This window comes from Dryocola boscaweniae (genome assembly GCF_025215095.1).
Taxonomy (GTDB): Bacteria; Pseudomonadota; Gammaproteobacteria; order Enterobacterales; family Enterobacteriaceae; genus Dryocola; species Dryocola boscaweniae.
Genome location: NZ_JALHAP010000074.1, coordinates 115,344 through 173,014 on the forward strand (window position 1 = coordinate 115,344; position 57,671 = coordinate 173,014).

Annotated in this window: 49 protein-coding genes and 2 pseudogenes (2 of these 51 cut by a window edge); 12 read left to right on the forward strand and 39 right to left on the reverse strand. The window is 53.3% G+C overall.

Features of this window, described 5'->3' with window-relative positions:
- The 4 genes from MUA00_RS21230 to MUA00_RS06580 form a co-directional block, all read right to left on the reverse strand.
- Positions 1 to 162: the 5' end (the start) of a lysozyme family protein gene (locus MUA00_RS21230; protein ID WP_333780869.1), read on the reverse strand. 387 nt of this gene lie to the left of the window's left edge; 162 of the gene's 549 nt are visible here — the first part of the coding sequence; its start codon is at positions 160 to 162; its stop codon lies off the left edge, out of view.
- Positions 163 to 264: 102 nt separating this feature from the next.
- Entirely contained in the window at positions 265 to 528 is a 264-nt protein-coding gene (locus MUA00_RS21235) for a peptidoglycan-binding domain-containing protein (RefSeq protein WP_333780868.1), read from the reverse strand.
- Positions 529 to 915: 387 nt separating this feature from the next.
- Positions 916 to 1,380, reverse strand: coding sequence for a DUF943 family protein (locus MUA00_RS06575; RefSeq protein WP_271122285.1), 465 nt, complete (start codon positions 1,378 to 1,380; stop codon positions 916 to 918).
- Positions 1,377 to 2,216 carry a YPO3983 family protein gene (locus MUA00_RS06580; protein WP_271122284.1) on the reverse strand — a complete coding sequence of 280 codons (840 nt, stop codon included), beginning with the start codon at positions 2,214 to 2,216 and terminating at the stop codon, positions 1,377 to 1,379. The genes MUA00_RS06575 and MUA00_RS06580 overlap by 4 nt, the downstream gene beginning before the upstream one ends.
- Before the next feature lie 829 nt (positions 2,217 to 3,045).
- Between MUA00_RS06580 and MUA00_RS06585 the strand changes: the two genes are divergently transcribed.
- Positions 3,046 to 3,234: a YlcI/YnfO family protein gene (locus MUA00_RS06585; RefSeq protein WP_271122283.1), complete on the forward strand. Its 189-nt coding sequence runs from the start codon at positions 3,046 to 3,048 to the stop codon at positions 3,232 to 3,234.
- 234 nt (positions 3,235 to 3,468) lie between these two features.
- On the opposite strand, the pseudogene MUA00_RS06590 reads toward MUA00_RS06585, so the two are convergent.
- The 13 genes and pseudogenes from MUA00_RS06590 to MUA00_RS06650 all read right to left on the reverse strand — a co-directional run bounded on the left by MUA00_RS06590 (position 3,469) and on the right by MUA00_RS06650 (position 22,021).
- Positions 3,469 to 4,230, reverse strand: a pseudogene (locus MUA00_RS06590) (antA/AntB antirepressor family protein).
- A 128-nt stretch (positions 4,231 to 4,358) separates the two neighbouring features.
- Positions 4,359 to 4,574 carry a helix-turn-helix transcriptional regulator gene (locus MUA00_RS06595; protein WP_271122380.1) on the reverse strand — a complete coding sequence of 72 codons (216 nt, stop codon included), beginning with the start codon at positions 4,572 to 4,574 and terminating at the stop codon, positions 4,359 to 4,361.
- A pseudogene (locus MUA00_RS06600) lies at positions 4,569 to 4,984 on the reverse strand (Arm DNA-binding domain-containing protein); the annotation flags it as partial. The pseudogene MUA00_RS06600 and the gene MUA00_RS06595, both read right to left, overlap by 6 nt.
- Positions 4,985 to 5,204: 220 nt before the next feature.
- Positions 5,205 to 6,710 (reverse strand): ribosome biogenesis GTPase Der, encoded by a 1,506-nt coding sequence (gene der, locus MUA00_RS06605; RefSeq protein WP_271122282.1) that lies wholly within the window; start codon positions 6,708 to 6,710, stop codon positions 5,205 to 5,207.
- Positions 6,711 to 6,832: 122 nt separating this feature from the next.
- Complete coding sequence (gene bamB, locus MUA00_RS06610) at positions 6,833 to 8,014, reverse strand: outer membrane protein assembly factor BamB (RefSeq protein WP_271122281.1); 1,182 nt, start codon at positions 8,012 to 8,014, stop codon at positions 6,833 to 6,835.
- A 10-nt stretch (positions 8,015 to 8,024) separates the two neighbouring features.
- Positions 8,025 to 8,645 (reverse strand): YfgM family protein, encoded by a 621-nt coding sequence (locus tag MUA00_RS06615; protein ID WP_271122280.1) that lies wholly within the window; start codon positions 8,643 to 8,645, stop codon positions 8,025 to 8,027.
- Between the two features lie 35 nt (positions 8,646 to 8,680).
- A complete protein-coding gene (gene hisS / locus MUA00_RS06620; RefSeq protein WP_271122279.1) occupies positions 8,681 to 9,955 on the reverse strand; it encodes a histidine--tRNA ligase in 1,275 nt (424 codons plus the stop codon).
- Between the two features lie 117 nt (positions 9,956 to 10,072).
- On the reverse strand, positions 10,073 to 11,194 hold the full coding sequence (gene ispG / locus MUA00_RS06625; RefSeq protein ID WP_271122278.1) for a flavodoxin-dependent (E)-4-hydroxy-3-methylbut-2-enyl-diphosphate synthase: 1,122 nt from the start codon (positions 11,192 to 11,194) through the stop codon (positions 10,073 to 10,075).
- A 37-nt stretch (positions 11,195 to 11,231) separates the two neighbouring features.
- A complete protein-coding gene (gene rodZ / locus MUA00_RS06630) occupies positions 11,232 to 12,230 on the reverse strand; it encodes a cytoskeleton protein RodZ (RefSeq protein ID WP_271122277.1) in 999 nt (332 codons plus the stop codon).
- 433 nt (positions 12,231 to 12,663) lie between these two features.
- Positions 12,664 to 13,830, reverse strand: coding sequence for a bifunctional tRNA (adenosine(37)-C2)-methyltransferase TrmG/ribosomal RNA large subunit methyltransferase RlmN (locus MUA00_RS06635; RefSeq protein ID WP_271122276.1), 1,167 nt, complete (start codon positions 13,828 to 13,830; stop codon positions 12,664 to 12,666).
- 175 nt (positions 13,831 to 14,005) lie between these two features.
- A complete protein-coding gene (gene ndk / locus MUA00_RS06640) occupies positions 14,006 to 14,437 on the reverse strand; it encodes a nucleoside-diphosphate kinase (protein WP_271122275.1) in 432 nt (143 codons plus the stop codon).
- Between the two features lie 285 nt (positions 14,438 to 14,722).
- The gene (pbpC, locus tag MUA00_RS06645; protein WP_271122379.1) at positions 14,723 to 17,032 is read right to left on the reverse strand and encodes a peptidoglycan glycosyltransferase PbpC; all 2,310 of its coding nucleotides are present in this window, start codon (positions 17,030 to 17,032) and stop codon (positions 14,723 to 14,725) included.
- Positions 17,033 to 17,056: 24 nt separating this feature from the next.
- Complete coding sequence (locus MUA00_RS06650) at positions 17,057 to 22,021, reverse strand: alpha-2-macroglobulin family protein (protein WP_271122274.1); 4,965 nt, start codon at positions 22,019 to 22,021, stop codon at positions 17,057 to 17,059.
- A gap of 323 nt (positions 22,022 to 22,344) precedes the next feature.
- On the opposite strand from MUA00_RS06650, the gene MUA00_RS06655 reads away from it, so the two are divergent.
- The 4 genes from MUA00_RS06655 (at position 22,345) to MUA00_RS06670 (ending at position 26,995) form a co-directional block, all read left to right on the forward strand.
- Positions 22,345 to 23,889: a PTS transporter subunit EIIC gene (locus MUA00_RS06655; protein ID WP_271122273.1), complete on the forward strand. Its 1,545-nt coding sequence runs from the start codon at positions 22,345 to 22,347 to the stop codon at positions 23,887 to 23,889.
- A gap of 11 nt (positions 23,890 to 23,900) precedes the next feature.
- Positions 23,901 to 25,265 (forward strand): 6-phospho-alpha-glucosidase, encoded by a 1,365-nt coding sequence (locus tag MUA00_RS06660; protein WP_271122272.1) that lies wholly within the window; start codon positions 23,901 to 23,903, stop codon positions 25,263 to 25,265.
- 108 nt (positions 25,266 to 25,373) lie between these two features.
- A complete protein-coding gene (sseA, locus tag MUA00_RS06665) occupies positions 25,374 to 26,222 on the forward strand; it encodes a 3-mercaptopyruvate sulfurtransferase (protein WP_271122271.1) in 849 nt (282 codons plus the stop codon).
- Positions 26,222 to 26,995, forward strand: coding sequence for a MurR/RpiR family transcriptional regulator (locus tag MUA00_RS06670; protein ID WP_271122270.1), 774 nt, complete (start codon positions 26,222 to 26,224; stop codon positions 26,993 to 26,995). Before sseA ends, MUA00_RS06670 begins: the two co-directional genes overlap by 1 nt.
- A 32-nt stretch (positions 26,996 to 27,027) precedes the next feature.
- Here MUA00_RS06670 and sseB read toward each other — a convergent pair whose 3' ends face one another.
- The 11 genes from sseB to trmJ all read right to left on the reverse strand — a co-directional run bounded on the left by sseB (position 27,028) and on the right by trmJ (position 35,722).
- Positions 27,028 to 27,804, reverse strand: coding sequence for an enhanced serine sensitivity protein SseB (gene sseB / locus MUA00_RS06675; protein ID WP_271122269.1), 777 nt, complete (start codon positions 27,802 to 27,804; stop codon positions 27,028 to 27,030).
- A 114-nt stretch (positions 27,805 to 27,918) separates the two neighbouring features.
- Positions 27,919 to 29,205: an aminopeptidase PepB gene (pepB, locus tag MUA00_RS06680; RefSeq protein WP_271122268.1), complete on the reverse strand. Its 1,287-nt coding sequence runs from the start codon at positions 29,203 to 29,205 to the stop codon at positions 27,919 to 27,921.
- Between the two features lie 73 nt (positions 29,206 to 29,278).
- On the reverse strand, positions 29,279 to 29,479 hold the full coding sequence (iscX, locus tag MUA00_RS06685; protein ID WP_167613385.1) for a Fe-S cluster assembly protein IscX: 201 nt from the start codon (positions 29,477 to 29,479) through the stop codon (positions 29,279 to 29,281).
- 12 nt (positions 29,480 to 29,491) lie between these two features.
- Positions 29,492 to 29,827 carry an ISC system 2Fe-2S type ferredoxin gene (fdx, locus tag MUA00_RS06690; protein ID WP_120065264.1) on the reverse strand — a complete coding sequence of 112 codons (336 nt, stop codon included), beginning with the start codon at positions 29,825 to 29,827 and terminating at the stop codon, positions 29,492 to 29,494.
- Between the two features lies 1 nt (position 29,828).
- A complete protein-coding gene (gene hscA / locus MUA00_RS06695; protein ID WP_271122267.1) occupies positions 29,829 to 31,679 on the reverse strand; it encodes a Fe-S protein assembly chaperone HscA in 1,851 nt (616 codons plus the stop codon).
- A 13-nt stretch (positions 31,680 to 31,692) separates the two neighbouring features.
- Positions 31,693 to 32,208: a co-chaperone HscB gene (gene hscB, locus MUA00_RS06700; RefSeq protein ID WP_271122266.1), complete on the reverse strand. Its 516-nt coding sequence runs from the start codon at positions 32,206 to 32,208 to the stop codon at positions 31,693 to 31,695.
- A gap of 62 nt (positions 32,209 to 32,270) precedes the next feature.
- A complete protein-coding gene (iscA, locus tag MUA00_RS06705) occupies positions 32,271 to 32,594 on the reverse strand; it encodes an iron-sulfur cluster assembly protein IscA (RefSeq protein ID WP_271122265.1) in 324 nt (107 codons plus the stop codon).
- Between the two features lie 22 nt (positions 32,595 to 32,616).
- Positions 32,617 to 33,003, reverse strand: a complete 387-nt coding sequence (gene iscU / locus MUA00_RS06710) for a Fe-S cluster assembly scaffold IscU (protein ID WP_004866383.1) — start codon at positions 33,001 to 33,003, stop codon at positions 32,617 to 32,619.
- 44 nt (positions 33,004 to 33,047) lie between these two features.
- A complete protein-coding gene (gene iscS, locus MUA00_RS06715; RefSeq protein ID WP_271122264.1) occupies positions 33,048 to 34,262 on the reverse strand; it encodes a cysteine desulfurase in 1,215 nt (404 codons plus the stop codon).
- 103 nt (positions 34,263 to 34,365) lie between these two features.
- A complete protein-coding gene (gene iscR, locus MUA00_RS06720) occupies positions 34,366 to 34,854 on the reverse strand; it encodes a Fe-S cluster assembly transcriptional regulator IscR (protein ID WP_121265953.1) in 489 nt (162 codons plus the stop codon).
- A 130-nt stretch (positions 34,855 to 34,984) separates the two neighbouring features.
- The gene (gene trmJ, locus MUA00_RS06725) at positions 34,985 to 35,722 is read right to left on the reverse strand and encodes a tRNA (cytosine(32)/uridine(32)-2'-O)-methyltransferase TrmJ (protein ID WP_271122263.1); all 738 of its coding nucleotides are present in this window, start codon (positions 35,720 to 35,722) and stop codon (positions 34,985 to 34,987) included.
- Between the two features lie 120 nt (positions 35,723 to 35,842).
- On the opposite strand from trmJ, the gene suhB reads away from it, so the two are divergent.
- A complete protein-coding gene (gene suhB / locus MUA00_RS06730; protein ID WP_271122262.1) occupies positions 35,843 to 36,646 on the forward strand; it encodes an inositol-1-monophosphatase in 804 nt (267 codons plus the stop codon).
- 143 nt (positions 36,647 to 36,789) lie between these two features.
- On the opposite strand, the gene MUA00_RS06735 is transcribed toward suhB, so the two are convergent.
- On the reverse strand, positions 36,790 to 37,773 hold the full coding sequence (locus tag MUA00_RS06735; protein WP_271122261.1) for a nickel/cobalt transporter: 984 nt from the start codon (positions 37,771 to 37,773) through the stop codon (positions 36,790 to 36,792).
- Complete coding sequence (locus MUA00_RS06740) at positions 37,764 to 38,411, reverse strand: DUF1007 family protein (protein WP_271122260.1); 648 nt, start codon at positions 38,409 to 38,411, stop codon at positions 37,764 to 37,766. Before MUA00_RS06740 ends, MUA00_RS06735 begins: the two co-directional genes overlap by 10 nt.
- Before the next feature lie 125 nt (positions 38,412 to 38,536).
- On the opposite strand from MUA00_RS06740, the gene csiE reads away from it, so the two are divergent.
- Positions 38,537 to 39,817, forward strand: coding sequence for a stationary phase inducible protein CsiE (gene csiE / locus MUA00_RS06745; protein WP_271122259.1), 1,281 nt, complete (start codon positions 38,537 to 38,539; stop codon positions 39,815 to 39,817).
- 89 nt (positions 39,818 to 39,906) lie between these two features.
- Here the strand turns inward: csiE and MUA00_RS06750 are convergent, their stop codons facing one another.
- Positions 39,907 to 41,040 carry a 3-phenylpropionate MFS transporter gene (locus tag MUA00_RS06750; RefSeq protein ID WP_271122258.1) on the reverse strand — a complete coding sequence of 378 codons (1,134 nt, stop codon included), beginning with the start codon at positions 41,038 to 41,040 and terminating at the stop codon, positions 39,907 to 39,909.
- Positions 41,041 to 41,229: 189 nt separating this feature from the next.
- Here MUA00_RS06750 and MUA00_RS06755 point away from each other — a divergent pair, with 189 nt between their 5' ends.
- Positions 41,230 to 41,652 (forward strand): DoxX family protein, encoded by a 423-nt coding sequence (locus MUA00_RS06755; protein ID WP_271122257.1) that lies wholly within the window; start codon positions 41,230 to 41,232, stop codon positions 41,650 to 41,652.
- A gap of 55 nt (positions 41,653 to 41,707) precedes the next feature.
- On the opposite strand, the gene glyA is transcribed toward MUA00_RS06755, so the two are convergent.
- Entirely contained in the window at positions 41,708 to 42,961 is a 1,254-nt protein-coding gene (gene glyA / locus MUA00_RS06760; RefSeq protein WP_271122256.1) for a serine hydroxymethyltransferase, read from the reverse strand.
- Positions 42,962 to 43,292: 331 nt separating this feature from the next.
- On the opposite strand from glyA, the gene hmpA reads away from it, so the two are divergent.
- Positions 43,293 to 44,483, forward strand: coding sequence for an NO-inducible flavohemoprotein (gene hmpA, locus MUA00_RS06765; RefSeq protein ID WP_271122255.1), 1,191 nt, complete (start codon positions 43,293 to 43,295; stop codon positions 44,481 to 44,483).
- Positions 44,484 to 44,617: 134 nt separating this feature from the next.
- Here hmpA and glnB read toward each other — a convergent pair whose 3' ends face one another.
- From glnB to purL, 5 genes are all read right to left on the reverse strand, one after another.
- Complete coding sequence (gene glnB, locus MUA00_RS06770) at positions 44,618 to 44,956, reverse strand: nitrogen regulatory protein P-II (RefSeq protein ID WP_271122254.1); 339 nt, start codon at positions 44,954 to 44,956, stop codon at positions 44,618 to 44,620.
- Positions 44,957 to 45,029: 73 nt separating this feature from the next.
- Positions 45,030 to 46,367, reverse strand: coding sequence for a two-component system response regulator GlrR (gene glrR / locus MUA00_RS06775; protein ID WP_271122253.1), 1,338 nt, complete (start codon positions 46,365 to 46,367; stop codon positions 45,030 to 45,032).
- On the reverse strand, positions 46,364 to 47,125 hold the full coding sequence (gene qseG, locus MUA00_RS06780; RefSeq protein WP_271122252.1) for a two-component system QseEF-associated lipoprotein QseG: 762 nt from the start codon (positions 47,123 to 47,125) through the stop codon (positions 46,364 to 46,366). The genes glrR and qseG overlap by 4 nt, the downstream gene beginning before the upstream one ends.
- Positions 47,126 to 47,128: 3 nt before the next feature.
- On the reverse strand, positions 47,129 to 48,565 hold the full coding sequence (gene qseE / locus MUA00_RS06785; protein WP_408639688.1) for a two component system sensor histidine kinase QseE/GlrK: 1,437 nt from the start codon (positions 48,563 to 48,565) through the stop codon (positions 47,129 to 47,131).
- A gap of 525 nt (positions 48,566 to 49,090) precedes the next feature.
- Positions 49,091 to 52,978 (reverse strand): phosphoribosylformylglycinamidine synthase, encoded by a 3,888-nt coding sequence (gene purL / locus MUA00_RS06790; protein ID WP_271122251.1) that lies wholly within the window; start codon positions 52,976 to 52,978, stop codon positions 49,091 to 49,093.
- A 267-nt stretch (positions 52,979 to 53,245) separates the two neighbouring features.
- Between purL and mltF the strand changes: the two genes are divergently transcribed.
- Positions 53,246 to 54,796 carry a membrane-bound lytic murein transglycosylase MltF gene (gene mltF, locus MUA00_RS06795; protein ID WP_271122250.1) on the forward strand — a complete coding sequence of 517 codons (1,551 nt, stop codon included), beginning with the start codon at positions 53,246 to 53,248 and terminating at the stop codon, positions 54,794 to 54,796.
- On the opposite strand, the gene tadA is transcribed toward mltF, so the two are convergent.
- Both tadA and yfhb read right to left on the reverse strand, forming a co-directional pair.
- Positions 54,687 to 55,190 carry a tRNA adenosine(34) deaminase TadA gene (gene tadA, locus MUA00_RS06800; protein ID WP_271122249.1) on the reverse strand — a complete coding sequence of 168 codons (504 nt, stop codon included), beginning with the start codon at positions 55,188 to 55,190 and terminating at the stop codon, positions 54,687 to 54,689. The two genes, mltF and tadA, sit on opposite strands and share 110 nt — an antisense overlap.
- Before the next feature lie 63 nt (positions 55,191 to 55,253).
- Positions 55,254 to 55,892 (reverse strand): phosphatidylglycerophosphatase C, encoded by a 639-nt coding sequence (gene yfhb / locus MUA00_RS06805; protein ID WP_271126722.1) that lies wholly within the window; start codon positions 55,890 to 55,892, stop codon positions 55,254 to 55,256.
- A gap of 239 nt (positions 55,893 to 56,131) precedes the next feature.
- Between yfhb and MUA00_RS06810 the strand changes: the two genes are divergently transcribed.
- Both MUA00_RS06810 and MUA00_RS06815 read left to right on the forward strand, forming a co-directional pair.
- Entirely contained in the window at positions 56,132 to 56,980 is an 849-nt protein-coding gene (locus MUA00_RS06810) for a MurR/RpiR family transcriptional regulator (RefSeq protein WP_271122247.1), read from the forward strand.
- A 166-nt stretch (positions 56,981 to 57,146) separates the two neighbouring features.
- Positions 57,147 to 57,671, forward strand: the 5' portion of a protein-coding gene (locus tag MUA00_RS06815; protein ID WP_271122246.1) for a glycosyltransferase family 25 protein. 150 nt of this gene lie beyond the right edge of the window; 525 of the gene's 675 nt are visible here — the first part of the coding sequence; it begins with the start codon at positions 57,147 to 57,149; the stop codon falls past the right edge of the window.

Sequence of the window (57,671 nt, forward strand, 5' to 3'; positions counted from 1 at the left end):
CAGCTCCGCCTGCCGCAGCGTGGCGTAGATTTCTCCGGCAGAGCGGTTCCCCATATCATAACCCCGCCCCAGCGTAACCTCGGACAAACCCACGGGAGGCCAGTGCAGTATCCGTGAAAAACCAAGCGTCCTATACTGCCGGAACGGCTGCACGGCGGTCACATAATCAACGCCTTCCGCATCGAAGGTTATCTGTCCTTCCGTTACCGCCAGCGAACCACGCTGGTGTTTCGGACGCCAGCCCGGCGCTGCGTTTCTCAGGGCTTACATGAAGGCACCGTCGACAGGATGAACCAGACCCGACGGATGCATATGCAGCAAGCGCTGATACCAGCGAATGGCCTCAATGGTCGCCTGTCCGCACCGCCCGTTTATCTCGAGAACCCGGCCGGTCGCCTGCTGATAGCCGGCATTCACCATCATTTTCTGTATGTTTTTTACATCGTCAGCGGCGTTGGTGCCGCAGGTTCCGACCGAGGAAAATAACCGCGAGGGATGAAGCAGCACTGGATCTTGATATCCGGACATGAAAATCTCCCTTTATTCTTGTCTTCGCAGAAGAGTGTAATTGCTGTTCTCTGCTATGTCCTGAAAGGGGTTTAAAACAGAATTTTTGCCCGGGCATAAATCCTAGTATGCAGGCGACAAAGAAAGAGTCTTAATATTTGTTTGCGGAACTTGATCTGTCCAACTTTATGGGGTCAGTCCACGAGGCGGGCTTCCGGATTTTTTAGCAAATAATTTTAAAGAATGATTATTTGCTCTTCTTGATGTGAAAGGAAATTAAAGTAAATAATCGTTGATTTATAACAAATTTAATCACAGGTACATTTTAATGTGTACACCCTTGTGTACATAATAAACGCAAGTGCTACTCATTTTGTAAAAAATCCACTCAGCATACAGTTTTGGAGTTTATTTGTATTTGTTTTTTATTAGTTCGCCATTTTTTTTCATTATGTATATAGCGTCACTTACAGTGAATAAAATATCACTACCCCGACCAGTTTCAACGGAGAATACTCGATTTTTAGCAATGCAATTTGCTTTTGTTTTCATATCAGAAAAGCATCTCCTGTCATATTTCCCCTCTTCCTTATACCCATCTCCAAAATCCCAGAAGACAATAGTAAAGTTTCCGGAGGAGGATAGTTTCGGTATGTTATATTTATCCTTTATCATGTCTTTGTTTTTAAGCCACCAGCTTATTTTTCCCTTATCTGTAACCGGGAAAGCCTTGACTAAAACAGAAGCATGGTTGCCATCCTCATGAACTGCGACGATTTCCACCGTACGCAGCGACAACCAAAGCCAATATCCCAGCAGCATGCATCCAGTCAGGAAGATCAGCACAATGGCCTGCTTCTTTTTCACTCTCATTTGCGGGCTCCTGTGATTTCAATGGTGGTTTCCATATTAGTCATAAATGGCTTAAAACCAAACTGATTGTATCGCTGGAGCACAAACCAGATACGGAAAAATCGGAACTGGCTAAATTTAAATTTTGATATATCGTCACTGTCCAGCCCAAAGTGATCCTGAACTTTGTAATGAACCACAGCCCGGAAACGATCATTATCAATCTGTAGTGATTTTATGGTGATATGCGTCGCCCAGGTATCGTGGACAGTTATTCCCATACCGTTGAAATTATCCTGAACACGGTCAAATTTAGGGAGTTTGCCATCCATGATTGCCCCTCTGAGTTCTTCTTTTTCACTTATGGGGTAACATTTATTTTCCCAATCAATTTTTGTATTAAAGACTTTTTCCAGCAGTAAGCGAGTACTATTCCCCGGTGAATTATCATTCAAAATATGGTCCTTCAATGCCCTGTCAAGCAACATATGTCTGAACTGTGTGCCGCTGGCTTTCTGCATATGAGTAATCATCTGCTTTATTAGCGGCTGGTAAGGGCTGTAAATCGCAAACGTGCGGGATAAGTCCCGGAATTCGTCAAAGAGTATAGCGGCGCATTGCTGCCGGGTAATTTTCTCCCCTTCGCCACGTGAGCCATGAAACATTGATTGTGGCTGGCTGAACGGGGTGATCTTCGTCAGCGTGTATGGGTTCGCCCTGGTGGAAACATCCACCAGATGAAAATGCTCTTTGAGCTGGCTTTCGGACAGGTCGCCGCACAGCATATCGCTGGCGTGGTAGTCGTCCATCCATTTTCGAGTTTTAAATACCGTGCAGGGAAACTGGAGCGCTGGCATAATTTACATTCCTCGTAGTGATAGTCCATGCTGCCTTAGCGCCGCTAATCATAGTCAGAGCCTTGCCATGGTGTAAATATTCCCTGTTTTATACCGTGAGAATTCGGATTTCTGGACGGTAAAAGAGTTCTGTGGGATTTACCGATCCTCAGCAAAAAATCTTAGGAAATCATAGGAGCCCGGTTGACACTTTTTCGCAAAATGCCCTTAGCACCTTAATAAATCTGTATATCGGGTTGAAACTTTTCGCGGCCTGACCTTAACATCCTTACCTGACTCTTTCCCCGAAAACCCAGCAGTGACGCGGCTTTATTCGGATTTACGCTTTTACAGTGGTCGGCCAAAGTGTAAAGCTATCGGTTTCGTTTTCCGGGTAAGGTTGACACTTTTGATGGAAATATGGGGTTTTCTGACTGGCTTCACAAGGAATTGGCGGCAATAAGCCAGTCATGGCGGGGGGGCAGCGGGGTTGACGCTTTTTCGTCGGGGAGGTGAAAAGTGTCAACCTGCGCGTTTCGTATCTCAGAGATGGTTGACACTTTGCCACCGGTCGACGTTGGCACATATCACCTGTGCGCTTTTTCGCGCCAGAGTGAAAGAGCTTTAATCCCCTCCGGACTCCAGTTCGCTATTTTTTAGCCATAGCGTTAGTCTCCTTAACTTTGTGGTCAGAAGCCCAGTATGTGTTCCCGCGCCGCCGGGCTTCGCTGCTTTTGGTGTATGTCACCAACAAAACTAATCCTACTACCAAGGTGAAATACACTTCAAGGCTTTTTTCTGCCTTTCAATTGTGTATGCTGACATACACCAAATCATTAGGAGGCGAGGAATGGTAACTGGTGCAAAGAATACGAAATCGCAAATGACTACAATTCGAATCCCCCATGATGTTATGGAAGGAATAGAGCAGAGTAAGGACGATGGCGAAAGCACAGCGGGTTTTTTAGTTGCCGCAGCAAGGGGCGAGATAAAGCGCCGGCAGCGCCGTAAAGCAAAAGTGGAAACGCCAAAGGAGTGATCCACACTGGCGAGTAACCAAATGGCGTGGCCGCAAGCAGCGCCCTTTTCTTTTTGGCTGGAAATATCGGCTCCACGACCACGCAATAGCAAATGCGTCGCCAGCCTGGTATCATCAAGGCCACCAGCAACGCTGGCACAGTGGCATCCAGACATACGTTCACAGAAGCGCTCCGGGCATGGGGCGCTTTTTCTTTGGGCGCTATTCATGGTTGGCCTCCACACGACGCGACAGCTAACGTTGGGACAGGCGCAACAGCTCTGATTTACGTTACGGGTAATCCTTCCCCAACTCAAGCAAAGTGATATTTGTCTGCTCAAGATAAGAAAGGTGTTCCAACTGCGCCGTATTCATACTGTCGCGTGGTTCGCCTGCGATGCCGTTCATCTTCGCCCACTGTTTGGCAGTCATGCCGCCCAGCACGATACGCGCCAGCATGTTTGATTCGGTGGTGTAATGGTGCTGGAGCGTACGTAGTTTTGCCCCGGTCAGCGCGGTAAGCCTCCAGCGCCGCACACATTGGTTTAAAGTAACTTGCAACGGTAATGCGGGCTTTCAGTTCCCGGCGCAATGCTGCAGCCTGTTCTGGCGCTCTCCTGCGTAATTCTTCCTCACATTTAATGAAATAGTGTCTATGGCCCGTCCTTGTTCTGTGCGTTCCACCATCGACAGCTCTTTACCCATACGCAGGGTAATCAAATATTCATATGTAAGCCGTTGGCGAGTTTTTGAGCTCCCTGGCTTTGGTGAGCTCAAACTTTCCGCAATCTCAAAGTCTGTACCTTCTGTAAAACCATACTCTGCAATTCGGTTTTTTATCCAAGTGGTAAAATCGCGTCTTACCCCTAATGCTGAATGCAATGTTTTAGCGCTCACAATGTCAGTGGGATGGCGACCGATGACACCGGAAATTACCGGGATCATTTCGGCGAAATTCTGCTGTTGCTCGTTTTCAGAGTGAGCGAAGCCCTGACCATTGAGGCCACTATTTTTCATATTCACGTTTTTACTCCGTAATCTTTATCGAGTCCGGGAGAAGTAGAGCACTCGCCCGGCACTGCAACAAATCGATCTCACAAGTATTGTTTGCGAAACCTAAGTTACTGAATGAGGATTCTGCTTATTTAGGCAGACTGGCGGCGCTCTTCCAGCCACTGATTGATCTCCACCGCATCAAAGGCTGTGATTTTCTCACCCAGCTTTTTTGGCTTCGGTAAAGTGCCGTTGCGTACCTTCCGATCAAGAGTAGAAAGGCTCATACCCAGCATTTCAGCCAGGCGATATCGGCGAATGTAGCCAGTTGTGGGAATTGCGGATTGAATGGAAGGTTGGTTTTTCATATACCCCGTTACCTCTTGCTGGTGGTTGGTGATTCGTAACGGGGTAATTGGCGGGTGTAATATGTAATACTCAGCGGCTAGTTGCGAAACGTTAATAGCATTCTTCTTTGCCTCGATTTTTGCAACAGCCTCAGCCTTTCGCTCTTGTTTCTCCCCGGCAACGTCATAGCCCAGCGTAACGCGAGCGGGTAACTCTTTAACAGCCTCTCGCGCCTTACTCAGAGTTATATCAGCATACGAACCAATGACCATGGCTCGTGCCTTGCCAGCAAATTTATAGCGAAACCTCCAGAATGGACACGTGTAGCTTTTGGAAAGCTCAAATAAAGCCCGTTACCATCGGCTCTACCGTCAAACCTCTCCCCGCTTTTAATCCAAGCCCTGATCTGAATATCAGTTAATCCAGACATAGCTATCACTCACATTTTCGGCTCTTTTGTACATAAAATTTCCGCTCCGTGTACACAAAACCGCTTTAACGTGTACACAAAATCACGCCATTGTGGATTAGGCACACCCATATGTACATCCTGATTATGCGTTGTCATGCATCGTAATGATAGCTAATGACAACAAAAAAGCCCGCGAGGCGGGCTTCTGCATTTTTTAGCAAATAATTTTAAAGAATGATTATTTGCTCTTCTTGATGTGCTTGATTAAGCGCTTACGCTTGCGCATCTGGTTCGGCGTCAGGGTGTTACGTTTGTTGGCAAACGGGTTATCCCCTTCTTTAAACTGGATACGGATTGGCGTGCCCATGACGTCCAGCGATTTGCGGAAGTAGTTCATCAGGTAACGCTTGTAGGAATCCGGCAGGTCTTTCACCTGGTTGCCGTGGATAACGACAATCGGCGGGTTATAACCGCCGGCGTGCGCATATTTCAGCTTCACGCGACGACCACGCACCAGCGGTGGCTGATGGTCTTCTGCCGCCATATTCATGATACGGGTCAGCAGCGCTGTGCTTACACGACGGGTAGAGCTATCGTAGGCTTCGCGTACGGATTCAAACAGATTGCCAACGCCGCTGCCGTGTAGCGCAGAAATAAAGTGCACACGGGCAAAGTCGATGAAGCCAAGGCGGTAATCAAGCGTCTCTTTTACCTGCTCTCTGACTTCATTGCTCAGGCCGTCCCACTTGTTGACCACGATCACCAGTGAGCGCCCACTATTGAGGATAAAGCCGAGCAGCGAGAGATCCTGATCGGAGATGCCTTCACGGGCATCAATAACCAACAGCACGACGTTTGCGTCCTCAATCGCCTGCAAGGTTTTGATAACCGAGAATTTTTCGACGGTTTCCGTGATCTTGCCGCGCTTACGCACACCAGCGGTGTCGATAAGCACATACTCGCGTTCATCACGCTCCATTGGAATGTAAATGCTGTCGCGAGTGGTGCCCGGCATGTCGTAAACCACGACGCGGTCTTCACCGAGGATACGGTTGGTGAGCGTTGACTTACCTACGTTCGGACGGCCAACGATCGCAAGCTTAATCGGCAAGTCCTGAGGATTAAAGGCTTCCTCTTCTTCCTCTTCGATTTGTTCTTCATCATCGGAAACGATGCCGTTTTTGGCATTGAATGCCGCCCAGTAGGCTGCATCTTCGTCAATTTCTTCTTCTTCGGCGCACGGATTCACTTCATCAATGAACGGCATCAGTACATGTTCCAGCAGGCTGGTCACGCCGCGGCCATGGGATGCAGCAATCGGATGAATTTCACCTAAACCGAGAGAGTAGAAATCAATAACCGCTTGATCCGGGTCCATGCCGTCAGTTTTGTTCGCCACGAGGAACGTCGGCTTCTGACGCGAGCGCAAATGTTTAGCGATAGCTTCATCAGCAGGCATCAAACCCGCGCGAGCATCCACCATAAACAGCACGACATCGGCTTCTTCAATCGCCAGCAGGGATTGTTCAGCCATACGCGTTTCAACGCCGTCTTCCGTGCCGTCAATACCGCCGGTATCGATAGCAATAAATTCGCGGCCTTCCACTTCAGCACGACCATACTTGCGGTCGCGAGTCAGCCCCGGGAAATCCGCGACTAGCGCATCTCGGGTACGCGTCAAGCGGTTAAACAACGTGGATTTTCCGACATTAGGGCGCCCGACCAGCGCAACCACAGGTACCATTATAAAAGCCTCATTACTCAATAATTCATCATCAAACGACGCTAAAACGCGCCGTTTCTAAAAACAGGAAACGGCTCCCGGACTTCAGGAACCGTTTCATACTCGCTAATTATCTGGCAAGTTTAGCGTTTGATCGAGTACAGCGTACCGTCTTTCGCCTGAATCAGCAGTTTATCGCTGGCGACAACCGGCTCGGTCTGGAAGCCGGAGCTGTCCATCTTCTGCTGAGCAACAAAACGACCGTCGTCGGTGTTAATCCAGTGCATATAACCTTCGCTGTCGCCAACTACCAGGTAGCCGTTATACAGCGCAGGCGTTGTCAGGTTGCGGTGCAGCAGATCGCTTTGCGTCCACAGCGTAACGCCACCTTCAGCGTTCAGCGCAATAACGCGGTCATTCTGATCGACCAGGAAGATACGGTTGGCATCAACGATAAAATCATTCACCGAGCCCAGCTCGCGTTTCCACATTACCTGACCAGAACGCAGATCCAACGCAGTCAGATTGCCGTTATAGGCCAGGGCGTAAACCACGCCGTTTACGATAACCGGGGTGGTATCCACATCGCTCAGACGATCGATTTCTGTCGCGCCCGTCGCCTGGGAAATACGTTGCTGCCAGATCAACTGGCCTTGCTTCATCAGCACTGCGCTGACGCGTCCGTTATCACCGCCTACGATTGCAGCACCAAAAGCAACCGCTGGCGCTGATTCGCCGCGCAGAGAAAGCGCTGGAATATCAAGGTTAACGGTCCATGCAACGGCGCCGTCGTTCTCATTCATTGCCTGCAACTGACCGTTACTGGTATGTATCAGCACTAAACCGTCGCTGACCACCGGGCGAGAAAGCACCTCACCCGCGGCCTTGCTTTGCCATGCAATACTGCCGTCGGAAGTATTGAGCGCGAAAACCTGCGCTTTTTCGCTGCCGACGTAAACATGAGCGCCTTCAACCGTTACGCCGCCAGACAGCAGCGCCGGACGGTTTCTGGAGAAGAAGCCGGTTTTCTCAGAGAGATCGACCGACCAGATTTCTTTACCGTCATCCGCATTGACCGCTTTAACGGTGCCGTGACGGTCAGCCGCATAAACCGCGCTGTCCTGCCAGGCAGGATGAAGGTTGGAATAAAAATCGCCAATGCCGCTGCCGATGGAAGTGCTCCACACTTTTTCCGGCTCGAACTGGTTTTCAACCGTTGGCAGCGGAGACATTTTAACAACGTCTTCTTCACCGCTGAACAATGAGCAGCCGCTGAGCAGCGTCAGAGAAATCAGCCCTGGTACAAGTAATTTACGCAATTGCATCGGGTCCCTCTTAGCTGGACAAGTTATTAATTTTCATCTGCATCATTTCACGCAGCGCAGGAGAAGCATCGGTTTGAGCGCCTTTACTCCAGGCATCACGCGCGCCTTGCTTGTCTCCTTTGCTGAGCAACGCTTCACCGCGCAAATCAGCCACTATCGCCACCCAACCTTCGCCCTTAATGCCATCGAGGGTTTTCAGCGCAGTATCGGCCTGTTTTTGTTGGATCTGGATACGCGCCAGACGCACATTAATCAGCGCCTGAAGGTTTGCGTCGCTGGTATTGCTCAGGCCTTGTTGCAACTGCGCGGCAGCTTTCGCAAGGTCGTTGTTATCAACATATTTTTGAGCCAGTTCCAGCGAAGCCAGCGCACCGTAAGTATTTTTTGTCTCAGCGGCAAATTTCTCCGCAGCGCTAAGCGTTGCCGGTTGGCTTGCATTCACGGCGCTTGTGACGTTTTGATATTCCAGCGATGAAGCCATCGCAGAATCAGCCTGATGGCTGTTCCAGTAACGCCAGCCGACCAGCGCGCCAATCCCTAGCACGACACCAACCACCAGCGCTTTGCCGTTTTCGGCAAAGAAGCGCTTTACCGCTTCCACCTGATCGTTTTCGTTCTCGTAAACTTCCACGCAGCCCTTCTCCTTAACGATTAATCACCGGGAAATTAGCCCAGTAGCGCCTGCAGATGCGAACCCGTATTTTGTTGCTCTACGGTTTGTTGTTCACCTGTGCGCAGATCCTTCACAACAACCTGACCTTTAGCAACTTCGTCTTCGCCGAGGACTAATGCAAAGCTCGCGCCCCATTTATCCGCTCGGGTGAATTGCTTCTTGAAGTTGCCGCCGCCGTAGTTGGTCATAAGCTTCAATGCCGGGACCTGGTCACGCAACTGCTCGGCCAACAGCATAGCCGCCGCCTGAGTTCCCTGACCCGACGATATCAGGTAAATATCGACAACAGATTCTGCTTTAAATTCAGGATTAATTGCCTGAACCAGTAAAACAAGACGTTCAAGCCCCATGGCGAAACCAACCGCAGGAGCCGCACGGCCGCCGAGCTGCTCAACCAGGCCGTCGTAACGGCCACCGGCACACACGGTTCCCTGAGAGCCAAGGCTGCTGGTTACCCACTCGAACACGGTACGGTTGTAATAATCGAGGCCACGGACCAGACGCTGATTCACGGTATAAGCAATGCCGGCAGCGTCCAGATACTGGCACAGGCCAGTAAAGTGTTCACGGGACTCGTCGTCCAGATAGTCGCCCAACGCCGGTGCATTATCCAGCAGCGCCTGCACGTCAGGATTCTTGGAATCCAGCACGCGCAGCGGATTGCTGTACATACGACGCTTGCTGTCTTCATCCAGCTTATCTTTAAATTGTTCCAGGTACGCTACCAGCGCTTCGCGATATTTCGCACGCGCTTCAAGCGAACCAATGGAGTTCAGTTCCAGGCTGACATGTTTGTCGATACCCAGCGCACGCCACCAGCGCGCGGTCAGCATGATTAATTCAGCATCGATATCCGGCCCCTGCAGACCGAAGACTTCAACACCCAACTGATTAAACTGACGATAGCGCCCTTTCTGCGGACGCTCATGACGGAACATCGGCCCGATATACCACAAGCGCTGTTCCTGATTGTACAGAAGACCATGTTCGATACCGGCACGCACGCAGCCCGCGGTGCCTTCAGGACGCAGCGTCAGGCTATCGCCGTTGCGATCCTCAAAGGTATACATCTCTTTTTCAACCACGTCGGTGACTTCACCGATAGCGCGTTTGAATAATGGGGTCTGCTCTACAATCGGCAAACGGATTTCGCTATAACCGTAGCTGCCGAGCACCTGTTTCAGAATGCCTTCAATGCGCTGCCAGATGGCGGTTTCGCCCGGCAGGTAATCGTTCATGCCGCGAATGGCTTGAATGTTTTTTGCCACGTTTGTTCTCTGTCGTTTTATACAAAAAATGAACCCGAAATCGGGATTTTCGCTATTGCAAAAAAACCGGCGGGTTCAATCATACACTTTGAAGCCTTATGCTTCCCATGTTTCGCACTATTTTTCCAACTGCTGGATGCTGATACGCTGCTTCTCATCGAGCATGTTGGCCTTCGCACGAATACGCGCTTCAAGCTGAGCAATCATGTTGTCGTTATCCATGCGCTCTTTCTGGCGTACGCCGTCTTCGTAGAAACCGCTTTTCTTGTTGCCGCCAGTTACGCCAAGCGTTGAAACCAGCGCTTCGCCCGGGCCATTCACCACGCAGCCGATAATGGAAACGTCCATCGGCGTGATGATGTCTTCAAGACGCTGCTCCAGCGCATTGACGGTACCGATAACGTCAAACTCCTGACGTGAGCAGGTTGGGCAGGCGATAAAGTTAATCCCACGAGAACGAATGCGCAGTGATTTCAGGATATCAAAACCAACTTTGATCTCTTCGACAGGATCGGCCGCAAGCGAAACACGTAAGGTATCCCCGATGCCTTCTGAAAGCAGCAAACCAAGGCCGATTGCCGATTTCACGGAGCCGCTGCGGAAACCGCCTGCTTCAGTGATCCCCAAATGCAACGGCTGATCGATTTGTTTTGCCAGCAGGCGATAAGATTCCACCGCAAGAAAAACGTCGGAGGCTTTTACGCTCACCTTAAACCGATCGAAATTAAGACGATCCAGGTGATCCACATGGCGCATAGCCGATTCAAGCAGAGCTTGCGGCGTTGGCTCGCCGTACTTTTCCTGCAGATCTCTTTCCAGAGAACCGGCGTTGACCCCGATACGGATCGGAATGTTTTTATCACGGGCGCAATCGACAACCGTGCGGATACGCTCTTCGCTGCCGATATTGCCCGGGTTGATGCGCAGGCAATCAACGCCATATTCAGCAACTTTCAGCGCGATGCGATAGTCGAAATGGATATCGGCGACCAGCGGGACATTAACCTGCTGTTTGATAAGTTTAAAAGCTTCTGCAGCGTCCATAGTCGGCACCGATACGCGAACGATATCGGCTCCCACTCTTTCTAACGCTTTGATCTGATTGACCGTGGCTTCAACATCCGTGGTTCGGGTGTTGGTCATGGACTGGACGGCGATAGGGGCTCCATCGCCGATAGGCACATTCCCGACATAGATGCGTTTAGATTTTCTACGCTGAATCGGGGTTTCGTTATGCATTACAAGTCTCCACAAGTACACGTCTCGCCGGAAGCGATTATTCCGCACTCACGGTCAGACGGGCAACCTGGTTAGTTCTGATAAAGCGACTCAGATCGACAGGTTTGCCCTGGAACTGAATCTGTACTGCTGCCGGAGCGCCGATTTTAAGCTTATACGGCGCCTGGCCGGCTAAATTCAAATTACCGTCTTTACGCTGCATGCCGCTGAAAAGTTTTTTACCTGTGGCATCAGTGACTTCCAGCCAACAATCAGCATTAAAATTCATCACCAGCGCGTTAGCATCTGCGGCAGGAGGCGTCACGCCAGCCTGATCGGTTGGCAAAGATGCCGCAGCACCTGCGCCTGGAGCTGGCGTAGTGGTGTTCTGTGCGTTATCAATCGGAGCCTGGCTTGGCGAGACTACAGTTGAATTGTCTGCAGGCGCGCTTTGCGGAGCGGTATTTTGTGCCGTGGTGTCTGCCGGTGCGGGTTGAGACTCCTGCACAGGCGCAGGCTGAGTCGTGGCGTCCGGCGCAGATGGGGTATCAGCGCCGGTATTCAATGGCACTGACTGCCCATTGTTATCCGCAGAAAGCTCCGCAGAAGATTGATCTGCCATAGTGGAGATCTCTTCCTGCTGCGCTTTATGGTTTTGCCACCACCATGCACCCGTCAGACCCACCACAACGAACAGAATCAGCCAGGTGAAACTCATCAGCCAGCCGTCACGTTTTTTGCGACGCTTGCCCAATGAAAAACTCTGCATCGGTGCCACTTTCGCCGCCCTGACCGGAGCTTGCTTCTCCATCATAGGCAACAGTTCTTCTTCAGGAATATGCACCAGACGCGCATACGAGCGGATGTAACCACGCAGGAAAGTCGACGCCAGTTCAGCAGGAGCCTTGTCGTCTTCAATATCCCGAACGGTAGAAACCTTCAGACATAACCGTTCCGCCACGGCTTGTTGGCTAAGACCGAGTTGTTCACGCGCGTTGCGCAGACGAACGCCTGTGGTTTGTGCTGCATTTGTTTCTTGAGTGGCTTCAGTATTCATTAGCTACAACTGCTGGTACTGTTCAATTGAGGAATAGGCACGAGCTTTGTATCGCAACATTTCCGCTACGCCACGCTCACCCGTACCGCGAAACTAATCTGACACCTGAAGGCTGACCTTCAGCAAAAACATCCAGCTACATTACGCAAATCACGTAAAGACACCGTGCTACAAGGCAACTATTCAAGCCAGCTAAGATAACCATAGACTGCATTTTTAAATGCTGTCGGTAGACCTTACGCAATGCTTGCCCACATACCTACGGCTAAACTGTTGTTGTGCGGCTACATACTGCCTTAAAGCGCAAAGAAACGCACCGTAATTATTAACCGGCTTAACGTAAAGGTACCAAATTTACAGTTAGTTATGTTTTGGCGCCTTTTTGCGCTCGACCCAGCGGATTCCATTCTGTCGAGCCGCACGGATCTGCTTATCAGACTGCTTTTACAGCAATAGGTTCACCCTGCATACGTTTACGCATCGTACGCTTGGTACGATCGATAACCTCACCGGCTAACTGACCACAAGCAGCATCAATATCATCACCACGGGTTTTACGCACGATGGTGGTGAAGCCGTAACTCATTAAAACTTTAGAGAAACGGTCGATACGGCTATTAGAACTGCGGCCATATGGCGCCCCCGGGAACGGGTTCCATGGAATCAGGTTGATTTTGCATGGCGTATCTTTCAGACACTCGGCCAACTGGTGCGCATGTTCGGTACCGTCGTTGACGTGATCCAGCAAAACGTACTCTACCGTTACGCGGCCCTGGTTAGCGTTGGATTTTTCCAGATAGCGACGCACGGCGGCCAGGAAAGTTTCGATGTTGTACTTTTTATTGATAGGCATTATCTCGTCACGAATATCATCGGTCGGAGCATGCAACGAAATAGCCAGCGCCACGTCGATCATATCGCCCAGCTTATCCAGCGCCGGAACGACACCGGACGTGGACAGCGTCACGCGACGTTTAGACAGCCCGAAACCAAAGTCATCCAGCATGATTTCCATGGCCGGAACCACGTTGTTGAGGTTCAGCAACGGTTCGCCCATTCCCATCATCACCACGTTAGTGATAGGACGTACGCCAGTTTTTTTCTGAGCGCCGATAATTTTCGCGGCGCGCCAGACCTGACCAATGATTTCCGACACGCGCAGGTTGCGGTTAAAGCCCTGTTGCGCCGTTGAGCAGAATTTACACTCCAGCGCACAACCAACCTGGGACGAGACGCACAGCGTGGCGCGATCTTCTTCCGGGATATACACGGTTTCCACAAGCTGATCGGCGATCTTGATTGCCCATTTGATAGTGCCGTCTGCAGAACGTTGTTCTTCTGCAACTTCCGGCGCGCGAATCTCAGCGACTTCTTTAAGCTTGTTGCGCAGAACTTTGTTGATGTCGGTCATCTCATCGAAGTCATCACTGCAATAGTGATACATCCATTTCATGACCTGATCGGCACGGAACGGTTTTTCACCCATAGCGGCGAAGAACTCGCGTAGCTGCTGACGGTTGAGATCTAACAGGTTAATTTTTTCAGATTTACCAGAAACGACAGTTACTGGCGTCTCGGAAGTGACAATTTGCTCAGACATAATTTTTTCCGGCCTCGTTGTTACACGTTACGGCCCCAGGAGGGTTAAAAAGGTGCGCCCCGAAGAGCAAGCTCATCCGGGGCGCAGCATTGTACAAATTCTATGGCAGGTATGCCATGACTGAAAGCGGCCTGACCTAAATAAAATGTAAAGGTCGCTTAACAGTTAACGCTCATTAACGAGTGCGCGGGCAAACTTCGCCTTCAGCGAAGAAATAGGCGATTTCGCGCGCTGCTGATTCTACCGAGTCGGAACCGTGGGTGCCGTTCTCGGTGAAGCTGTCGGCATAATCTGCACGCAGAGTACCGGCCAGCGCGTTATCCGGGTTGGTAGCACCCAGCAGATCGCGATGACGCTGCACTGCGTTTTCGCCTTCCAGCACGCTCACCACGATCGGGCCGGAGGTCATGAATTCAACCAGACCGTCAAAGAAAGGACGGCCTTCATGCTCGGCATAGAATCCCTGCGCCTGCTCTTTAGTCAGATGCAGCATTTTCGCGCCAACGATTTTAAACCCTGCTGATTCAAAGCGAGTATAAATGTTACCAATAACGTTTTTTGCCACCGCGTTTGGTTTGATGATGGAAAAAGTACGTTCAATAGCCATGATTACCTCTGTGATTGTTCTGTTTGCCCGGTCCCCGTTATCCTTCAAATTACAGAGCGTTAACTGCGCTCACTCATCCGGTTACTTGACTTTGGTAAGCTCCTGGAATTCCTGAGCATGTCTCCTGCCTGCAACTCGAAGTATTTAAGGGATACCCGGTTATGAATTGGCGCCGATTATAATGAGCAAGTCTCGCGTTGCCTATGGACGGAGATAACATTTTTTTAAAATAAGAGTAATTCCGGCAACACTTTTAACGCAATGTCATGGAAAATGCGTTTTGCCTTACTGAACAGAGAAGTTCGCAGCGGCAACCTGGCCCGCTTCATCCAATACCAGCACCTGATAGCGTCCGGATTTATCAAGCGTAAGCGCCACGCCCGCTCCGTTTTCACCCACCGCATCGCCATTTAAAAACCACCAGCGCTCACCTTGTCCACCCTGACTCGTCAAACGTAACGGTAACTCGGCCTGCCCGGGCAAGCGTTTTAAAATAGCCCCCTCCCGCACGCCTAACAATAATAAAGGCGTAACGTCATTTTTCTGTCTGGGTGGGCATGCCTGCGATACCGGCGGCAACCGCACTGCCCTTCTTTCTCCGAGCGGCAGCCACGGCTCCAGAGGCAAAGGCCAAAGCTCAATATTCTGCTCTCTGGCATCCGGACAATCTGCCGCCACGCGATTGCCCGTCTTATCGCGCCAGATTAACTGCTTAATTCCCTGGATACTTTCCTGCCCCGGAGCCTGAAGCGTAGGCGGTTCGCTCTTATCCAGCAGCCAGCTTGAAAGTCTGCGTCTGCAATTGCTGTCGCCCGGCGGCAGATGCTGCCCCCCCGGCCAGCAAATATTCCCCCTTGAGACAGAAGGCGGACGTGGATCGGTTGGCAAACGTACTTGCTGAACACCGGAGCTGGCCTGAAGAAGATTATTAACCTGATTAAGCAGCGGCACCGCGCTACCTAAGCCAAATTGCCCGGCAACAGGCGTACTGTCTGGACGTCCAGTCCAGACGCCTATCAAATAACGTGAGTTAATGCCGATAGCCCAGGCATCGCGATAGCCATAGCTGGTACCGGTTTTCCAGGCCAGCGGCACCACGGCTGGTAACGAAGCATCCGGCTGCGGTAAAGCCTCCCCGGCAAGAATACGGCGGATAATCCATGCCGCACCCGGCGAAAGCAGCGGTCTTTCCACAAGCGGTTGGTCGGGCTGGATACGCAACTGCGCCGCTCGTCCATGACGAGCAAATGCGCTATAAGCGGCAACTAACCGATCGAGGCGCGCTCCTCCTCCGCCAAGAATTATTGATAAATTAGGTTCGCTGCCCGACGGGAAGCGCAAATCCAGGCCCACGTTACGTAAACGAGCGGCAAAGCGTTTTGGCCCGTAGGCCTCCAGCACCTGTACCGCCGGCAAATTAAGCGAACGCACCAACGCCTCGCTCATACTTACCGGGCCATGAAAACCCGTATCGAAATTACCCGGACGATAATCGCCAAAACGCCGCGGCACATCCTGTAACAGCGACGAAGGGTGAATCAGGCCGTCATCCAACGCCATGCCATAAATAAATGGCTTCAACACCGAGCCGGGCGAGCGTATTGCCGTAACCATATCAACGTGTCCAAAACGGCTTTCGTCGTTGATATCCGGCGATCCCACCCAGCCGCGAACTTCCATTGTCGTGTGGTCAACGACCAGCAGGGCCAGCGAAGAGCGAGGCGGTAACTGGCCTTTCCAGTTCATCGCTATTTCTTCAAGCTGGCGCTGAAGTGAAGCATCAAGCGTCGTGGGGATCTTGTGCGCCCGTGTACGGCTGGCGAGGTAACGCGAAAATAATGGCGCAAGCTGCGGCATCTGACGCGGGGCTAACCATACAGGTTCTTCCAGCGACTCTTTCACAAGCCGTGGTGGCCAGACCCCCTGTTCAGCCATGCGTTTCAAAACCTTATTGCGCGCGGCTTCCGCCCTTTGCGGCCAGCGGTCCGGGCGCAGACGGCTCGGAGCCTGCGGCAATACCGCCAGAAGCGCCGCATCGGAATAACTAAGTTGCGCGGGGGATTTCCCTAAATAGGCCCAGCTCGCCGCACCCACGCCCTGCAATGTTCCACCAAAAGGGGCTCTGTTAAGGTAGAGCGTGAGGATCTGCTCTTTGGAAAGATGCCATTCAAGCTGCATAGCCCGCCAGACCTGGCGCACTTTACCGCCAAAAGTACGCGGATGGGGATCGAGCAGACGCGCAACCTGCATGGTTAACGTGCTTCCGCCTGAGATCACCTCACCGTTGCGAAGATCCTGCCAGGCGGCACGAAGAACAGAAAAGGGATTGATCCCCGGATGCTTCCAGAAGAAACGATCTTCATAGTTGATCAGCGCTTCGAGATAGCGTGGCGAAACTTCTTCGAGCGTGACCGGATAACGCCAGATGCCATTTCCGTCGGCAAAACGCCACAGCGGCGTGCCGTCAGCGGAGACAACAATTCGCGCAGGATGGGCTTCATTCAGGGGAAGCGGCCAAAGCTTATCGGCCAGCCACAACCCCAAAATGAACAAGACCGGCAACACCCCAAAAAGGTAGCGGTGCCGCCAGCGTATCCGTTTATTCACTTCATCACCGACTTACGGCAAAACCGTAAGAACGCCAGCGCTTGCACCGTTTGCTCTCCACTGCGGCACATACATCGATTCCACCTGTGGCACCGGCACGGTATAAGTTCCCGGCGTCACTGCCCGGGCAAGGTAAACCAACGTTGCATGCTGCCCTTCGCTAAGCGGCAATGCGGCAACGAAGCGATCGTCCCGGAACTCCAGATGTTGAATGTCCGCCTGCTGCATCTGGTTCAGCAACCCCTGAACTTCGTTGCTGCTGTCCGCAAGACTGGCGCTACTGTCGGAAAGATTCTGGTTTTCCAGTTCCAGCCCCGCCGGCAGAAGATCGACCACCAGCGCGTCCGGAACGTTTTTATCCGCCCAAACATCCAGCCAGACCATCACCAGCTCACCGCTTTTCAGCGCAGAGACAGATTTGCTGTTGCCTTTGGCGTCCAGGAAGTGCCGCTCAACATGTAATACGTTGCTGTAAGGAGCCGGGGCCTGTTGTGGATAGCCTGCGCTGTCGAGACGCAGATAAAGGTTTGACGTACCGGTATTTGTTAACTGCAACGCAGACAACTGCTCCCCCGTGAGGTTACGGGTCACGGCCTTGTCGCCGTTTAAGGACCGCGGGCTAAATGAAGCCTGCGCCTGCCAGTCACCTTTCGCCGTTTGCCAGTTACGCCCGGCGAGGAACAAAGCATTGCTTTCCTGGGTTGAAAGCCAGCGCTGGCTGTAAGCCAGGTTAGAAAGCTCAAGCAGCAGTTGGTTTTGCTGCTCCGGCAGGATTTTATTTTCTTCGAGCAAACTTAGCATCATTGCCTTATCGCGCAGATCGCTGCCGTAGTCAGCCATCCAGATACGCCGATCGTCACGCTTCGTTTGCAGGCCCAGATTGAGGGCTTCCTGGCTGCGCGGTGCGTCTCCCATCAGCTTCAACGCCACGCCCAGTTGTACCAGCGGTAAACCAGCTTTAGCCGTCTCATGGCGTTGCCACAGTTCCCGCAGTGCGCCCAAAGGCGCTTTTTGCTGACGAGCCAGCACCAGCCCGGCATAAGCCTGCACGGCAAATTTACTGGCTGCCGTATCGTCAGTGTAGCGCAGAGCAATCAGTCCGGGGTCTTGCAGGTAACGCAACAGGCGCTGGTTGGCATTATTAAGTTTCTCAGGATTAACGCTATAGCCCTGCTCGCTTGCCCGAACCAGGAAGTCAGCGACATAGGCGGTAAGCCAGTACTCCTCCGGCCCTTCTTTGTCCCACAGGCCAAAACCTCCGTTCTCGCGCTGCATATCAAGCAGGCGTGAAATTCCTACGTCGATTGCGGCACGGCGCTGCTCATCGTCGCTCCCTGTAATGCCTAAAGCGGTTAACTGCGCTTTGTTGGTATACAGCGAAGGGAATAAGCCGCTTGTGGTCTGTTCCAGGCAACCGTATGGATAGGCCTTTAACTCACGAATATAACGCGCAAGATTGAGCGGCGGACGCCCGCTAAGCAGCAACTGCCCTTCAAGCGTTTTCGGCGCCAGCCCGGAAATGTGCTCCGCAGGAATTGACCATACTTCGCCAGGCATCAGCACCGCACCGCTGTTTACCGTTTGCCCAGGGAATGCAGGACGCACGCCTAGTTTCCAGTGTTTAGTCTGCGGTGTAACGGTCTCACCTGGCAGATTAAGTCCCGTGATTTCCGCGCTCAACTCACCGTCGCCAAAACCTTCCAGCGCCCGCACCGGAACAAACAGCGTAGAACGCGCGCCCGGCGCAAGTTTCACCGCCAGGGACGATGCATCAGCAAGAGTCATCAGGCCGCTGGTTTTCAGGTTAACGGTCAACTGCTGCGGCAGATCGGTCAGGTTAGTCAAATCCAGAGCAAGACGGCTGTTATCACCGCTGGCCAAAAAGCGCGGCGCGGCCAGTTCAGCGACCAACGGCGCGGCAACGATGACTTTATCTTCGCTGTTACCAAACCGATCGTCTGTCCAGGCCTGTGCCATAACACGCAACTCGCCGTTAAAATCGCCGATTGGTAAGGTGACCGTTCCTTCGCCTTTTTCATTCAACTGCACTGGCTGAGCCTGTTGAGCAATAATGGTGACGTGATTAACCGGCTTTTTACCGCCACGGCTTAACTCATCGCCTTCATCCCCATCGCCACCAAAACGCAGGGCTGCAAGCTTTCCTTCACCTTCGATAACCTGCCCGTAAATATCATAGAGATCGGCGCCGTATCGCTTGCGGCCAAAGAAGGCTTCCCAAGGGTCCGGCGTTTTGTAGTCGGTAATATTCAGCACGCCGCTGTCAACGGCAGAAAGCAGCACGTTGATTTTCCCGGGCAGCTCGCCGCTTTTCGCACTCGCTTTTACTTTGATGGTCAGATTTTGGTTCGGCCGCATCTTCGCCGGGCCATCCAGGGCGATATCGAGACGCCGTCCTTCATCGCCAAGCGGTAAATGAAGAATACCGACCGCACGTTTAGGCGTGGCTGCGCGGTTTTTATCTCCCGGGCGAACCACCAGCGTGCTCAGATAGAGATCGTGACGCTGCCAGCTTTTATCGACAGGAATATTTATGTCCAGGCCTTCGGCGGGTACGTCAATTTCTTTCCACCACAGCGGGCCGTCGCTGGATTCCACCATGGCATAGCCTTTACCCGCCGCAGGTGCGGCAATATGCAGCTTGATGGTGTCGCCCGCCTTATAGCTCGGCTTGTCAATTTTCAGCATGACGCGATCCGGACGAACGGCGCCCGTGCCATCGCTGTTATCCTGCCAGTTGTATCCTGCCCAGAAACGTAAGCTGCTGACGACATTATTATCCGACGAGCGAACTTCAAGTCGATAAGAACCCCACTCAACCGGGAAGGAAATTTTACCTGTCTCTCCGGCCGCCAGGTCCAGCTTCTGCTCTGCTTCAACTAAATCTTTCCGATCGTACTGCGACTGCCAGCCCTGACCGTCTTCCCAGCTCCAGTAGTAGTCACGGCGTTCACGGATAAGACGCACGTCCAGCCCCGATACGGCAAGCTTTTCCCCTTTTGCATTGACATAGACAATGTCAAAACCGGCATTGCTGTCTTCATCCACAATAGGCTGAATACGCGTGGTGTCGGTGCGATAGTCGTACACCTCTTTGCTGGCAAACTGCGGACGAACGCCCGGCAGCGCATCAGAAGGCCAGATGGCCTGCTCCGCCCGGCGAGTGACAGGACGTCCTCCCGATTCCAGCAGGCTTGCCTGTAACACAAGGCGCAGCGGTGAATGGACATCGCTCCACTGGCTATCAGCGCTGACGGTAGTATTGCCCTGTTCATCCAGTTGAAGCTGCACTTCGTCCAGGCTGCGGGAAAGACTCTCTTCGTTGATATCGCCAAACTGGAAGCCTGGCAGCGCCGCAACAGCCTCACGCAGAGGACGCAGGAAAAGTTGCCCTTGCAGATTGTTACCTGCCGCAGGAGCGCCATAGAGATAGCGGCCATTGACCTGGAAGCTAACCGTTTCGTCAGGTCTTAGAGGCTGTTGCCCGGAAGTAATATTGAGCGCCATGCGCTCCGGCATAAAATCTTCAACTTTGAATGACCAGTTACGCGGCTGGTTATCTCCGGTATTGACCCTCACCTGCCAGGTGCCGGTCTGAACATCGCTCCCCAGCGGCCAGGTAAATTGATAAAGACCGTTTTCCGGCTGCCATACCTGCGTTCTTGCTACCTGTCCGTCTGGCTTAACGACCTCAAGCTTCACCGGCTGCGCGGGAAGCGGTTTACCGTCGCTGTCGCGCAGCAAGGCATTCAAAATCACCGTTTCGCCAGGGCGATAAAGATCGCGCGGGCCAAACATAAAGAACTGCTTGCTGTAGCCTTCTTCCCCGGCGATATCGAACTCAGCCAAATCCAGCGCCGGGCGGTTAAGATCCAGCAGCGTGGTTTGCTCACCGCTGCGGGCAAGCAGCAGTACGCCTTTATTGATTTTTTCCAGCAGCGCGTGACCGTCGTCGTCGCTTTTCGCCTGTGCAACGGTCTGGCCTTTTTCATTAAGCAATGTGAATTCAACGCCAGATTGCGCGGCACCGTTTTCAAGGCTTTGTGCGAATACATCCAGGCGGTCATGGTAGCGATGCAGCGAAACGCCAACGTCGCTCAGGGTGAAAAGCGTGGCGGCATTGCTGTAGCTGTAATGCCCTGCTTCGTTCATGATGGCGAGATAAATACCCGGCTGTTGTAAGGGCTTAATCTCGCCCAGCGGCAGCATGACTTTTTCACGAGTGTTGGGTTCAGGATTGAGATCGAATCGCCCGGTATAGACCAGATCGGCAAGTTTCAGCAGATTGTCCGATTCCCAGTTAGATACCGAATTGCGGTACTCCCACTGGCTGACAAACGCGGCAAGCGATTCATTTTTGATACGGTAGAAGTTTACGTCCACTTTATTGACGTTTAGCGCCATCACTGGCAGTCCGGCAATCACTTTCGTCGGCAACAAAGAGCCGCGGCTGGCAAAGCCGACGCTCGGCTGAATATCCCTTGTATCTATTTGTTTTTCAAAATTTATCTCAAAAACAGTTTTATTCAGTGCCGCAAGGCCGCTGTCTATGGTCAGCAGCAGATTGCGCTTCGGTTCGAGGTGGCGCATACGCAGCTCTTTCAGGTCCTGCGAAAGTTCCCAGGCACCATCGACCTTGCCGTTGGTTTTGTCTACCAGATGCACTACGCGTGAAAAATCCTGATCGGGATTGAGCGGTACGGAGAACGACAACACTAGCGCGCTGGCCCCATCCAGTTGCACCTCAGAGGCATCCAGCAGTTTTAGTGGCTTACCTGCTGAGCGCTGAGCCAACTTTTCTAGCTGCCCCGCATCGGGTTTTGCCGCGGGTGCGGAGGATTGCTCCTGTGCTGCTGGCGCAGCGGTAGCTGCCTGTGTCTTATCATTATCATCGCAGCCCGCCAGCGCTAAAGCCGCCAACAGAGTCGCCGTCAGGCTAACTAAACGTACCGATTTCATATTTTTATCCCTGGCCGATAAAGCCCATTAGCCGAAAACGTAGTGGAAGTATTATGCGCAATAGCCAGAAAAGCGAAAGCAGGAAAGCGAGGCATTGCGGGATGTCTCGCAAAGGGAAACGTTGAGTTGCAAAGGTTTCAGCCAATAGCCTTCGGCAAAGTGGAAGCGAGATCACAGCCTGAAAGGTTACATGTAACCTTCTGAGTCATTTGTTTTTAAAACAACCGGATAGATGGATTAGCGGTAAGCATCCTTGCTACCTTTTATTGTGTCCCGCAGCCGTAACGCGGTGTTTAGCCAAAGTGATAATAAGAGACAGCTAAATGAAAAGAGCCGTAAATGCCCTACAAAATTTCGGAAAATCTCTCTATGGCCCGGTGCTGATTTTACCGATCGTCGGTTTGTTTATTGCGTTTGGTAACGTGCTGGGCAATGGCAACCTTGCGGAGTACTTACCTTTCCTCGGCCATTCTTCTATTCAGCATATTGGCGTGCTGATTTCCAAATCTGCCGTTTCTGTACTGGCGAACCTGGCGCTGGTGTTCGGCGTGGGTATTCCTGTTGGCCTGGCGGCAAAAGATAAGGGCTACGCTGCGCTTATCGGCCTCGTCACGTTTATCGTTTTTATTAATGCGATGAATGTGACTTTGCAGCTTCAGGGCGAACTGGCTCCGGCAGATCAGATGCGCGCCGCCGGGCAAAGCATGGTTTTAGGCGTGCAGGTGCTGGAGATGGGCGTATTCGCCGGTATTCTTACGGGAGCGCTTTCGGGGTATCTGTATAACCGCTATTCCGGCGTGCAGTTTTCCGGCGCGATGGCGATTTATTCCGGTCACTGCTTTGTCGCGATAATTATGCTGCCGGTTTCTATGCTGCTTGGTCTGGTAATGAGCGAAATCTGGCCGTTTGCCCAGCAGGGCATCAGCGCAATGGCACTGGCGATTAAAGGAGCCGGCGCCTTTGGCGTAGCGATTTACGGCTTTCTGGAACGCATCCTGGTGCCCACAGGCCTGCACCATCTGGTTTATACCCCGTTCCTGTATACCGAACTGGGCGGCACCGCGGATGTTTGCGGCAGCGTTTATCAGGGCGCGCGTAATATTTACTTTGCGGAAATGGCCTGCCCAAGTGTTCACCAACTCAGCAGCACCGTGGTGTGGGATGCGCGTGGCATCAGCAAAATGTTCGGGCTTCCTGCCGCTGCGCTGGCCATGTACATGACGGCCAAACCGGAACGCAAAGCGGCCGCGAAAGCGATTCTTATCCCGGCGGCGCTGACCTCAATGCTGGTAGGCGTTACCGAACCGCTGGAGTTCTCTTTCCTGTTCGTCGCCCCGCTGCTGTTTGTAGTCCACGCGGTGCTGACGGGCCTTGGCATGATGCTGTTTTATCTGCTGGGTGTTCACGCCATTGGCGCTAACGGCATTATCGATTTTATTCTTTATAACCTGCCGCTCGGCACCGAAAAATCCAACTGGCCCATGTATATCCTGATCGGGCTCATCATGTCTGCCGTCTACTTCGTGGTCTTCCGCCTGCTTATCCGTCGTTTCGATATGCAAACGCCAGGCCGTGAAGAAGAAGACCGGGAAACCAAACTTTATAGCAAGCAAGAATATCAGGCCAAAGGCAGCAACGACGGTCTTGGCGAAGCCATTATCGAAGGGCTCGGTGGCCGGGCCAATATTCAAGTGGTCGACAACTGTTATACCCGCCTGCGAGTTACGGTGCGCGATGTTTCAGCTATCGATGAGCCCCGCCTGAAATCAACCGGCGCGAAAGGGGTGATTAAGCAAGGCAATAACGTTCAGGTGGTCTACGGGCTGCATGTCAAAAAAATGCGTGAAGCGGTAGAGACGTTTCTTTAAAGGAGTCAAAGATGTTTAAACCCCCATTTATTCTGTCCATTGCCGGCGGCGGCAGCACGTATACGCCGGGCATTGTGAAAAGCCTGATGGTTCGCCTGGAAGATTTTCCGCTGGCCGAAATTCGCCTTTACGATATTGACGGCGAGCGCCAGTCGGTGATTGCGCCGGTAGTTGAGAAAGTGATTCGCGACCACAGCCAGAGCATTAAATTTACCGTCACTACCGATCCGGAAGTGGCCTTTAGCGGCGCCCATTTTGTCTTCGCGCAAATGCGCGTCGGGCAGTACAAAATGCGCGAACAGGACGAAAAAATCCCGCTCCGTCACGGCGTTGTCGGCCAGGAAACCTGCGGTCCGGGCGGGCTGGCATACGGCCTGCGAACCATTTTACCGATGGTTGAGCTTTGCGATTTAGTTGAACGCTATGCCCATCAAAAAGCATGGATTGTTAACTATTCCAACCCGGCGGCCATTGTTGCCGAAGGCGTGCGGCGCCTGCGTCCAAACGCTCGCGTCCTCAATATCTGCGATATGCCGGTTGCGGCAATGCGCAACATGGGCGCCATTCTCGGCGTCGACCGCCACAAGCTTGTAGTGGATTACTTCGGCCTGAATCATTTCGGCTGGTTTACCCGCGTACTGGTTGATGGTGAAGATCGTCTCCCGGAGCTGCGTCGTCATATCGCGCAATTCGGCCTGCTGACGGAAGACGCCGCGCAAACCGATCCGCAGCACTCAGATCCCTCCTGGGTGAAAACCTGGCGCCACATTAAACCTATCATGGATCATTTCCCGGAATACCTGCCGAACCCGTATCTGCAGTATTACCTGATGCCAAACGATATTGTGGAACACCAGAATCCGGATTACACCCGCGCTAACGAAGTGATGGACGGCCGCGAGAAGAAGCTGTTTGCCGCCGCCGCTGAGTACAAGAAAACCGGCATTTTGCCGGATGCATTTCACGTCGGCGTGCACGGCGCTTTCATTGTGGACGTCGCCTGTTCGCTGGCCTTTGATTTACGCCAGCGCCATCTGGTGATTGTTGAAAATAAAGGCGCAATCGCCAATCTGCCGTACGACGCCATGGTCGAAGTTCCGGCGTATATCACCTCAGAAGGGCCGGAGCCTGTGCGGATGGGCGCGGTTCCTCTCTTCCATCAGACTTTGCTGATGCAACAGTTGGCATCGGAACAGTTGTTGGTTGAAGCAACCATCGAAGGCAGCTATGAAAAAGCCTTACAGGCGTTCACGCTCAACCGCACCGTGCCGACCATGCAGCATGCAAAAGCGATTCTTGATGACATGATCGAAGCCAATCGCGATTACTGGCCGCAGTTACAACAGGCGTGGAAAGATGGCGAAGCGGTAAAATAAGTTTTTTTTCAATAAATTCGAGTTATCTCGCGCCCAGGGAGATGGTTGCTTGTCGGTTTAGCAAAAAACGTCGACAATCCGATAGTGAATAACGATTCGGAGGCAACCATGTCCACCTCTTTCTTCGTCGCGGGCGACTGGCTCGCAGAGCATATTTTCGACGCGGATATCCAGATTATTGATGCGCGGATGGCGCCTGCAGGTCAGGAACATCTGCGAGATATGCAGGCGGAATACCGTGAAGGCCATCTTCCAGGCGCTGTCTTTTTCGATATTGAAGCCCTGTCCGATCACACAAGTCCCCTGCCTCATATGATGCCGCGCCCGGAGGCGTTCGCCGTCGCTATGCGAGAGTCAGGCATAAGCAGCGATAAGCACCTGATTGTATACGATGAAGGCAATCTGTTCTCCGCCCCGCGCGCCTGGTGGATGCTGCGCAGTTTTGGCGTTGAAAACGTCTCCATTCTCGCCGGTGGGCTGGCGGACTGGCAGCGAGAGGAATTACCGCTGCAACAGGGCGACGTTGAGCTGGAGGAAGCTGATTTTGAAGTCAGCTTCGACCCATCGGTTATCAAACGCCTGACCGACGTTTTGCTTGTCAGCCATGAAGGTACCGCACAGATTGTTGATGCTCGTCCTGCCGCACGTTTTAATGCCGAAGCGGATGAACCCCGGCCTGGGTTAAAACGCGGTCACATTCCCGGCGCGTTAAACGTGCCATGGGGCGATCTGGTGGAAAATGGTCAATTGAAAACGACTGACGAACTAAGCGAAATCTTTACCCGTCAGGGCGTAAGCTTTGATAAACCCGTTATTGCGAGCTGTGGCTCAGGCGTTACCGCCGCCGTAGTGGTGCTGGCTTTAACGACCCTTGGCGTAAACGGCGTTTCACTTTATGACGGCTCCTGGAGTGAATGGGGGGCGCGTGCTGATTTACCCATTGAACCGGCTCAGTAATGGATAACCGGCTGGCAGGGTTGCTGGATCGCGGGGAATCGCTAACCCGGGCCGAGTACCGGGTGCTTTCGCACCTTACCGAACATCCGCTGCTGGTGGGCAATATCACCGTCCGCGAACTGGCGCAGGCGACGTTTGTCTCCAGCGCCACTATTATGCGACTGTGCCAGAAGCTGGGGTTCAGCGGTTACAGCGAGTTTGTCTGGCATTGCAAACAGTTGCTTTCCGGCACGCCACACATTGCCCATCAGCCTGCCCAACCAGGCGCCGCGCTGCCGGTTTTGTTCGATAGCTTTGTTGCCAATTATCAGCAAACTTTCCGCTGGGTTACGCCGACTCTGATGGCGCAGTTCGCCACGTTGCTGCGTGAAAAAGAGAGCTTCTTTCTTTACGGCGCGGGATTCTCTTATTTATTCGCTGAATACCTGACTAAAAAATTGCAGGTACTGGGCAAGACGGCCTTTATCTCAGGCCCTGGAGACAGCCGGGGAATATTCCTGAGTAACGCCTCGAAGTACGAAGTTTTCATTGCCATTTCACGCAGCGGTGAAACCGAGCAGGTGCTGGATAAAGCAAGGATTGCGCAAAAAGTGGGGATGTCGATTGTGGCATTTACCCGCGCATCGCCAAATACCCTGGCTGAGCTGGCGGATGTGCATTTCCCGCTCTACGACGAGGCAATCCACTTTGCGGCAGAAGCCGCCGGGATCACCTCGTTTGAATCAAACCTGGTTATGCTTCTCGATTTGCTGCTGTTGCAGGCAACCGCCTGATCCAGCCCTCTCCCAGAGAAGGAGAAAAGAAATTAGATAATCCGATTGGTTTTAAAATCGCGCAGGAAGCTGCCCCAGCGGCGTTCATAAAACGGCGTGATGTGCGCAATCATAAAGTGGCTGATGCCCTTCTCTCCTTCCGTTACCAGACAAATATCAACTGGCTCATCGCCCGGCAACGTGTCGGTTGCCACACTTCCCGCCTGACGAATAATCGCATCAGCGTCACCGTCGGCTTCAATGCCAATTAGCAGATTAGGCTGTTCGTCGGCCTGTTCTTTGATTGAGCACAAAAACGCGCGTTTAACGGTTTTCAGGCTTTTAAACAGCGTCGTTAGCGATTCCACCATCTGCGCAGGCGGCTCGGCAACTTCAGAAAGCAGCAAAGATGTTCCGCCTTCCAGCACTTCCTGCTGGCTGAGCGGATCGCTTTCAGCGCTGACCATGTGGCTGATTTCACGCGGGGTGAACTCTTTGCCGGTCGGCAGTTTGGCGTTCAGGAATAAGCTCTCACCCAACGTCATTTCAAACAGGGTGCGCGCCGGCATGGCGACAAAAGCCTGCTCGTGGCTGATGGCCTGCTGCAGCGCGCTCACGGAGGTGAAAAATGGAATCACGGAAGTGCCGTCTTCTTTTTCCCAGTGCTGCAGTTCAACCGCGCTGTCCGCATCAATGGCTTCGCCAACTGCGGCTTCTCCCGGTACCCAAATGGTGGATTCCAGCAGTACGCGGAAGAATGCCGGGCGATGCGCAGGTTCGGTCGCCGCCTGCTCCAGCAGGGTTTCTAGTTCGTTTTTTGGTTCTGACATTGTGGTTCCAGGGAAAAACATGATTCGTAGGGTGGATAAACGAAGCGCCATCCACCACAGATTTACTTTAAAAAATGGCGGATGACGCAAGCTTATCCGCCCTACAAAAAAGCGCTACTTGCCAGTCAACAAATTTGCAATGGCACGCACGCCTAATCCTGTCGCACCGGCGGACCACTGCTCCACCGCGCCTTTACGGTAGGTCGCAGAGCAGTCGATGTGCAGCCAGCCCTGGTGATAGTTTTCCACAAAGTGGGACAGGAAGCCTGCCGCCGTGCTCGCACCCGCCGGGAAAGAGGCGTTAGAGGTGTTGTTCAGCTCTGCGAAGTTGGACGGCAACTGGCTGCGGTGAAACTCAGCCAGCGGCAAACGCCAGAACGGTTCGTTCTCTTGCGCGGCACTTTCCAGCAGGCGATTGACCAGCTCATCGTCAAAGCTGAACAGCGCGTGATAGTCGTTGCCCAACGCCGTTTTTGCAGCTCCCGTTAAGGTTGCGCAGTCGATAATCAGCTCTGGTTTTTGCGCGCTGGCGTCAATCAGGCCATCGGCCAGTACCAGACGCCCTTCCGCATCTGTGTTCATCACCTCAACGGTTTTGCCGTTGCGGTATTTGATGATGTCGCCAAGCTTAAAGGCGTTGCCGCTGACCATGTTGTCCGCACAGCACAGATACAGCTTCACGCGTTTGTCCAGGCCACGGGTGATGGCAAACGCCAGCGCGCCGGTAATGGTTGCGGCGCCGCCCATATCGGACTTCATGGAATCCATGAACGCGCTTTGTTTCAGGCTGTAGCCGCCGGTATCAAAGGTAATGCCTTTGCCGACCAGGGCCGCGTATACCGGCGCATCCGGATTACCGGTTGGATTATAATCCAATGCCAGCAGTACCGGCGGGCGTTCAGAACCACGGCCTACGGTATGAATACCCATATAGTTCTGCTCACGCAGATCTTCACCTTTGGTAATGCGATAAGTTACGTGATCGCAGGCGACTTCGCATAACAGGTCAATTGCGCGGGATGCCAGTTGTTCCGGGCCAAGCTCTTCAGCCGGGGTGTTAATGGTATGGCGCACCCAGTCGATGATTTTCAGGCGGTTATCCAGCTCTTTTTGCTGCGCGTCATCAAGCTGTGCCCAGTCGACTTTACGCGTGCCTTTTGGCGCGCGGTACCCCTGCCAGAACGCCCAGCTTTTCTCTAAGTCCCAGCCTTCGCCCGCCAGTTGGACATGCTTCAGGCCCTGGCCGTCGATTTTACGTGCGGCACGCTGGATTAAGCCCAGGTCATCTTTGCCGGTCAGGTGCAGCGTAACGCCTTCATCGTTGATGCTGTAAGCGGCTTTTTCGCCCCAGCGCGCATCGGCAGGCGCGGTGGAAAGCGTAATTTTCATGGCTTCTGACATTTTGTTTTCCTTATATTTTTTCAGCACATGCTAAATATGAAACGGGCCGCCTGAGGCAGCCCGCTTGGTTAAACTATTCTGCTTCATCTAACCAGACTAACAGAATCGCTTCCAGAATTTTTTCATTGGATGCGTTTGGATCGTCGTCAAACTCTTCCAGATCGCAAATCCACTGGTGCAGATCGGTAAAGCGCACCGTTTTCGGATCGAGATCCGGACGGCTGTCGTACAGCGCTTCGCCGATCTCACGACTATCGGTCCATTTCAGTCCCATTGAGCCTCCCTGTTAGTGCTCGCGCGCATGGTTGATGGTGTAGCGCGGCATCTCAACGACCAGGTCTTCGTCGGTGACGCGCGCCTGGCAGCTCAGGCGACTCTCAGGCTCCAGACCCCAGGCTTTATCGAGCATGTCGTCTTCATCTTCCGTGCTTTCAGCAAGGGAGTCGAAACCTTCACGCACGACGCAGTGGCAGGTGGTGCAAGCGCAGGATTTCTCACAGGCATGTTCAATCTCGATTCCGTTGCGCAGAGCAACATCAAGAATAGTTTCACCGACATTCGCTTCCAAAACTGCACCCTCTGGACACAGGTCCTGATGAGGCAGAAAAACAATCTTTGGCATGTTAAACCTCGTCCACGGAGTGGCCTTTCAGCGCCTTACGGATTGATTCATCCATACGACGTGCGGCGAAATCCTGGGTTTGTTTGTCTACGTTTTTAATGGCTTGTTCAATCGCATCGGTATCGTCACCTGCGGCGGCGGCGCTAAGCGCTGCCATCGCGGCGTCGATTTCGGCACGTTCTGCGGCGCTTAACAGCGCGGCATCCGAGTTCAACGCGCCCTGCAGGCTTTCCAGCACGCGGGCCGCGTCGACTTTTTGCTCCGCAAGCATGCGCGCTTTCACGTCATGCTCGGCAAAGCTCATAGAGTCCTGAATCATGCTGGCGATTTCGCCATCGCTCAGGCCATAAGACGGTTTCACCTGGATAGAGGCTTCCACGCCGGTGGATTTCTCCATGGCGGTAACGCTCAGCAGGCCGTCCGCGTCGACCTGGAAGGTCACGCGGATATGCGCGCCGCCAGCAGGCATCGCCGGAATACCACGCAGCGTAAAGCGTGCAAGCGAACGGCAATCCTGCACCAGTTCACGCTCGCCCTGCAGGACCTGAATGGACATCGCGGTCTGGCCGTCTTTAAAGGTGGTAAAGTCCTGGGCGCGTGCTACCGGAATAGTCGTATTGCGCGGAATGACTTTTTCGACCAGCCCGCCCATGGTTTCAAGACCAAGCGATAGCGGAATAACGTCCAGCAGCAGCATTTCGCTGTCCGGCTTATTGCCAACCAGGATATCCGCCTGAATCGCAGCGCCTATAGCAACGACTTTATCCGGATCGATAGAAGTTAACGGAGTGCGGCCAAAAAATTCGCCAACGCGTTCGCGCACTAATGGAACCCGGGTTGAGCCGCCAACCATAACCACTTCCAGCACTTCTTCAGCTTCTACCGCTGCGTCTTTCAGCGCACGGCGGCAGGACAGCAAAGTACGCTTAACCAGGGAGGCAATCAGCTCATTAAACTGTTCACGCGTGACGGAGCCTTTCCAGCCAGCCACTTCAACGGTTGCGCTTTCGGCATCGCTCAGCGCGATTTTGGCGGCAATCGCGGCGTCCAGTAACTGGCGCTGTATGCGGTCGTCGCTGCGATCGGCAACGCCTGCCTGCTCGCGCAGCCAGTCGGCCAGCAGATGGTCGAAGTCATCGCCGCCCAGCGCGGAATCGCCGCCGGTTGCCAGCACTTCAAACACGCCGCGGCTTAAGCGCAGAATGGAAATATCAAAGGTGCCGCCGCCCAGATCATAAACGGCGATCACGCCTTCTTTACCGGAATCCAGACCATAAGCGATAGCCGCCGCAGTCGGTTCGTTCAGCAGACGCAGCACATGCAGACCGGCCAGACGTGCAGCGTCTTTGGTCCCCTGACGCTGTGCGTCATCGAAATAGGCAGGAACGGTGATCACCACGCCATCAAGTTCGCCTTCCAGCGCTGCGGTTGCGCGCGCAGAAAGCGCCTTCAGGATGTCGGCGGAGATACGAACAGGGTTGAGCAATCCCGCAGGCGTTTCGATCATCGGCAGGCCGTTTTCGCTTGCCTTGAGATGGTAAGGAAGATGAGGGTAGCGCGCCTGAATGTCGGCCAGAGAGCGGCCCATCAGGCGTTTTACGGAGCTGATGGTGTTTGCCGGGTCTGTTGCGGCTTGCGCGCGCGCGTCCCAGCCTATGTTCAGGCCGTCTTGCTGATAGTGTACGACTGAAGGTAACAGATGGCGGCCTTCGTGGTCAGCCAGGGTTTCGGCTTGTCCACTGCGCACGGTTGCCACCAGAGAGTTGGTGGTACCTAAGTCGATGCCCGCAGCCAGTTTGCGCTGGTGCGGTGCGGCGCTCAGGCCGGGCTCACTGATTTGTAATAACGCCATTTTGAGCTTCCAGTTAAAAATCGAGCAGCTTTTCTTCGAGTTGTTCTATTTGGCTGCGCAGTTTATCGAGAAAACGCAGTTTACGCACGGTATCCGCCGCCTGCGCCCAGTCCTGTTTGTCCAGTTGCTGTACCATCTGCTCGCTGCGGGTTTTCACCATCGCATCGACGCTTTTTGCAAAGGTTTCCAGACGATCTGCGTCTTTCGCCTGCTCGATATTATCGAGCTCTTCGCGCAGGTCGAGCTGCTCCATCAGGAACGCGGTATCGCGCACGGTATGCTGCTCATTGGCCAGGTCAAAACCGTTGAGAGAGAGGATATACTCGGCGCGCAGCAAAGGATGACGCAGCGTTTGCCAGGCCTGGTTAATGGTCGCAGATTGGCTTACCGCCAGCAGTTGTTCCGCCTGAGGGCGGCTGGCGTATTTATCCGGATGGAACTGGCGTTGCAGCTCCTGGTAACGGGTAGCCAGCAGCTCGGTGTTGACGGAGAAGCCTACCGGTAACCCAAAGAGGGTAAAGTAATCCATAACAGACTCGGGGTTAACGTGGTAAAGCGTCATACCCCACGATTGTGGGGTATGAGCTGAAATCAGACGTGGAAGCTTTCGCCGCAGCCGCACTCATCTTTTACGTTCGGGTTGGTAAACTTAAACCCTTCGTTAAGGCCTTCTTTTACGAAGTCGAGTACGGTGCCGTCTAAAAATTGCAGGCTTTTACCATCGACGACCACTTTCACGCCTTTGTCTTCAAACACGGTGTCTTCTGCCATCGGTTCATCGACAAATTCCAGAACATAAGCCATTCCAGAGCAGCCAGAAGTACGCACGCCTAACCGCAGGCCAAAGCCTTTACCGCGGTTGGTTAAAAAGGCATTCACTCGAGCGGCAGCACTGTCGCTAAGGGTAATCGACATACAACAACCTCAATTCAACAAATTATTTCGCTTCACGTTTGCTTTTGTAATCCGCGATAGCCGCTTTGATAGCGTCTTCCGCAAGGATTGAGCAGTGAATTTTTACCGGCGGCAGCTCAAGTTCGTCTGCGATATCGGTATTTTTGATCGCCTGCGCTTCGTCCAGGGATTTACCCTTAACCCACTCGGTGACCAGCGAGCTTGACGCTATCGCCGAGCCGCAGCCGTAGGTTTTGAAGCGCGCGTCTTCAATAATACCTTCATTGTTGACTTTGATCTGCAACTTCATCACATCGCCACAGGCCGGCGCGCCGACCATGCCGGAGCCAACGCTGTCGTCGCTGTTGTCAAAAGAACCCACGTTGCGTGGATTTTCGTAGTGATCAATTACTTTTTCGCTGTAAGCCATTTTTTACTTCTCCTGAATCCGAAACCGACGTCCGTCGCTAATGATTAGTGATGAGCCCATTCGATGGAATTAATATCCACGCCCTGCTTGAACATATCCCACAGCGGAGAAAGGTCGCGCAGACGGCCAATGGATTTACGTACCAGCTCGATGGTGTAGTCGATTTCTTCTTCGGTAGTGAAACGGCCCAAAGAGAAACGGATAGAGCTGTGAGCGAGTTCATCACTCATACCCAGCGCGCGCAGCACGTAAGACGGCTCAAGGCTTGCGGAGGTACAGGCGGAACCTGAAGAAACCGCGAGGTCTTTCAGCGCCATGATCAGAGACTCGCCTTCAACGTAGTTAAAGCTCACGTTAAGGATATTCGGTGCGCCGTGTTCCAGATCGCCGTTCAGATACACTTCTTCCATATCTTTCACGCCGTTCCACAAACGGTTACGCAAAGTGCGCAGACGGGCCATTTCGGACTCCATCTCAACTTTCGCGATACGGTAGGCTTCGCCCATGCCGACAATCTGATGAACAGGCAGGGTGCCTGAACGCATGCCGCGCTCATGTCCGCCACCGTGAACCTGCGCTTCGATACGAATACGCGGTTTACGACGAACATACAGTGCGCCAATGCCTTTAGGACCGTAGATTTTGTGGCCGGAGAAGGACATCAAATCAACTTTCAGCGTGCTGAGATCGATAGGCAGTTTGCCCACGCTCTGGGTCGCATCCACGTGGTAGATAATGCCACGCGCACGGCACATTTCGCCGATTGCCGCGATATCCTGCACCACGCCGATTTCGTTGTTAACGTGCATGATGGAAACCAGAATGGTGTCATCACGCATTGCCGCTTCCAGTTGCTGCAGAGAAACGATGCCGTTGCTCTGCGGCGCCAGGTAAGTCACCTCGAAACCTTCGCGCTCAAGCTGGCGGCAGGTATCAAGGACGGCCTTGTGTTCGGTTTTTACGGTAATGATGTGCTTGCCTTTCTTCTGATAGAAGTTGGCGGCACCTTTAATAGCGAGGTTATCAGATTCAGTTGCGCCTGATGTGAAGACGATCTCACGCGGATCGGCGCCCACCAGGTCTGCGATTTGGTTACGAGCGATATCGACCGCCTCTTCCGCCTGCCACCCAAAACGGTGCGAGCGGGAAGCCGGGTTACCGAAGGTTCCGTCCATCGTTAAAAACTGCATCATCTTCTCGGCAACACGCAGATCGACAGGCGTAGTTGCGGAGTAGTCGAGATAAATCGGTAATTTCATTGCTCTTAAGCTCCGTACATCACTTCAATACGAAGAATCAGGCATAAAAGGTCTAGCCGGGCGCGTTACGCCCAGGCCTGATTCTAAAATTCTTATAGTCTGCTTATGCGCGCAGTTTAACGTCGATGGCGTCCTGAGAACGCGTAGTGCGATGGTTTTCGTTCTGCTGACGGCCTGACACATCCAGTACTTCCTGGTTATTCACCAGTTCACCTAAGGTGATGTTGTTCAAAAAGCCGGTCAGACGGTCGCTCAGATCGCGCCACAGCGCGTGGGTCAGACATTTATCGCCGCCCTGGCAGCCGCCTTTGCCCTGACAACGGGTCGCGTCGACTGATTCATCAACAGCGCTGATGACTTCACCCACCGCGATGCTGCCTGCATCTTTACCTAACAGATAACCGCCGCCAGGACCGCGCACGCTGGCAACCAGGCCATTTTTACGCAGACGGGAGAACAACTGCTCCAGATAGGAGAGCGAAATACCCTGACGTTCAGAAATATCAGCCAATGGAACCGGACCCGATTCGGAGTTCAACGCAACGTCGAGCATTGCGGTCACAGCGTAGCGTCCTTTTGATGTCAGTCTCATGTCTTACTTAACCTCAAATAGCCCCTCGAACCGGGGGTTTTTAAAAATGTGATTGTCCACATAGCAGGCCGCAAGTCTGACATTCCTGAGTAAAATGGTCAACTATTTAACCCAGTAATTTACTCAAGTATTATTTGCTCGATTTCTTGTTGCTTTCGATAGAGGAAAGCATGCCGCGCAGGATGCTAAGCTCTTGACTTTCCGGGCGTGCGCGAGTGAACAGACGACGAATTCTGCTCATTACCTGGCCGGGATGGTTGGCGCGAATAAAGCCGGAATTCAGCATGACTTGCTCAAGATGACCATAGAATCGCTCTAAATCATCGACCAGCGGATAAGGCGTTTCTTCCTCTTCTGGCGCATCCGCGCCCTCTTCCTGAGCAGCAAGCCAGGCAATGCGCACTTCATAAGCGAGGATCTGTACGGCCATGGCGAGATTCAGCGAACTGTATTCCGGGTTGGCCTGAATCGCGACATGATAATGGCACTTTTGCAGCTCATCGTTAGTCAGCCCAACGCGCTCGCGGCCAAACACAATCGCGACCGGCGCATGTTTAGCTTCCGAAATGCTTTTCAGGCCGCATTCTCGCGGGTCCAGCATGGGCCACGGCAGCGTACGGGAGCGCGCGCTGGTGCCAACAACAAGGCTGCAGCCCGCGAGGGCTTCGTCCAGCGTGTCGACGATTTTCGCATCGCCAATCACGTCGCTTGCGCCCGCAGCGAGCGCGATAGCCTGAGAGTCCGGCTTCACCAGCGGATTGACCAACCACAGATTCGTTAATCCCATTGTTTTCATTGCACGGGCCACCGAGCCCATGTTGCCGGTGTGGGAAGTCTCAACCAGCACAATACGTACGTTATCGAGCATGCTTAATTCATAGCCTTAAAAGAATATCGCAATATCCTATCATAACCCTGGGACATAATCCGAACGCTCTGCTATACTCCGCCGCGTTTTCCGTTCTTTAACATCCAGTGAGAGAGACCGATGCATCCGATGCTCAACATCGCCGTGCGCGCTGCGCGCAAGGCGGGTAATTTAATTGCCAAAAACTACGAAACCCCAGACGCTGTTGAAGCGAGCCAGAAAGGCAGCAACGATTTTGTGACTAACGTTGATAAAGACGCCGAGCGTCTGATTATCGAAGTTATTCGTAAATCTTACCCGCAACACACTATCATCGCCGAAGAGTCAGGCGAGTTAGCGGGAACAGACCAGGATGTGCAATGGGTTATCGATCCACTGGATGGCACTTCCAACTTCATCAAACGTTTGCCGCACTTCGCGGTCTCTATTGCTGTTCGTGTTAAAGGCCGCACCGAAGTCGCTGTGGTTTATGACCCAATGCGCAACGAGCTGTTCACCGCCGTTCGCGGCCAAGGCGCACAGTTGAACGGTTACCGTCTGCGTGGCAGCACTGCTCGCGATCTCGACGGCACTATTCTGGCGACCGGCTTCCCGTTCAAAGCGAAACAGCACGCCACTCCTTATATGAATATCGTCACCAAGCTGTTCACACAGTGTGCAGACTTCCGTCGCACCGGTTCTGCTGCGCTTGATCTGGCCTATGTTGCCGCAGGGCGCGTTGACGGTTTCTTTGAGATCGGCTTAAAGCCATGGGATTTCGCCGCAGGTGAGCTGATTGCGCGTGAGTCCGGCAGCCTGGTATGCGATTTCACCGGCGGCCACAACCATCTGATAACAGGCAACATCGTTGCAGGTAACCCACGCGTTGTGAAATCAATGCTGGCCGTCATGCGTGATGAGTTGAGCGAAGCGCTGAAGCGTTAAGTTCTGATGGCGGGTGGCGCTGACGCTTACCCGCCCTACGATTGTTTGAATTAATATAGGGTGGATAAGCGCTGATACTTACCCGCCTACGATTGTTTGAATTAATGTAGGGTGGATAAGCGCAAGCGCCATCCACCTTAACTTCAGAAAGGCCGAATTCCCCGCACTGCCGGTTGAGCGCTCAGCCACATCACCGCCGCCGCAAGAATCAGCATTAAACTTCCCGCCAGCGCAAGTGTTGCCCAGCCTACCTGTCTCCAGAGTACCGGCGCTTTATTGCCGCTCAGGCGAACTGCAAGCGTGCGGAAGCTGTGCACCAGCAGCGCAAGGCCAGAAATGGTTATCGACGTGCCTGCCGCCATCGCCAGGGCGGAAAGCATTCCCCAGCTAAATACGCCAATCACTTTACTGAACAACAGCACCATAATCGCGCCGGAACACGGACGCAGCCCCATCGATAAAATGATCGTCGCGCGAGCCCGCCAGTCTTCCCCTGCGGCGAGCTGTTTTTCCGTTGGCAAATGCTGATGCCCGCAGCCGCAGTTCGCATCATGAACATGATGTATGGAAAAAGCAGTGAACTTTGTTGGCTTACGCAGCGCGCGGCGTAATTGGCGAAGCGCGCGCAGGCCAAGCATCACGCCCAGAACGCCTACTAACAAATAGCTGCCCTTCTCCAGCCAGAAACTGCTCATATGAAGCTGGCGCGACGGCAGTTGCAAAATGCCCAGCACAACGACCACAAGCGCTATCGCCACCAGCCCCTGCAACAGCGAGGCGGCGAACGTCAGCTTCAGGCTGCTTTTCAACTGCGAGGGATGAGTAGCGAGCCACGTTGTGATAACGACTTTGCCATGCCCCGGCCCTAAAGCATGCAACACACCGTAGACAAAGCTAAACGACAGCAAAGACCATCCCGCCCGCGCAGGGTTTTCCGCCACCTGACGCAGTAAGCTGCTCAACTGCTGATTAATAGATTTTTGCCAGGCGGCGCTATTAAGCAGGATCTGCGGCCAGTAATGCCAGACGGCATACAGCACCATCATCGACGCCAGCAGAAAAAGAGCCAGCGGCCACATATGCAGCCAGCGACGTGTTTTTGGTTTAGAAGAGAGAATTACTGACATTGAATCGTTACCTGCTGAGCAAACTGCTTACCCAGTTCCATATCTTCCGGAGGCGCATCGGCCTTATCCAGCGACTGAGCGAAAGCCAGCGTATCTTCGTTTGGCTGCGGCGTTTTCACTGAAATGTTGCAGTTGCGCGCCAGCGCTTCCGGCAATTTTGCGTCTGCCGGTTGGTCATAACTCATATCAACAAAATAGGTCGGGTCAAAGGTGGCAAAGGTATAGGTTTGCCCTTTTAAAGGCTGCGGATGCGCCAGCGGCAATATAAAACTGAGCACCGCCTGATGATTAACGCGCGCAAGCGAGTATTCGCCGGGCAAATTAGTAAACTTCACTTTTTCGCCGTTATGCCAGACTTCCGTGAAGTAATGCTGCCCCAGCACGTTAGCCATAACTTCAGCGGCCAGCTTCTTCCAGACCGGTGAGCCAGGTTTCGCATCGCCTGCGTCATACAGTAGATCTGCTGAAGTAATTTCATCCATCGTCCACTGCATTTTCAGCCCGGTCATTTGCCCGTCCTGTGCCATCACGGTTGTCATAAGCGTTATAAAGCTGTGCGGATGAGCCAGCGCAACGGGGGTCCAAAGCGCCGTGGCGAGTAAGATAACCCCTGTTCTGCTACACGTTTTGCCGCGCATTTTTCCCTCAATTTAAAAATTCTGTGAGCCAGTCACAATTCCGCAATGAAAAACCACAGATGCAGCGTTCTGCATCAAAAGCTTTAGCTATTCTTAGCAATAATCAACATAACTGGACCCTACGGATGATGACACTGCTTTCCCCTCCACCATCTGTGCTCTCCAGTCCGCAGCGACGCTGCCACCTGCTTTTGATGCTTTATCTGCCGGGACAGACGGTAACACCGGAGATTCTGGGCAGGATTAATGGAGTGGACAGTAGTAAAGCCCTGCAAGATATAGCCGACACGAGCGATGAAATCCAGCGTTATCACCGACTGGCGATGATCACCGAGCCCGACGGCAGTTACCGAATTGAGGGTGCCGTCCTCGACAAGCGGCTTTGTCTGTTGCACTGGCTGCGACGAGCGCTGCGCCTGTGTCCGCATTTTGTGCAGCACCACTTTACTCCGGCGCTTAAAGACGAGCTCAGAAAGCAGGCGCTTACGAAAGCGCTGTATGACGAAACTAACCTTCAGGCGCTGGTGAACCTCTGCGCCCGCCGCCTGCAACGCCAGTTTGATAGTCGCGACGTGCAGTTCCTGAGCCTGTTTTTGCAGTATTGCCTGCACCAACATCAGTTGGGAAACAGGCCGGAATTTAACGAAACGCAGCGAGAATGGACGCGCCTGCGTCCGGAATACCTTGCCGCGCAGGATATCGCCCGGCACTGGACTCGCCATGTGAAACAGCCTGCTCATGAAGATGAACAGTTATTCCTCGCCCTGCTGTTCCAGATGCTGCGCACCCCGGACCCGATTCGCGATAATCATCAGCAGGATTTGCGTCTGCGCGCCTCTATTTCCACGATGATCGCCCGTTTTCACGAGCTTGCGGGAATGTCGTTCAGCGATGAGCAGGGATTAAGCGATCAGCTATATATCCATCTTGCCCAGGCGCTCGATCGCTGCCTGTTTGCAATCGGCATCGACAACAGCCTGCCGGAAGAGATCACCCGCCTGTATCCAAAGCTCATGCGCACCACGCGCGAAGCGTTTGGCGAGTTTGAAGCCGAGTATGGGATTCGTTTCTCAGACGAAGAGGTGGGGCTGGTCGCGGTGATTTTTGGCGCCTGGCTGATGCAGGAGAATGATTTGCAGGAAAAGCAGGTGCTATTGCTGACGGGCAATAACGCCGAGCTGGAACAACAGATCGAACAGCAGTTGCGGGAACTCACCCTGCTGCCGTTGAATATAAAACACCTGACGTTGCATAGTTTTCAAAAGGAAGGCGCGCCAAAAGAAGTGGTGCTGGTTATAACGCCCTATTCCACCAGCCTGCCGCTTTATTCGCCGCCGCTAATCCACGCCACGCTGCCGCTTGGCGACCATTTGCAGCAGCATATTCGTGAGATTCTTGAGGGATAGTCGGGTGGCGCTGGCGCTTATGCGACCTGCAACCCGATCGTAGGGCGGATAAGCGCAAGCGCCATCCGCCAGTCAGCCAGTCAGCCAGGTTAATTGGCAATCCTCGGTCGAATCACCAGCGCAGGCAACGCCACCAGCGCCATAATCCAGAATACCCCGCCGTGCATATGCTGATACAGGAAACCGGAGAACATCGTCATGATGGCGATGCCGCCGCCCATCGCCACCGCGGAATAAACCGCCTGCAGCCTAATCACCTCGTTCCCCTGACGCGCCGAAATGTAACGCATGGCCGCCAGATGACAAACGGTGAAGCTTCCGCAATGCAGGATTTGCGCAGCGATAAGCCACGGCAGCTCGGTGGTCCATGCCATCAGGCTCCAGCGAAGAATGCCCGCCACGCCGGAAAGCAGCAGCAAGTCACGGGCGCCCCAGCGGCGAAATAGCTTGTTGCTAAGCGCAAAGACAACGATTTCCGCCACCACGCCCAGCGACCATAAATAGCCCACCACCGAGGCAGAATATCCTGCGCCCTGCCAGTAAATCGCGCTGAACCCGTAATAGGCCGCGTGCGCTCCTTGCAGCAACGACACACAGGCAAGAAACCGCCACGAGCTGAAAACCAGCTTTTTCCAGGCCTGCCAGCCTGCGGCTTCTTTCTGCCGTGATTCTCCCTGAGGCATCACCGACGGGCGCAGCAGCATTCCGCTCAGCATGGAAGCCACGCCGATGCTGAGCAGTACCAGAATCGCCTGGTAACTGAATAGGCTGACCAGCTTACCCGTTATCGCTGAGCCAATGACAAACGCCAGCGAACCCCACAGGCGCACCCGCCCGTAATCCATAGTGATTTGTTTTTGCCAGGTGCCTGCCAGCGCATCCGTAAGCGGCACCAGCGGGGAGAAGAAGAGGTTAAATCCGACCATGACAATCAGCAGCCAGGTAGCCGTTTGTCCAAACCAGAAAGCCACGGCAAAAAGCAGCGTCAGCAGAGCAAGTAACCGGAGAGCGAAGACTAGTCGGGAAGGGTCGGTGACGCGTGGCGCTAAAAGTAAACTACCGAGGAAACGCGCAATTAATCCCGAGCCTAACAGAAGCCCGATAGTTTCAGGCGGAAGACCCGTTCCGGCAAGCCAGACGCTCCAGAAGGGCAGGAAAATCCCGTAACTAAAGAAGTAGGTAAAATAACCGAGCGCCAGCCAGCGCGTAGAGTGCAAAACCATGATCCCTCCCGTTTTGGAGGCGACAGTTTGGCGGAGCGATGACCGGCATGCAAGCTTTCATTAACAGCTTAATAACACATATTTTTTAGCAGGTTAATTAGCTATCGGAAACAGAGCTCGATATTTCCAGGCGAGCTTTACGGTTGTGTATTACGGTTATTTTGAATCCCTTCACAAATCGAGTCCGCTATGAATAAGTTACGTTACTTCGATTTTGGTCAGTCGCGCCCTGTAATGTTGCTGATTGCCCGAATCGCCCTCGTGCTGCTGTTTATTATTTTTGGCTTTCCGAAAATGACCGGCTTTAGCGGGACCGTGCAATATATGGCTTCCGTTGGCGCACCGCTGCCGATGATTTCCGCCATTATTGCCGTGCTGATGGAGGTTATTGCCGCAATACTTATCGTTCTGGGCTTTTTCACCCGTCCGCTGGCAATCATTTTTATCTTTTATACCCTGGGAACAGCGGTGATTGGCCATCATTACTGGAATATGACCGGCGATGCCGTGATGCCCAATATGATTAATTTTTATAAAAACGTCAGTATTGCGGCGGCGTTTTTGCTGCTTGCGATTACAGGGCCTGGCAGTCTTTCCCTCGATAAACGCTGAGACAATTTTCCAAAAAAAAGGCCGCTTTCGCGGCCTTTTTTACTACCCGTTTAAACTACGCGTAAACTGGCAGTCGAGCACAAATATCGAGCACTTTTTGCTTAGTGCGCTCAATAACGGCTTCGTCGTTGATGTTGTCTAACACATCACACATCCAGCCTGCCAGCTCGCGAACGTCTGCTTCGCTGAAGCCACGGCGGGTTACAGCCGGTGTACCAATACGGATGCCGGAAGTCACAAACGGGCTCTTCGGATCGTTTGGCACGCTGTTCTTGTTCACGGTGATGTTCGCGCGGCCCAGAGCTGCATCTGCTTCTTTACCGGTCAGGTTTTTATCGACCAGATCCAGCAGGAACAGATGGTTGTCAGTGCCGCCGGAAACCACTTTGTAGCCTCTTTCCAGGAACACGGAAACCATCGCTTTCGCGTTTTTAGCAACCTGCTGCTGATAGGTTTTGAACTCTGGTTCCATCGCTTCTTTCAGCGCAACGGCTTTGCCCGCAATAACGTGCATCAGCGGGCCGCCCTGCGCGCCCGGGAACACGGCGGAGTTCAGTTTTTTGTACAGCTCTTCGCTGCCGCCTTTCGCGAGGATCAAACCACCGCGCGGGCCTGCCAGCGTTTTATGCGTAGTGGTAGTCACGACGTGAGCGTGCGGAACCGGGTTCGGGTAGACGTCTGCGGCGATAAGACCCGCAACGTGCGCCATGTCCACGAACAGGTAAGCGCCGACCATGTCTGCGATTTCGCGCATTTTTGCCCAGTCAACCACGCCGGAATAAGCAGAGAAACCACCGATGATCATCTTCGGCTTGTGCTCTTTTGCCTGTTTTTCCAGGTCTGCATAATCAATATGGCCGGTTTCATCGATACCGTAAGGAACGATGTTGTACAGCTTGCCGGAGAAGTTGACCGGGGAGCCGTGAGTCAGGTGGCCGCCGTGCGCCAGGTTCATACCCAGAACGGTATCGCCTGGTTCCAGAAGCGTGGTGTATACAGCGAAGTTAGCCTGGGAGCCTGAGTGCGGCTGCACGTTAGCATAATCGGCGCCAAACAGCGCTTTTGCACGGTCGATAGCCAGTTGTTCTACCACGTCAACATATTCGCAACCGCCGTAGTAGCGTTTGCCCGGGTAGCCTTCAGCGTATTTGTTGGTTAGCTGAGAGCCCTGTGCCTGCATAACGCGAGGGCTGGTGTAGTTTTCGGAGGCGATCAGTTCAATGTGCTCTTCCTGACGTACTTTTTCTTGCTCCATAGCCTGCCACAGTTGGGCATCATAATCGGCAATGTTCATTTCACGCTTTAACATTCGCATCTCCTGACTCAGCTAACAGTAAAAATTTGGACTGCTTTGAGGGGGCCCTTTTGGGCGACGGGCAACAGTGTAAACCGAATTGGTATCGGGTGATAGGGCTTGACAGAGGTTTTTACGCAAACGATTACCCAGGCATGGTGCAAGGGTTTGATGGCAAAAGTTCTGCGTGGGTTCAGAGGATATTTCTTCATTAACAACATGCGCGTTTTTCACTTTCTGTGATCCGTGTCGTTACCCACAATAATCCATTTACAACACGGGGTTAATTTTTATAAGATGCATGTAAAATACCACTTATATAAAACACGCTGTTCAGGAGCTACCTATGCTAGATGCACAAACCATCGCCGTTGTGAAATCCACGATTCCCCTGCTTGCCGCCACCGGCCCAAAACTTACCGCGCATTTCTACGATCGCATGTTCAGCCATAACCCTGAGCTGAAAGAGATCTTTAACATGAGCAACCAGCGCAACGGCGATCAGCGTGAAGCGCTGTTCAACGCCATCTGCGCCTACGCCAGCAATATTGAAAACCTGGCGGTGCTGTTGCCAGCCGTTGAGAAAATCGCCCAGAAACACACCAGCTTCCAGATTAAACCTGAGCAGTACAACATCGTTGGCGGTCATCTGTTAGCCACTCTTGATGAGATGTTCAGCCCGGGCGAAGAAGTGCTGAACGCCTGGGGCAAAGCCTATGGTGTGCTGGCCGACGTTTTTATTAATCGTGAAGCAGAAATTTATCAGACTAACGCGACGAAAAACGGCGGCTGGGAAGGCACTCGCGCCTTCCGCATCGTGGCAAAAGAGCCGCAGAGCGCGCTTATCACCAGCTTCGAATTTGCTCCTGTAGATGGTAAGCCGGTCGCGGATTATCAGCCGGGCCAGTATCTCGGCGTATGGCTGAAGCCGGAAGGTTTCCCGCATCAGGAAATTCGTCAGTATTCATTAACCCGCAAACCAGACGGCAAAAGCTATCGCATCGCGGTAAAACGTGAAGATTTGGGGCAGGTTTCAAGCTGGCTGCATAACCACGCTAAAGTGGGCGATGAAGTGCTTCTGGCGGCCCCGGCGGGGGATTTCTTTATGGATATTGCGCCACAAACGCCGGTGACTTTGATTTCCGCAGGCGTAGGTCAGACACCGATGCTGGCAATGCTGGATACCCTTACCCAAAATGATCATTCAGCTCAGGTAAACTGGTTCCACGCGGCCGAACACGGCGAGGTGCACGCCTTCGCCGATGAGGTGAACGCTCTGGGTGAACAACTGCCGCGCTTTGAACGCCACGTCTGGTACCGGACTCCGAGCGAAGACGATCGCGCTCAGGCAAAATTCGACAGCGAAGGGTTGATGGATTTGCTTGCGCAGGAAGGAAAAATCAGCGCGCCGGATATGCAGTTCTATCTTTGCGGCCCGGTGAATTTTATGCGCTTTGCTGCAGAACAACTGGTGAAGCTCGGCGTTGAGCAGGATCGTATTCATTACGAATGCTTTGGCCCGCATAAGGTGATGTAATTTTCCCATGCAGGGAAAAGGTCGGGTGGCGCTACGCTTACCCGACCTACAATTCGATAACGTAAAACGGGTTAGGCAGGATGGATAAACGAGGCGTCATCCACCAGATTCTGCCATGCCCGTCTTAACGAAAATCAAATCGCCGCGTCGTCTTCTTCGCCGGTACGGATACGCACCACGCGCGCCACGTCAAAGACAAAGATTTTACCATCGCCGATTTTACCGGTCTGAGCGGTATGAATGATGGTGTCCACGCAGGTATCGACGATATCGTCGGTAACCACAATTTCAATTTTTACCTTTGGCAAGAAATCCACCATGTATTCGGCACCGCGATACAGTTCGGTATGCCCTTTCTGGCGGCCAAAACCTTTCACTTCGGTCACCGTCATGCCGGTGATGCCGACTTCTGCCAGCGCTTCGCGCACGTCATCAAGTTTGAACGGCTTAATAATCGCATCAATTTTTTTCATGGTTTTCTCTGTCATTCCCGCACAACTTGTGTGTGCTGCAAGCATGGTAATCGGTTGCTCAAATTACCACAGACTACTCTTTAAAGTCATTGGCATCGAGTTCATGGCGCGAGAGTAATTTGTAGAATTCCGTGCGGTTGCGCCCTGCCATGCGCGCCGCATGGGTGACGTTGCCTTTGGTGATTTGCAACAGTTTGCGCAGATAGTTGAGTTCGAACTGATTCCGCGCCTCGGCGAACGTCGGCAAGACGGTGTTTTCCCCTTCCAGCGCCTGCTCCACCAGCGCTTCGCTGATAACAGGGGCGGAAGTGAGCGCCACGCATTGCTCAATAACGTTAACTAACTGACGCACGTTACCCGGCCAGCTTGCGGCCATTAAGCGCTTCATCGCGTCGGTTGAGAAACTGCGAACAAACGGCTTATGGCGGTCGGCTGACTGGCGCAGTAAATGATTCGCCAGCAGGGGAATATCTTCCGCACGCTCGTGCAGCGCCGGGATTTTCAGGTTCACCACGTTTAAGCGATAGAAGAGATCTTCGCGAAACTCGCCGCGTTCCATAGCCTTCGGCAGGTCGCGGTGGGTTGCGGAGATAATGCGCACATTAATATCCAGATCGCGGTTGCTGCCCAGCGGCCGAACTTTGCGCTCCTGCAAGACGCGCAGTAACTTCACCTGCAAAGGAATTGGCATATCGCCGATTTCGTCGAGGAAAAGCGTGCCGCCTTCTGCGGCCTGGAACAGCCCTTCCCGGCTGCTCACCGCGCCGGTAAATGCTCCACGAGCGTGACCAAATAATTCCGATTCAAGAAGTTGTTCCGGCAAAGCTCCACAGTTAATGGCAATAAACGCGTTTTTGCTGCGTGGACTGGCATTGTGGATTGCCTGCGCCAGGATCTCTTTTCCGGTGCCGCTTTGGCCGTTAATCAGCACGCTGACATCGGACTGCGCAACCATGCGCGCCTGCTCTAACAGCCGAAGCATATTAGGGCTGCGGGTGACTATCGTTTCACGCCACATATCGTCGCCGGCGGCGATGGTGTGCACCAGCGCGTCGTCGATAGCCTGATACAACGCGTCTTTGTCTACCGGCTTTGTCAGGAAGCTGAAAACGCCCTGCTGGGTGGCGGCAACGGCGTCCGGAATCGAGCCGTGAGCGGTAAGAATGATAACCGGCATCCCCGGCTGCATTTTCTGGATTTCCGCGAACAGCGCCATACCGTCCATTTCATCCATGCGCAGATCGCTGATTACCAGATCGATTTTTTCACGCGTCAGTAGCCGCAGCCCTTCTGCTCCGCTTTCAGCGGTGGAAACGGTATAACCTTCGCTCGCCAGACGCATGCCGAGAAGTTTGAGCAGCCCCGGATCGTCGTCAACCAGCAGCAATCGGGCCGGTTTGCGTTGTGTCATGGTTTTGCCTCCTGCTTAGGTTTTTCATTCTCCGTGTCAGGCGCGGGTTTAGCGATCTCGTCGTCCGCATCGCCTTGCGCTGCTGGAGCGGGAGCTGCTTTTTCAGCGCCACGGCTGCCGTCCGGCAGATAGTTGCTTGCCGGTTTGCGGCTGGAGAGCTGCCGCTCGATGTCGGTCAGATTTTCAAGCTTGCGGGTGGTCAGATCCAACTGATTACGCAGGCGCTGCTGCTGTTCGCGCAGCGTATCCAGTTCCCCATCCGTCGATTGCTGGAGCTTGCTGTAGCGCGTGCGCTCATCAGACAGGTCGAGTAACGAGGCCTGGCCATCTCGCCATATCTGGAAGAGCGGACGCACTTGCGCAGGGACTTCGCTGGCCATCGTATCAAGCTGAGTCATATAACGACGGCGCTCTGTCGGCGTAATTTTGGCATTAGCCAACAGGATGCCGCGCTTAAACGTGTCCTGCCAGGTATCGGCTGACCACAGGCGGGCTAGCGCCCGTGCTTCTGCTGGCGACAGCCGCTCCGCGCAGTCCATGCCGCGCAGCCAGAACAGAGGATTGTTAACCGCTTCATGTCCCTGGATGTGCCAGATTTCCATACAGTCGGTGGAGAGGTAATCCGCCAGTTGCTGCTCGGGTTCGTGCGGCTGATGGGTCTGTTTAATGGAACTGGTCACCGTATCTTGTACGCAGCCTGCCAGCATTAGCGGCAGTAAAATTACGCCAATACGGCGACGAAATAGTGTCACTTTCATTTTTTATTCATTCTCGGGAAAAACTGGCAATTCGATACGGAAACAGACGTCGGTTGTATGGTCCTCAACCAGACGCAGTTCGCCGTGCATACGACGGATACAATCCTGGGCGATACTCAGCCCCAGGCCACTGCCTTTGACCGCACCTTTACGTTGTAGACTGCCCTGGTAAAAAGGCTCAAAGATCATCTCCCGTTCGGTGGCCGGGATAGGTTGCCCGGTGTTTGCCACCTCAATACGTAATACAGAACCCACCTGTGAGCTGCGAAGGTAAATGGTACCGGATTCGCTGCCATAGTACACCGCATTGGAATAGAGATTATCCAGCACGCTCATTAACAACATAGGTTCCGCCAGGCAGGCCGCGGGACTAAGGTCACACTCGGTATGCATCATTTTAGCCCGCGCAAGCAAACTGTGGGCGGAGAGCACCACTTCGACTAACGGCGCCAGCTCCACTTTTTCCAGTTCAACCTGGCCGTCCGCCAGTTTGCGGTTGTAATCCAGCAGTTGCTCAATCAATTTTTGAAGATGGCGGCTGCTGCTATCAAGGATCTCCACCACTTCTTTTTGATCGGCAGTCAGCGGCCCGGCAACCTGATCCGCCAATAGTTCGGTCCCTTCACGCATACTCGCAAGCGGCGTTTTTAATTCATGAGAAATATGCCGCAAAAATTCGTGACGCTGCGATTCAAGCCAGGAAAGCCGTTCGCTTAACCAGACAATACGCTGCCCGACAGAACGCAGTTCACGCGGTCCTTTGAACAAAACGGAATTGCCCAGCGAGCGCCCTTCACCAAGCAGATTGATCATCCGCTCGATGCCCTTCACCGGACCGATGATCATACGAGTGAAGATAATCACCAGGCCAAGGCTCAGTAAAAACAGCACCAGCGCCTGCCAGCCAAAGAACTGGCCGCGTTCGGCGATTTCCTGCTGGAGCTGCTGGCCGCGCGAAAACACGACCGTACGCGTCGCCTGAACCATTTCAGCATTCGCCGTTGCAAACGTTTCAAGATGTAGCGCAGCCGTTGCGTCGGGACCGCTGTTTTTGCATTGCAGCTCGGCGAGATCGTTTAAGGACTGGCGCAGCACCTGGTAAAGACGATCGTCGGGAAGCACGCCCGCATGGGCATCGAGCATTTGCGCATAGCGTTTACGCTGCCCCTGATAAACCTTCGCAAGCGTAGCGTCATCCAGCACGCAGTACTGGCGATAGCTGCGTTCCATTTCAAGAGCGGCGTTGGTCATCGCCTCGCTGCGGCGGGCATCAATTAGCGTGGTGCGGTTGGTTTGCGCGGCCTGCGCGCTGAGCGCATTGAGGCTCTGCCAGGCCTGCCAGGCAAGAACCAGCAACGGAACCAGCACCAGTAAAAAAGCCATCATCACAAGCTGGCGTAGCGATCGGGGGAAAAAGTGCCACTGGTTCAATAGCTTCATCTCAAATTTACCTGTGAGACTTGATGCTAGCCGGGATCGGAGGGAGTTTAAAGTCTGGAAGCGCAGAAACAACAAAGGCAGGGTTTAAAACCCTGCCTTTGTACTGGAATCAGGCGGTGCCTTACTCAACGTTTCGCCCGGAGTATGCCAGGTCTCGAAGACTATTGGCAAAAGGTGGACGGCAGGCACCTTGAGTGCATCATTCGATGGTTTATGTAGCACGACTCTAAATCGAGGGCTGACATAAGAAGGTGAATGAGCCACTGCTTATATTAATGCAGGATGTATGCCACATTTTATAAAACGAACATATCCACCTGTTTTAAAAGAATTTATTTAAAATAACAGCAATATAATAATCGCATGCTTTTTAGGCTGCCTGTCGCCAATTAGCAACAGGATAAATAAGCCCATTTAAAGGTCATGGAAAACAAAGAGTTAAATGTCTCCATTTAGAGACACCAAAAAGGAAACTATGTCGGCATTTGTAGACAAAAAAATCCCCGCCGAAGCGGGGAGTAATATTTAACCTAACTGCTTGCGTGCGTTACGGAAGATACGCATCCACGGGCTATCTTCGCCCCACTCCGCAGGATGCCAGGAATTGCTGATGGTACGGAACACACGCTCCGGGTGCGGCATCATGATAGTGACACGCCCGCTTTCGTTCGTGACCGCGGTAATTCCATTTGGCGAGCCGTTCGGGTTAGCCGGGTAGTTTTGCGTCACTTTGCCGAAGTTATCGATAAAGCGCAGCGCCACCAGTCCTTTGCTTTCAAGCGCGGCCAGATGCGCGGCATCGCGCACTTCCACATGACCTTCCCCGTGCGACACGGCGATTGGCATATGCGATCCCACCATGCCCTGCAGCAGCAGCGACGGGCTTGAGCTAACTTCAACCAGGCTGAAACGCGCTTCAAAACGATCGGACTGGTTGCGCACAAAGCGCGGCCACAGGTCGCTGCCGGGGATCAGTTCGCGCAGGTTAGACATCATCTGGCAACCGTTACATACGCCCAGCGCCAGAGTTTGCGGACGATGGAAAAAGGTTTCGAACTCGTCGCGCACTTGCTGGTTGAAAAGAATCGATTTCGCCCAACCTTCGCCCGCGCCCAATACGTCGCCGTAGGAGAAGCCGCCGCAGGCCACCAGCGCCTGGAACTCTTCCAGACCGCGACGCCCTGCCAGCAAATCGCTCATATGCACGTCAATGGCGTCGAAGCCAGCACGATGGAAAGCAGCAGCCATTTCAACGTGGGAGTTAACGCCCTGCTCGCGCAGAACGGCTACTTTCGGACGGACGCCCGTGGCGATAAACGGCGCGGCGACATCTTCTTTAATATCGAAGCCCAGCTTCACGTTCAGGCCAGGGTCGTTGTCATTCGCTTTCGCTGCATGCTCCTGATCTGCGCAATCCGGATTATCACGCAGGCGCTGCATCTGCCAGGTAGTTTCCGCCCACCACATGCGCAGCGTAGAGCGGCTTTCGCTGAACACGGCATGACCGTCTGCCGTGATAGTGAAGCGATCGCCAGCAACGGCTTTTCCGAGGAAATGCGTGCAGTCCGCCAGGCCATGATCGGCAAGGGTTTTCTCAACCGCCGCGCGGTCCGCAGCGTTAACCTGGATAACCGCGCCCAGCTCTTCGTTAAACAGCGCGGCCAAACGATCGTTGCCAAGCGTTGCGATATCCGCTTCTACGCCGCAGTGGCCGGTAAAGGCCATTTCCGCAAGCGTAACCAGCAGGCCGCCGTCTGAGCGGTCGTGGTAAGCCAGCAGTTTCTGTTCAGCCACCAGCGCCTGCATCGCGTTATAGAAGCCTTTAAGCTGTTCAACGTTACGCACATCGGCAGGTTTGTCACCGAGCTGGCGATAGACCTGAGATAGCGCCGTTGCGCCCAGCGCGTTGTGACCAGCGCCCAAATCAATAAGCAGCAGCGCGTTGTCTTCGGTGCTCAGTTGCGGCGTAACAGTACGACGCACGTCTTCCACGCGAGCAAAGGCGGTGATAACCAGCGAAAGCGGAGAAGTCATCTCGCGCTGTTCGTTACCTTCCTGCCAGCGGGTTTTCATCGACATGGAGTCTTTGCCCACCGGAATGGTGATGCCAAGCTGCGGACAAAGCTCTTCGCCCACGGCTTTAACCGCTTCGTACAGTCCAGCGTCTTCGCCAGGGTGACCGGCCGCGGCCATCCAGTTAGCGGAAAGTTTGATGCGTTTAAGCGAACCAATCTGGGTTGCGGCAATATTGGTCAAGGCTTCACCCACCGCAAGGCGAGCGGAAGCGGCAAAATCAAGCAGCGCAACCGGCGCGCGTTCGCCAATAGACATCGCTTCGCCGTAGTAGCTGTCGAGGCTTGCAGTGGTAACCGCGCAGTTGGCGACCGGAATCTGCCACGGGCCAACCATCTGATCACGCGCAACCATGCCGGTTACGGTGCGATCGCCAATGGTTATCAGGAAGGTTTTTTCCGCAACAGCAGGCAGATGCAGAACGCGATTAACCGCGTCGGCAATGGTGATGGCGCTGCTGTCCAGCGCATCGCCCTTCGCTTTTAAGGTTGCAACGTTGCGTTCCATCTTCGGCGTTTTGCCCAGCAGCACGTCCAGCGGCATGTCGATTGGCTGATTATCGAAATGGCTGTCGTTTAGCGTCAGATGTTTTTCTTCGGTGGCTTCACCGATAACCGCGTACGGCGCACGTTCACGGCGACAAAGCTCATCGAATAACTCAATCTGCTCTGGCGCAACCGCCAGCACATAACGTTCCTGGGATTCGTTACACCATACTTCAAGCGGGCTCATGCCCGGTTCGTCGTTAAGAATGTCGCGCAATTCAAAACGTCCGCCACGGCCGCCGTCGCTTACCAGTTCCGGCATAGCGTTAGACAAGCCGCCCGCGCCGACGTCGTGAATAAAGAGAATCGGGTTATGCTCGCCCATCTGCCAGCAGCGGTCGATAACTTCCTGGCAGCGGCGTTCCATTTCCGGGTTGTCGCGCTGGACTGATGCAAAATCCAGATCCGCGTCGGACTGGCCTGAAGCCATTGAAGAAGCCGCGCCGCCGCCCAGACCGATGTTCATGGACGGCCCGCCCAGTACGATAAGCTTCGCGCCCGGCGGGATTTCACCTTTCTGAACGTGATCGGCACGGATGTTACCGATGCCGCCCGCCAGCATGACTGGCTTGTGGTAGCCGCGCAGCTCGACGCCGTTGTGGCTGTTGACGCGCTCTTCATAAGTGCGGAAATAGCCGGTTAACGCCGGGCGACCAAATTCGTTGTTAAACGCAGCGCCGCCAAGCGGGCCTTCGGTCATGATATCCAGCGCGGTAACTATGCGATCCGGCTTGCCAAAATCTTCTTCCCACGGCTGTTCGAAGCCTGGAATGCGCAGGTTTGAAACCGAGAAGCCAACCAGGCCTGCTTTTGGTTTCGCCCCGCGCCCGGTTGCGCCTTCGTCACGAATTTCACCGCCGGAGCCGGTGGCGGCCCCCGGCCACGGAGAAATCGCCGTCGGGTGGTTATGCGTTTCGACCTTCATCAGGATATGCGCGTCTTCCTGATGGAAATCGTAGCGGCCCGCTTCGCGGTCTGCGAAGAAGCGCCCTACCGATGAGCCTTCCATAACCGCCGCGTTGTCTTTATAGGCAGACAGCACGTGGTCCGGCGTTTGCTCAAAGGTATTTTTAATCATTTTGAACAGCGACTTAGGCTGCTGCTCGCCGTCAATCACCCAGTCGGCGTTGAAAATCTTATGGCGGCAGTGCTCTGAGTTGGCCTGCGCGAACATGTACAGTTCGATGTCGTTCGGGTTGCGGCCAAGCTTTGTGAATGCATCCTGCAAATAGTCGATTTCGTCTTCAGCTAACGCAAGGCCGAGGCGGATGTTGGCTTCCACCAGCGCGCCGCGTCCCTGTCCAAGCAGATCGACGCTTTGTACCGGTGCCGGTTCGTGATGGGAGAAAAGCTTTTCGCCATCGTTCAGAGAACCAAACACGCTTTCCATCATGCGATCGTGCAAAGCCGCGTTAACTTCCTGCCACTGTGCTTCCGTTAACGTTTCACCGCTGACGTAATACGCTACGCCGCGCTCAAGACGCTTCACCTTAGCCAGGTCACAGTTGTGGGCTATATCGGTGGCTTTGGAGGACCAGGGCGAGAGGGTGCCAGGGCGTGGCGTCACCAGGATCAGGCGACCTGTCGGGGCGTGGTCTGCAAGGGTTGGACCGTATTTCAGCAACCGTTGCAGTCGTGCGTGCTCTGAGGCCTCAAGCGGCGCGTCTAAATCGGCAAAGTGAACATACTCGGCGTAAATGTCGCTCACCGGCAGGTGGGCATCTTTAAAGCGGGCCAGCAGTTTGTTAATACGAAATGCCGATAGAGCGGGGGAACCACGCAGAATTTCCATCATCAAAGATCTCTCGTCTTCAAGCGTGAGCGACGCTCACGTGGGCGCAAGGGGAAAACGGGCGTCATTATAGAGAATACCGCGCCGTGACGAAACCGTTTGCGTAGAAATAAACGCATTACTTGTTGCTGTATAAAAAGCAGGCGAAATATCCGAATAAGTTGCGCGCTGGCGCTTTGTTAAGCAAAATGCGCCTCATCTTGTCACTGGACCATGCTTATAAATGACCATTGTTAGCTAAGACCTGAAGCACCGCAGACCATTAACCATTTGAAAAGATTTAAGATTAATTATCTGCTTATCGGTGTCGTAACCGTGTTGCTGGCTGTGGCGCTTTGGCCCTCCATTCCCTGGTTCGGAAAAGCCGAAAACCGTATCGCCGCCATTCAAGCGCGGGGAGTTTTGCGCATAAGCACTATTACGTCTCCCCTGACCTATAGCGTAGTGAACCATAAAGCTTCGGGGCTTGATTATGAGCTGGCCCAGCAATTCGCCGATTATCTTGGCGTGAAGCTTCAGATAACCGTTCGCCCAACTATCAACGCGCTGTTTGACGATCTGGATAATGGCGACGCCGATCTACTCGCCGCCGGCCTGGTCTATAACACCGAGCGTAGCCAGCATTATCAGGCAGGTCCAACTTACTATTCCGTCTCCCAACAGATGGTTTATCGCGTGGGCAGTCCGCGCCCTAAAACGCTGGCAGGCGTAAAAGAGAACCAGTTGGTTCTGTCGTCGGGCGTAGCCGTCCTGAGCGATCTCCAGACGCTGAAGGAAAGTAAATATCCGAACCTGTCGTGGAGCATCGATAACAAGCGCACCAGCAACCAGCTCTTACAACAGGTAGTGAACGGCAGCATTGCGTTTACTATTTCGGACTCCATCGCGATTAGCATTTTCCAGCGCGTTCATCCACAGCTCGCGGTAGCGCTGGACGTGACTGACGAGCAGCCGGTAACCTGGTTTAGCGTGCGCGACGGCGACGACAGCCTTTCTGCGGCGCTGCTCGACTTTTATAACAAGCTTAGCAGCGACGGCATTCTGGCTCGTCTGGAAGAGAAATATCTCGGCCACATCGGGGATTTTGATTACGTTGATACCCGCACTTTCCTTAACGCGGTAGATACCGTTTTGCCGGACCTTAAGCCGCTGTTTGAAAAGTACGCTACGGATATTGACTGGCGCCTGCTCGCCGCGATCTCTTATCAGGAATCGCACTGGGATAACCAGGCGACCTCCCCTACCGGCGTGCGCGGCCTGATGATGTTAACCAAAAATACCGCGCAAAGCCTGGGTCTGACGGACCGGCTCGACCCGGAGCAGAGCATCAGCGGCGGTAGCCGTTACCTGAAGGATATGATGGGGAAAGTGCCGGAGTCGGTGCCGGAAGATGAAAGGATTTGGTTTGCTCTGGCAGCCTACAATATGGGCTACGCTCATATGCTTGATGCAAGGCAGCTCACCGCGAAACTGAAAGGGAATCCAGATAGCTGGGCGGATGTAAAAGTGACGCTGCCGCTGCTAAGCCAGAAGCAGTACTACAGCAAAACCACTTACGGCTACGCGCGCGGTCATGAAGCCTACTCATACGTTGAGAATATCCGTAAATATCAGTTGAGTCTGGAAGGCTATCTCCAGGAGAAAGAAAAGCTGGCGGCGCAGGAGGCAAAATTTGCTGAGGCTTATCCGGCGGTAGCGCCGGTGGAACTGGCTACTCCGCCTTATGGACCCTTTCCTTTAGGGCCTTTTTCTCCAGACGCCGGGCACGGAAAAACTCACTCAGCGTTGCCGAACACTCTGCTGCCAGTACGCCCTCAATAACTCCCACCTGGTGATTCATGCCAGGATGGCCGAGCACGTTCATCAGCGAGCCAATCGCACCGGTCTTCGCATCGCGCGCGCCAAATACCAGCGTGCCGATACGGCTGTGAATCATCGCCCCTGCGCACATGACGCAGGGTTCAAGAGTGACATAAAGCGTGGTGTCCAGCAGACGGTAATTTTGCAGCACCATTCCCCCCTGACGCAGCGCCATAATTTCCGCATGAGCCGTGGGATCGTGACGGCCGATTGGGCGATTCCAGCCCTCGCCAATGACCTTATTTTCATGCACTAATACTGCGCCAACCGGAACTTCCCCTTCTTCCCATGCACGACGTGCAAGCGTTAGCGCGTGGCGCATCCAGTATTCATGGGTAAATTCACTTTCTGACACAAGTAACTCCTGGCAATTAAGGCGCGGCGCATTATACACACCGCTTACTGGATGCGAAACGCGTTACTCGAGCTGCTGAAGCTGCCCCTGCGGGGTGACGCGCCAGCGGTGCTGGCAGAAGTAGAGCAGCGGGTTATCCTGATTGCTGTCGCTGTAGCCGCTGTAAAGCTGAAGGGGCGTACCGATTTGCTGCTCAAGCTGGGCCACTTTTTCGTGCCCGAGGCAGCGTAATGTCAGCACCCAGCCGCCGTGCGAGCGCTTCATCTGGCTGGCGATAAGCTTCACTTTGGGCAGCCAGGGCGTATCGTAATATACCTGCTGTACCAGCGGCTGCGGCGAGCCGGTAATAAGCCAGACATCCGCATCTGAACTGGTGAGATATTCGGTAAGCCGTTGCTGCACAACCGGAAAAGCAGTCACACGGGCGCGAAACCAGGTGACAAAGCTCATCTCAAGTTGCTTCAGCCGCGCTTCGCTGTGTCCAAAGGTAGCGCTCCAAAGCAGCAGGCTCATCGGCCAGCGCGCGGCACGGCCTTTAATCAGCAGCGCGCCGCCTATTACCGGCAAAAGCGGAATAACAAGCAACAGATTGAGGGGCTGATGGCGCAGCAGATAGCGCAGAAAACTGCCGAACATATCCTGCTGATGCAAGGTGCCATCTAAATCGAAAAAAACTACCCGACGCTCATTCTGATTTGCCAAACGGTACTCCTTTGAATCGTTGAATCCCATAAGCCGTGTAAAACGCCTCTGACGGCAGCCGTTATCACAAAGCCTAACAGATAGACTCTCAACTTTCCGGTAACAATCTTCAGGCGCGGTTTCATTGAATATTTAATTCTCTCAGCCGGCGTAATAACGGAATACAACATTCATTTAGAGACTAAATTTACGTTATCATCTAACAGACCCTGATTTTGAATTGGCCCGACGGAGAGGAAATGAATTGTTTACTGCGTATCCGCCAGCGTTATCCCACTCTGGCGCAAAGTGACCGTAAACTGGCAGATTTTCTGTTGGCGAATCCTGACAAAGCTCGTCATCTCAGTTCGCAGCTTCTCGCGCAGGAAGCGGGCGTCAGTCAGTCAAGCGTGGTTAAGTTCTCTCAAAAGCTAGGCTTTAAGGGCTTTCCGGCGCTTAAGCTTGCCATCAGCGAAGCGCTGGCCAGCGGCCAGGATCCCCACTCCGTACCGGTTCATAATCAAATCCTTGGTGACGATCCTTTAAGGCTTGTTGGCGAGAAACTGATAAAAGATAATCTCGCCGCCATGCATGCAAGCCTTGATATCAACAGCGAAGAAAAACTCCTGGCAAGCGTTGCAATGCTGCGTAATGCGCGGCGCGTGCTGGTTGTAGGTATTGGCGCATCGGGCCTGGTTGCGAAAAATTTTGCGTGGAAGCTAATGAAAATTGGCATTAACGCCGTAGCGGAGCAGGATATGCACGCCCTGCTGGCAACGACGCAGGCCCTTAGCCCGGACGATGTCCTTTTCGCCATTTCCTACTCGGGCGAACGCCGCGAGATTAACCTCGCCGCCGATGAAACCTTACGCACTGGCGCAAAAATCCTTGCCGTAACCGGCTTTACGCCAAACGCATTACAGCAACGCGCAACGCTTTGTCTGTACACCATCGCTGAAGAACTGGCGACGCGCAGCGCAGCAATATCATCCACCAGCGCGCAGATGATGCTGACAGATTTACTGTTTATGGCGCTTGTTCAGCAGGATCTGGAGAATGCGCCGGATCGTATTCGCCACAGCGAGGCTTTGGTGAAGAAGTTGGTTTGATTCGGGCATGGGAAATACTTGGGTAAAAATGATAAACTTTCCGTGAAAATCTCTAAACTCAATGAAACCAGGCAGAACAGTAATGAAAGTTTTTATAATAAATTTAGCGCGCTCTGTTGACAGAAAAAAAATCCTTGAAAGCTGAGCCAAAGAGATTGGTTTAGAGGTGGAGTTTATAGAGGCTGTTGACGGGCATCTTTTTAATGAAAACGAAATCAAACAACATACACGTCCACTCAATTATGCATTTTTGAAAGGTGAGGTAGGATGCGCTCTTAGCCACCAAAAAATCTATAAAAAAATGATAGCGGATAATATTGACCAAGCTGTTATTTTCGAAGATGACATTAGCCTCCCTGATAACATCGCCGATATTATTGAGCATATTAAAATAGATAATAAAAAATCATCAATCGTTTTGCTTAGCCGTGTAAATCGGTTTCGCACAAAACCGTTGAAAACAATCACACAAAATTACAAACTGCATAAAATGCATCAAGCGACTACGGCTCATGCCTATATAATAAATAAAAAAACCGCCCAAAATATGCTCGATTTTATGTACCCAGTTTGGATGGTTGCTGATAAATGGGATTTTTTCGAAGACCATTCTATTGCCAATATCGATTGCATCATTCCGGCCCCGGTTGTTCTCAATGATTTTTCTCTATCCTCAACTATCAATATTGAT

Coding starts and splice junctions, on each gene's coding strand:
- MUA00_RS21235 (WP_333780868.1), bottom strand. CDS start 528: ATGTCCGGATATCAAGATCCAGTGCTGCTTCATCCCTCGCGGTTATTT.
- MUA00_RS06575 (WP_271122285.1), bottom strand. CDS start 1,380: ATGAGAGTGAAAAAGAAGCAGGCCATTGTGCTGATCTTCCTGACTGGA.
- MUA00_RS06580 (WP_271122284.1), bottom strand. CDS start 2,216: ATGCCAGCGCTCCAGTTTCCCTGCACGGTATTTAAAACTCGAAAATGG.
- MUA00_RS06585 (WP_271122283.1), top strand. CDS start 3,046: ATGGTAACTGGTGCAAAGAATACGAAATCGCAAATGACTACAATTCGA.
- MUA00_RS06595 (WP_271122380.1), bottom strand. CDS start 4,574: ATGAAAAACCAACCTTCCATTCAATCCGCAATTCCCACAACTGGCTAC.
- der (WP_271122282.1), bottom strand. CDS start 6,710: ATGGTACCTGTGGTTGCGCTGGTCGGGCGCCCTAATGTCGGAAAATCC.
- bamB (WP_271122281.1), bottom strand. CDS start 8,014: ATGCAATTGCGTAAATTACTTGTACCAGGGCTGATTTCTCTGACGCTG.
- ispG (WP_271122278.1), bottom strand. CDS start 11,194: ATGCATAACGAAACCCCGATTCAGCGTAGAAAATCTAAACGCATCTAT.
- rodZ (WP_271122277.1), bottom strand. CDS start 12,230: ATGAATACTGAAGCCACTCAAGAAACAAATGCAGCACAAACCACAGGC.
- MUA00_RS06635 (WP_271122276.1), bottom strand. CDS start 13,830: ATGTCTGAGCAAATTGTCACTTCCGAGACGCCAGTAACTGTCGTTTCT.
- ndk (WP_271122275.1), bottom strand. CDS start 14,437: ATGGCTATTGAACGTACTTTTTCCATCATCAAACCAAACGCGGTGGCA.
- MUA00_RS06650 (WP_271122274.1), bottom strand. CDS start 22,021: ATGAAATCGGTACGTTTAGTTAGCCTGACGGCGACTCTGTTGGCGGCT.
- MUA00_RS06655 (WP_271122273.1), top strand. CDS start 22,345: ATGAAAAGAGCCGTAAATGCCCTACAAAATTTCGGAAAATCTCTCTAT.
- MUA00_RS06660 (WP_271122272.1), top strand. CDS start 23,901: ATGTTTAAACCCCCATTTATTCTGTCCATTGCCGGCGGCGGCAGCACG.
- sseA (WP_271122271.1), top strand. CDS start 25,374: ATGTCCACCTCTTTCTTCGTCGCGGGCGACTGGCTCGCAGAGCATATT.
- MUA00_RS06670 (WP_271122270.1), top strand. CDS start 26,222: ATGGATAACCGGCTGGCAGGGTTGCTGGATCGCGGGGAATCGCTAACC.
- sseB (WP_271122269.1), bottom strand. CDS start 27,804: ATGTCAGAACCAAAAAACGAACTAGAAACCCTGCTGGAGCAGGCGGCG.
- pepB (WP_271122268.1), bottom strand. CDS start 29,205: ATGTCAGAAGCCATGAAAATTACGCTTTCCACCGCGCCTGCCGATGCG.
- iscX (WP_167613385.1), bottom strand. CDS start 29,479: ATGGGACTGAAATGGACCGATAGTCGTGAGATCGGCGAAGCGCTGTAC.
- fdx (WP_120065264.1), bottom strand. CDS start 29,827: ATGCCAAAGATTGTTTTTCTGCCTCATCAGGACCTGTGTCCAGAGGGT.
- hscA (WP_271122267.1), bottom strand. CDS start 31,679: ATGGCGTTATTACAAATCAGTGAGCCCGGCCTGAGCGCCGCACCGCAC.
- hscB (WP_271122266.1), bottom strand. CDS start 32,208: ATGGATTACTTTACCCTCTTTGGGTTACCGGTAGGCTTCTCCGTCAAC.
- iscA (WP_271122265.1), bottom strand. CDS start 32,594: ATGTCGATTACCCTTAGCGACAGTGCTGCCGCTCGAGTGAATGCCTTT.
- iscU (WP_004866383.1), bottom strand. CDS start 33,003: ATGGCTTACAGCGAAAAAGTAATTGATCACTACGAAAATCCACGCAAC.
- iscS (WP_271122264.1), bottom strand. CDS start 34,262: ATGAAATTACCGATTTATCTCGACTACTCCGCAACTACGCCTGTCGAT.
- iscR (WP_121265953.1), bottom strand. CDS start 34,854: ATGAGACTGACATCAAAAGGACGCTACGCTGTGACCGCAATGCTCGAC.
- trmJ (WP_271122263.1), bottom strand. CDS start 35,722: ATGCTCGATAACGTACGTATTGTGCTGGTTGAGACTTCCCACACCGGC.
- suhB (WP_271122262.1), top strand. CDS start 35,843: ATGCATCCGATGCTCAACATCGCCGTGCGCGCTGCGCGCAAGGCGGGT.
- MUA00_RS06735 (WP_271122261.1), bottom strand. CDS start 37,773: ATGTCAGTAATTCTCTCTTCTAAACCAAAAACACGTCGCTGGCTGCAT.
- MUA00_RS06740 (WP_271122260.1), bottom strand. CDS start 38,411: ATGCGCGGCAAAACGTGTAGCAGAACAGGGGTTATCTTACTCGCCACG.
- csiE (WP_271122259.1), top strand. CDS start 38,537: ATGATGACACTGCTTTCCCCTCCACCATCTGTGCTCTCCAGTCCGCAG.
- MUA00_RS06750 (WP_271122258.1), bottom strand. CDS start 41,040: ATGGTTTTGCACTCTACGCGCTGGCTGGCGCTCGGTTATTTTACCTAC.
- MUA00_RS06755 (WP_271122257.1), top strand. CDS start 41,230: ATGAATAAGTTACGTTACTTCGATTTTGGTCAGTCGCGCCCTGTAATG.
- glyA (WP_271122256.1), bottom strand. CDS start 42,961: ATGTTAAAGCGTGAAATGAACATTGCCGATTATGATGCCCAACTGTGG.
- hmpA (WP_271122255.1), top strand. CDS start 43,293: ATGCTAGATGCACAAACCATCGCCGTTGTGAAATCCACGATTCCCCTG.
- glnB (WP_271122254.1), bottom strand. CDS start 44,956: ATGAAAAAAATTGATGCGATTATTAAGCCGTTCAAACTTGATGACGTG.
- glrR (WP_271122253.1), bottom strand. CDS start 46,367: ATGACACAACGCAAACCGGCCCGATTGCTGCTGGTTGACGACGATCCG.
- qseG (WP_271122252.1), bottom strand. CDS start 47,125: ATGAAAGTGACACTATTTCGTCGCCGTATTGGCGTAATTTTACTGCCG.
- qseE (WP_408639688.1), bottom strand. CDS start 48,565: ATGAAGCTATTGAACCAGTGGCACTTTTTCCCCCGATCGCTACGCCAG.
- purL (WP_271122251.1), bottom strand. CDS start 52,978: ATGATGGAAATTCTGCGTGGTTCCCCCGCTCTATCGGCATTTCGTATT.
- MUA00_RS06810 (WP_271122247.1), top strand. CDS start 56,132: ATGAATTGTTTACTGCGTATCCGCCAGCGTTATCCCACTCTGGCGCAA.